This window comes from Akkermansia sp. N21116 (assembly GCF_029854705.2).
Lineage (GTDB): Bacteria > Verrucomicrobiota > Verrucomicrobiia > Verrucomicrobiales > Akkermansiaceae > Akkermansia.
Genome location: NZ_CP139035.1, coordinates 346,029 through 403,699, shown reverse-complemented (window position 1 = coordinate 403,699; position 57,671 = coordinate 346,029). Strand labels below are relative to the sequence as shown.

Annotated in this window: 51 protein-coding genes (2 of these 51 cut by a window edge); 22 read left to right on the top strand and 29 right to left on the bottom strand. The window is 51.6% G+C overall.

Going from position 1 to position 57,671, the window contains the following annotated elements:
• The 6 genes from QET93_RS01580 to QET93_RS01555 form a co-directional block, all read left to right on the top strand.
• Window positions 1–469, top strand: the 3' portion of a protein-coding gene (locus QET93_RS01580) for a hypothetical protein (protein ID WP_322190060.1). Its footprint begins 185 nt before the window's first position; only the last 469 of its 654 coding nucleotides appear in the window; its start codon lies beyond the left edge, outside the window; it ends in the stop codon at window positions 467–469.
• Between the two features lie 506 nt (window positions 470–975).
• Window positions 976–1,887, top strand: coding sequence for a hypothetical protein (locus QET93_RS01575; RefSeq protein ID WP_280133018.1), 912 nt, complete (start codon window positions 976–978; stop codon window positions 1,885–1,887).
• A 174-nt stretch (window positions 1,888–2,061) separates the two neighbouring features.
• Window positions 2,062–2,277: a hypothetical protein gene (locus QET93_RS01570; protein WP_280133017.1), complete on the top strand. Its 216-nt coding sequence runs from the start codon at window positions 2,062–2,064 to the stop codon at window positions 2,275–2,277.
• Window positions 2,278–2,315: 38 nt separating this feature from the next.
• Window positions 2,316–2,441 (top strand): RHS repeat-associated core domain-containing protein, encoded by a 126-nt coding sequence (locus tag QET93_RS01565; RefSeq protein ID WP_280133016.1) that lies wholly within the window; start codon window positions 2,316–2,318, stop codon window positions 2,439–2,441.
• 330 nt (window positions 2,442–2,771) lie between these two features.
• A complete protein-coding gene (locus QET93_RS01560; protein WP_280133015.1) occupies window positions 2,772–3,341 on the top strand; it encodes a hypothetical protein in 570 nt (189 codons plus the stop codon).
• 915 nt (window positions 3,342–4,256) lie between these two features.
• Window positions 4,257–5,003 (top strand): hypothetical protein, encoded by a 747-nt coding sequence (locus QET93_RS01555; RefSeq protein WP_280133013.1) that lies wholly within the window; start codon window positions 4,257–4,259, stop codon window positions 5,001–5,003.
• A 182-nt stretch (window positions 5,004–5,185) separates the two neighbouring features.
• On the opposite strand, the gene dnaN is transcribed toward QET93_RS01555, so the two are convergent.
• Window positions 5,186–6,283 (bottom strand): DNA polymerase III subunit beta, encoded by a 1,098-nt coding sequence (gene dnaN / locus QET93_RS01550; RefSeq protein WP_280125882.1) that lies wholly within the window; start codon window positions 6,281–6,283, stop codon window positions 5,186–5,188.
• 139 nt (window positions 6,284–6,422) lie between these two features.
• Window positions 6,423–8,075 carry a DNA repair protein RecN gene (gene recN, locus QET93_RS01545; RefSeq protein WP_280133012.1) on the bottom strand — a complete coding sequence of 551 codons (1,653 nt, stop codon included), beginning with the start codon at window positions 8,073–8,075 and terminating at the stop codon, window positions 6,423–6,425.
• A 54-nt stretch (window positions 8,076–8,129) separates the two neighbouring features.
• On the opposite strand from recN, the gene QET93_RS01540 reads away from it, so the two are divergent.
• Entirely contained in the window at window positions 8,130–8,912 is a 783-nt protein-coding gene (locus QET93_RS01540; RefSeq protein WP_280133011.1) for an MBL fold metallo-hydrolase, read from the top strand.
• Here the strand turns inward: QET93_RS01540 and QET93_RS01535 are convergent.
• The gene (locus QET93_RS01535; RefSeq protein ID WP_345786063.1) at window positions 8,909–10,759 is read right to left on the bottom strand and encodes a sugar-binding domain-containing protein; all 1,851 of its coding nucleotides are present in this window, start codon (window positions 10,757–10,759) and stop codon (window positions 8,909–8,911) included. The genes QET93_RS01540 and QET93_RS01535 overlap by 4 nt on opposite strands.
• 256 nt (window positions 10,760–11,015) lie before the next feature.
• On the opposite strand from QET93_RS01535, the gene QET93_RS01530 reads away from it, so the two are divergent.
• From QET93_RS01530 to kdpC, 6 genes are all read left to right on the top strand, one after another.
• Entirely contained in the window at window positions 11,016–13,694 is a 2,679-nt protein-coding gene (locus tag QET93_RS01530) for a sensor histidine kinase KdpD (RefSeq protein ID WP_280133009.1), read from the top strand.
• Between the two features lie 24 nt (window positions 13,695–13,718).
• On the top strand, window positions 13,719–14,408 hold the full coding sequence (locus QET93_RS01525) for a response regulator (protein ID WP_280133008.1): 690 nt from the start codon (window positions 13,719–13,721) through the stop codon (window positions 14,406–14,408).
• 194 nt (window positions 14,409–14,602) lie between these two features.
• Window positions 14,603–16,588, top strand: a complete 1,986-nt coding sequence (locus QET93_RS01520; RefSeq protein ID WP_280133007.1) for a hypothetical protein — start codon at window positions 14,603–14,605, stop codon at window positions 16,586–16,588.
• Window positions 16,589–16,735: 147 nt separating this feature from the next.
• Entirely contained in the window at window positions 16,736–18,439 is a 1,704-nt protein-coding gene (kdpA, locus tag QET93_RS01515) for a potassium-transporting ATPase subunit KdpA (RefSeq protein ID WP_280133006.1), read from the top strand.
• A gap of 27 nt (window positions 18,440–18,466) precedes the next feature.
• A complete protein-coding gene (gene kdpB, locus QET93_RS01510) occupies window positions 18,467–20,575 on the top strand; it encodes a potassium-transporting ATPase subunit KdpB (RefSeq protein WP_280133005.1) in 2,109 nt (702 codons plus the stop codon).
• A gap of 35 nt (window positions 20,576–20,610) precedes the next feature.
• Complete coding sequence (gene kdpC / locus QET93_RS01505) at window positions 20,611–21,171, top strand: potassium-transporting ATPase subunit KdpC (protein WP_280133004.1); 561 nt, start codon at window positions 20,611–20,613, stop codon at window positions 21,169–21,171.
• Between the two features lie 82 nt (window positions 21,172–21,253).
• On the opposite strand, the gene QET93_RS01500 is transcribed toward kdpC, so the two are convergent.
• Window positions 21,254–22,702 carry an alpha-L-fucosidase gene (locus tag QET93_RS01500; RefSeq protein ID WP_280133003.1) on the bottom strand — a complete coding sequence of 483 codons (1,449 nt, stop codon included), beginning with the start codon at window positions 22,700–22,702 and terminating at the stop codon, window positions 21,254–21,256.
• 288 nt (window positions 22,703–22,990) lie between these two features.
• Between QET93_RS01500 and QET93_RS01495 the strand changes: the two genes are divergently transcribed.
• A complete protein-coding gene (locus tag QET93_RS01495) occupies window positions 22,991–23,860 on the top strand; it encodes an HAD family hydrolase (protein ID WP_280125868.1) in 870 nt (289 codons plus the stop codon).
• A gap of 119 nt (window positions 23,861–23,979) precedes the next feature.
• On the opposite strand, the gene ilvN is transcribed toward QET93_RS01495, so the two are convergent.
• Entirely contained in the window at window positions 23,980–24,483 is a 504-nt protein-coding gene (gene ilvN / locus QET93_RS01490; protein ID WP_280125867.1) for an acetolactate synthase small subunit, read from the bottom strand.
• A 175-nt stretch (window positions 24,484–24,658) separates the two neighbouring features.
• On the opposite strand from ilvN, the gene QET93_RS01485 reads away from it, so the two are divergent.
• The 3 genes from QET93_RS01485 (at window position 24,659) to QET93_RS01475 (ending at window position 26,858) form a co-directional block, all read left to right on the top strand.
• Complete coding sequence (locus QET93_RS01485; protein WP_280133002.1) at window positions 24,659–25,801, top strand: alkaline phosphatase; 1,143 nt, start codon at window positions 24,659–24,661, stop codon at window positions 25,799–25,801.
• A gap of 169 nt (window positions 25,802–25,970) precedes the next feature.
• Complete coding sequence (locus QET93_RS01480; protein ID WP_322190059.1) at window positions 25,971–26,237, top strand: hypothetical protein; 267 nt, start codon at window positions 25,971–25,973, stop codon at window positions 26,235–26,237.
• A 108-nt stretch (window positions 26,238–26,345) separates the two neighbouring features.
• Window positions 26,346–26,858, top strand: a complete 513-nt coding sequence (locus tag QET93_RS01475; protein WP_322190058.1) for a hypothetical protein — start codon at window positions 26,346–26,348, stop codon at window positions 26,856–26,858.
• Window positions 26,859–26,922: 64 nt separating this feature from the next.
• Here QET93_RS01475 and QET93_RS01470 read toward each other — a convergent pair whose 3' ends face one another.
• Both QET93_RS01470 and QET93_RS01465 read right to left on the bottom strand, forming a co-directional pair.
• Window positions 26,923–28,362 carry a Gfo/Idh/MocA family oxidoreductase gene (locus QET93_RS01470; protein ID WP_280132999.1) on the bottom strand — a complete coding sequence of 480 codons (1,440 nt, stop codon included), beginning with the start codon at window positions 28,360–28,362 and terminating at the stop codon, window positions 26,923–26,925.
• A gap of 171 nt (window positions 28,363–28,533) precedes the next feature.
• A complete protein-coding gene (locus QET93_RS01465) occupies window positions 28,534–29,643 on the bottom strand; it encodes a DUF5009 domain-containing protein (protein WP_280125863.1) in 1,110 nt (369 codons plus the stop codon).
• Window positions 29,644–29,726: 83 nt separating this feature from the next.
• On the opposite strand from QET93_RS01465, the gene QET93_RS01460 reads away from it, so the two are divergent.
• Together QET93_RS01460 and QET93_RS01455 are read left to right on the top strand one after the other, a co-directional pair.
• Complete coding sequence (locus tag QET93_RS01460) at window positions 29,727–30,245, top strand: SprT-like domain-containing protein (RefSeq protein ID WP_280132998.1); 519 nt, start codon at window positions 29,727–29,729, stop codon at window positions 30,243–30,245.
• Window positions 30,246–30,335: 90 nt separating this feature from the next.
• A complete protein-coding gene (locus tag QET93_RS01455) occupies window positions 30,336–30,905 on the top strand; it encodes an elongation factor P (RefSeq protein ID WP_280125861.1) in 570 nt (189 codons plus the stop codon).
• A gap of 185 nt (window positions 30,906–31,090) precedes the next feature.
• Here QET93_RS01455 and QET93_RS01450 read toward each other — a convergent pair whose 3' ends face one another.
• The 11 genes from QET93_RS01450 to QET93_RS01400 all read right to left on the bottom strand — a co-directional run bounded on the left by QET93_RS01450 (window position 31,091) and on the right by QET93_RS01400 (window position 39,722).
• Window positions 31,091–31,504 carry a hypothetical protein gene (locus QET93_RS01450; protein WP_280125860.1) on the bottom strand — a complete coding sequence of 138 codons (414 nt, stop codon included), beginning with the start codon at window positions 31,502–31,504 and terminating at the stop codon, window positions 31,091–31,093.
• Window positions 31,505–31,628: 124 nt separating this feature from the next.
• On the bottom strand, window positions 31,629–32,159 hold the full coding sequence (locus QET93_RS01445) for a hypothetical protein (RefSeq protein ID WP_280125859.1): 531 nt from the start codon (window positions 32,157–32,159) through the stop codon (window positions 31,629–31,631).
• 100 nt (window positions 32,160–32,259) lie between these two features.
• Complete coding sequence (gene atpC / locus QET93_RS01440) at window positions 32,260–32,676, bottom strand: ATP synthase F1 subunit epsilon (RefSeq protein WP_280125858.1); 417 nt, start codon at window positions 32,674–32,676, stop codon at window positions 32,260–32,262.
• A gap of 21 nt (window positions 32,677–32,697) precedes the next feature.
• Window positions 32,698–34,119, bottom strand: coding sequence for a F0F1 ATP synthase subunit beta (atpD, locus tag QET93_RS01435; RefSeq protein WP_280125857.1), 1,422 nt, complete (start codon window positions 34,117–34,119; stop codon window positions 32,698–32,700).
• Between the two features lie 78 nt (window positions 34,120–34,197).
• Window positions 34,198–35,070 (bottom strand): ATP synthase F1 subunit gamma, encoded by an 873-nt coding sequence (gene atpG, locus QET93_RS01430; RefSeq protein WP_280125856.1) that lies wholly within the window; start codon window positions 35,068–35,070, stop codon window positions 34,198–34,200.
• A gap of 32 nt (window positions 35,071–35,102) precedes the next feature.
• Window positions 35,103–36,635 carry a F0F1 ATP synthase subunit alpha gene (atpA, locus tag QET93_RS01425; RefSeq protein ID WP_280125855.1) on the bottom strand — a complete coding sequence of 511 codons (1,533 nt, stop codon included), beginning with the start codon at window positions 36,633–36,635 and terminating at the stop codon, window positions 35,103–35,105.
• A 40-nt stretch (window positions 36,636–36,675) separates the two neighbouring features.
• On the bottom strand, window positions 36,676–37,083 hold the full coding sequence (locus tag QET93_RS01420) for a F0F1 ATP synthase subunit delta (protein ID WP_280132997.1): 408 nt from the start codon (window positions 37,081–37,083) through the stop codon (window positions 36,676–36,678).
• Window positions 37,084–37,129: 46 nt separating this feature from the next.
• Entirely contained in the window at window positions 37,130–37,669 is a 540-nt protein-coding gene (locus QET93_RS01415) for an ATP synthase F0 subunit B (RefSeq protein ID WP_280125853.1), read from the bottom strand.
• A 73-nt stretch (window positions 37,670–37,742) separates the two neighbouring features.
• Entirely contained in the window at window positions 37,743–37,967 is a 225-nt protein-coding gene (locus tag QET93_RS01410) for an ATPase (RefSeq protein WP_280125852.1), read from the bottom strand.
• Between the two features lie 88 nt (window positions 37,968–38,055).
• Complete coding sequence (gene atpB, locus QET93_RS01405; RefSeq protein ID WP_280125851.1) at window positions 38,056–38,955, bottom strand: F0F1 ATP synthase subunit A; 900 nt, start codon at window positions 38,953–38,955, stop codon at window positions 38,056–38,058.
• A gap of 131 nt (window positions 38,956–39,086) precedes the next feature.
• Window positions 39,087–39,722, bottom strand: a complete 636-nt coding sequence (locus tag QET93_RS01400; RefSeq protein ID WP_280125850.1) for a hypothetical protein — start codon at window positions 39,720–39,722, stop codon at window positions 39,087–39,089.
• Between the two features lie 134 nt (window positions 39,723–39,856).
• Here QET93_RS01400 and abc-f point away from each other — a divergent pair, with 134 nt between their 5' ends.
• The gene (abc-f, locus tag QET93_RS01395; RefSeq protein ID WP_280132996.1) at window positions 39,857–41,467 is read left to right on the top strand and encodes a ribosomal protection-like ABC-F family protein; all 1,611 of its coding nucleotides are present in this window, start codon (window positions 39,857–39,859) and stop codon (window positions 41,465–41,467) included.
• Between the two features lie 66 nt (window positions 41,468–41,533).
• Here abc-f and QET93_RS01390 read toward each other — a convergent pair whose 3' ends face one another.
• The 6 genes from QET93_RS01390 to QET93_RS01365 all read right to left on the bottom strand — a co-directional run bounded on the left by QET93_RS01390 (window position 41,534) and on the right by QET93_RS01365 (window position 48,947).
• Entirely contained in the window at window positions 41,534–43,963 is a 2,430-nt protein-coding gene (locus QET93_RS01390) for a M60 family metallopeptidase (RefSeq protein ID WP_322190057.1), read from the bottom strand.
• Window positions 43,964–44,454: 491 nt separating this feature from the next.
• Entirely contained in the window at window positions 44,455–45,495 is a 1,041-nt protein-coding gene (gene recA / locus QET93_RS01385) for a recombinase RecA (RefSeq protein ID WP_280125847.1), read from the bottom strand.
• Between the two features lie 69 nt (window positions 45,496–45,564).
• Window positions 45,565–46,707: an acyltransferase gene (locus QET93_RS01380; protein WP_322190056.1), complete on the bottom strand. Its 1,143-nt coding sequence runs from the start codon at window positions 46,705–46,707 to the stop codon at window positions 45,565–45,567.
• 178 nt (window positions 46,708–46,885) lie between these two features.
• A complete protein-coding gene (locus QET93_RS01375) occupies window positions 46,886–47,110 on the bottom strand; it encodes a hypothetical protein (protein WP_280125845.1) in 225 nt (74 codons plus the stop codon).
• Window positions 47,111–47,301: 191 nt separating this feature from the next.
• Complete coding sequence (locus QET93_RS01370; protein ID WP_280132993.1) at window positions 47,302–47,445, bottom strand: hypothetical protein; 144 nt, start codon at window positions 47,443–47,445, stop codon at window positions 47,302–47,304.
• A 215-nt stretch (window positions 47,446–47,660) separates the two neighbouring features.
• Window positions 47,661–48,947 (bottom strand): ankyrin repeat domain-containing protein, encoded by a 1,287-nt coding sequence (locus QET93_RS01365; protein ID WP_280132992.1) that lies wholly within the window; start codon window positions 48,945–48,947, stop codon window positions 47,661–47,663.
• Between the two features lie 125 nt (window positions 48,948–49,072).
• On the opposite strand from QET93_RS01365, the gene QET93_RS01360 reads away from it, so the two are divergent.
• Entirely contained in the window at window positions 49,073–49,504 is a 432-nt protein-coding gene (locus tag QET93_RS01360) for a hypothetical protein (protein ID WP_322190055.1), read from the top strand.
• A 158-nt stretch (window positions 49,505–49,662) separates the two neighbouring features.
• Here QET93_RS01360 and rpmB read toward each other — a convergent pair whose 3' ends face one another.
• On the bottom strand, window positions 49,663–49,926 hold the full coding sequence (gene rpmB, locus QET93_RS01355) for a 50S ribosomal protein L28 (protein ID WP_280125841.1): 264 nt from the start codon (window positions 49,924–49,926) through the stop codon (window positions 49,663–49,665).
• Window positions 49,927–50,128: 202 nt separating this feature from the next.
• Between rpmB and QET93_RS01350 the strand changes: the two genes are divergently transcribed.
• A complete protein-coding gene (locus QET93_RS01350; RefSeq protein WP_280132990.1) occupies window positions 50,129–51,124 on the top strand; it encodes a 2-enoyl thioester reductase domain-containing protein in 996 nt (331 codons plus the stop codon).
• Between the two features lie 101 nt (window positions 51,125–51,225).
• On the opposite strand, the gene QET93_RS01345 is transcribed toward QET93_RS01350, so the two are convergent.
• The 4 genes from QET93_RS01345 to QET93_RS01330 all read right to left on the bottom strand — a co-directional run.
• Window positions 51,226–52,401: a DUF2264 domain-containing protein gene (locus QET93_RS01345; protein WP_345786062.1), complete on the bottom strand. Its 1,176-nt coding sequence runs from the start codon at window positions 52,399–52,401 to the stop codon at window positions 51,226–51,228.
• 71 nt (window positions 52,402–52,472) lie between these two features.
• On the bottom strand, window positions 52,473–53,936 hold the full coding sequence (locus QET93_RS01340; protein ID WP_280132988.1) for a sulfatase-like hydrolase/transferase: 1,464 nt from the start codon (window positions 53,934–53,936) through the stop codon (window positions 52,473–52,475).
• A gap of 90 nt (window positions 53,937–54,026) precedes the next feature.
• Window positions 54,027–56,384: a penicillin-binding protein 1C gene (gene pbpC / locus QET93_RS01335; protein WP_322190054.1), complete on the bottom strand. Its 2,358-nt coding sequence runs from the start codon at window positions 56,382–56,384 to the stop codon at window positions 54,027–54,029.
• Window positions 56,344–57,671, bottom strand: partial view of an alpha-2-macroglobulin family protein gene (locus QET93_RS01330; protein ID WP_322190052.1) — the 3' end only. It continues 4,495 nt past the right edge of the window; 1,328 of the gene's 5,823 nt are visible here — the last part of the coding sequence; the start codon falls outside the window, past its right edge; its stop codon occupies window positions 56,344–56,346. The genes pbpC and QET93_RS01330 overlap by 41 nt, the downstream gene beginning before the upstream one ends.

Genomic DNA, 57,671 nt, shown 5'->3' with positions numbered 1-57,671 from the left:
AGAGGGCGGTTCTGATAGTGTTCAAGGAATTATTGAGCGAGCACGAAAACTCGAAAAGGGGATGCCTGAAGAGAAGGTACGATCAATTCTAAAACCTGTTTTTGTAGGGCGTTGTCTTCCTGGGCTTACTTCTAAGTCTGCTTACAGAGGACGTAGACCTTATGTCTATTATTTCAATGATACGGAAAATGACTCATTTTTCTTACGCGGAATGTCGAGTCCTCTAAGGAATTCAGATCAAATACGAGTTGATATGTTTATTCCATATATTATGTCAGATTACGATAGAAAACATAAATATACCTTAGGAGAAGTACCAGATGATTTATTTTTGACAGTTAGAGTATATCCAGATAAATATGATAGAGATACGTGGATATACTATTATATTGATGTCAAAAATGGACGTCTTAAACCCAAATTCATGGAGCAAGTGCAACACCAAACTGCCAAGAAAAAGCCTCAATAGGAACTCTGAAATTTCATAGGGCAACGCGTAAGCGTGATGGAGGTCTTCTTAAACGCGCACAGCATCAAAAACAACAATCGCAGTGAACTATTGCATGTCTGGCTTGATCTCTCATGCGTTCGCTCGGCCGGCAGCCCCCGATAACAAGCATTGCAGCTACGCAACGATTTTACAGCAAATGTGACAGAAATTCTTGACGAAAAAGGGAATCTGATGGCAAGCTACGAGTATGACCCCTATGGTCGCATGGTCATCGAAAGCGGTTCTTGTGCCCACGCAATCCGCTAGGTTTTTCCAGCGAAATAACCGACCGTGAAACAGGCACCATGTACTACAATTACCGAGACTACAACCTCACCGACGACCGCTGGCTCACCCGCGACCCCATCGGAGGGCTGGATGGGTGTAATCTATACAGATTTGTAGAGATCAACCAGTTAATAGTCGATATTATTGGTAATGCAAAATGAGAAAAAAATCAACTGCCGAAATTTTTACGGACAATAATGATAAACTGGGATTCCGGTAATCTAACAAGGCTGCCGGGAATAAAAATATTTATGAAGAAAACAACAATATATACTCTAATTGTATTTTTCTACATGGTCAATTATTTATATGCGAATTCATTTTCATATAGAAACTGGTTTCTTGAATCGAATGATATTATACGTGGTAGGCTCTCAGAAGAGAGACCTGAATTGATAATTAATAGTATTTCTAAGGAAAATGGAGATCAAAAATATATTGTATCATATTTTGTTAATAATGAATGTATTAACGAATTATTCTATTTTTTACCTAAAAATAGAATAATTCAAGAGAATTGTTATTCATTGTTATATTTTGAAAATGGACAATGGATTGATGATTCTCCTGTATATAATTCCTGTAGTTTAATTTCTCTATATCCTTTATTTCCTGGCGAGAAACGATATATAAAATTTATATATGATCCTAAAAAAATTAAAAAGAATTTTTTATATCGATTAGGTTACTGTGGTTCTTACTCAAAACCATTCATATTTTCTGAACTTAATCAGTATTTGGAAAAAAATAATTCGAATGAAATAGAGATTAAAGTAAAAGATTATTTTTATTTAAATGAAAAATTTATTGTAATAATTGAAATCAGCAACGGAACCAAAGAAATAATACATAGTAGATACTTAAGTAAAATTCAATATTTAAATATTAAAAAAACGATTGACGATATTGATAAATTTTATAGTATTGAGAAAGATAATTCAGTTGTTTATCCAGGTGAAAAATATATTTTGATTTTTAAAATAAATAAGGATGATATTTCGACTCAATCAAAAGGAATTCAAATAATTTTTGGTGATTTTAAAACAGATGTTATGCAACTAGAGCAGGCAGAATTTTATATTAGGAAATATACTAAATTGCTAAAATAGCAGGGATGCTTTCTTAAGAGACCCTGCTGCTGTAGTATTATGCAAGTATATTTTAAGGCGCATCATTGGATAAATATCGTCGTCTCTGCCAAGTACGTACCGACGGAACACTGACGCGGGACGAACACTACCTGTACCGGGGCTATCTGCGCATTGCCGAATGGAGATGCTCTGGTGCATGCGATTCTCTGGGATCCGTCGGAACCGGAGGCCACGCGCCCGCTGGGTCTGACGACCTCCGATGGAGCACACTACAGCTATGGTCACGATTTCACGAAAAACGTGACGGAAATGCTCGACGAAACGGGAAGATTCGTGGCAAGCTACGAGTATAACCCCTATGGTCGCACGATCATCGAAAGCGGTTCTTTGCCCTCGCAAATCCGCTAGGTTTTTCCAGCGAAATAACCGACCGTGAAACAGGCATCATGTACTATAATTACCGAGACTACAACCCCACTGATGGCCGCTGGCTCACCCGCGACCCCATCGGGGAGCAGGGTGGACATAATTTGTACGGGTTTGTCAGGAATATACGGAATTACATCATGTAATAAATGCTATATTGAAATAAATAAAATAAATGAAAAACAGTATATTTACGTCTTTATGGATACGGTAGGCTCGTTGATCCAAGATATAATTTAAAAAAACACCATATGAATATGAAATGGTACACGTAAATAATGCAATCGATGTATGGAATTCCATTGTTGACTTTATAAATACGAAAAACAATATAAATCTAAAAAAGATTGTGAATATTGGAGAAAATATGTAGAAGATAGATTAATGGAAGCAAAAAGATTGATTGATGATCTAGATAGTAAATATGATTCAAAAGAATACTAATGAAAATATACTTATGCATTTTTATTACAATAATGTTATTAACAGAAATTTGCTATTCTAAAATAACATTAAGTATATCAAATCCGATAAATCCATGCACACTGACAAAAAGAAAAATTGAGAGCTTAGTTGAATATAGTATATCACTATATCATAGTGATGGCAAAATCAATAAGTTTAGTTTTGAAATTTCTCACGATTGTGATATTTTTTATCTAAGAAATAATTTTTTATTCTTTTTATCGAATTTTTATTCTGATCCTGCAATTTACATGTTAGATTGTAAGAATAAAAAATTATATTATTTTGATCCAAAATTTATTCTCGATTCTGAAAAACTAAATAATCAAGTAATAAGTACGTCAGATGATGAGTCTAATATATGGAACTTAGAAAAATGGGAAAGTCATGATTATGGAAATTATGCAAGACTACTATGTTTTAGTCCTATTTTCAACAGAGTGCATTTACATCCATCTTTTCTCATTGATGCAGATAAAAAAACAATAAGTTTTTTAACATATATGGACAATATTATCCCGAAAACATACGATGTAAAATCAGAATTTATAATGAAAGATGTTAGTTTTTACATAAAATAAATAATATGTAATAACAGGATAAACTAAATTTCGTTATTTCTTGAGAAATGTTTTATATCTCCGAGAGAAAATCGGATAAATGATTTTCAGAAAGAACTCTTTTGCAGGCAATAATTGGCTTGATCAAAGGAGAATATGTGTCAACAATCTACGCATTATGGATTATCATTATGAAATAATGCGTAGATTTTATATACTGTTGGAAATGCTCGACGAAACGGAAAGACTCGTGGCAAGCTACGAGTATGATCCCTATGGTCGCATGGTCATCGAAAGCGGTTCTTGTGCCCACGCAATCCGCTAGGTTTTTCCAGCGAAATAACCGACCGTGAAACAGGCACCATGTACTACAATTACCGAGACACAACCCCACTGACGGCCGCTGACTCACCCGCGACACGATCGGAGAAAATGGTGGACGTTATTTGTACGTGTTTGTCGAGAATATGCCTGTTTCTATTATAGATTTATTAGGAAAATATGAATATTATAATACACTGAAAGATGTATTTTTAGAAGGATCTAAATGGTTGTAGAAGCAATGGAATTGAATTACCAACAAGGACATGATTGTAATAAACAAGCAAGAAAGTGTGAATTTATTTCTTGCGCTTGCAAATATGATTGTAAATATTATGTGACAACTCCAATAACAATGCATGAGAATTTAAATATATCGACTCGAGTAGTCAGAAAGGGAAGAAGTTAAGGGTTTAATTCATAGTCATCCTGATAAAGATTCATCCTTTAGTGATGCTGATAGAATGATAGCTAAGAAAGGATATATGTTTTATACTTCAGAATAAAATAGTACCACCTAAGATGATTGCAGCATGTGCTATAAGAGACAAAGTGGTGACGTCTCAATGAGATTATATGATCCTAAAACCGGTGATACACATTTTTTAATAAAATATGAAAATAATTAAATTATTGTTTATTCCTTTGATTTTTTCTTCAATTAATGCGGAAGATTCACTTGGGAAATTAACACGGGAATGTGCCTGGTCTCGCTATAACGAACTTACTGTCGATATGGAGCGTATGATAAATGGACAGACAACATATATTCCCTATAAGATGGATACCGATGCTTACATGTTATATGACATGTTAAAAGAAATCCCGAAATATGAAACATTATATCTGAACGTTTATGAAGAATTTGGTGAATGCAACATAGTAACAACGAATAAATCCAGTATATGTTTGACGCATTTTTCCAGAAAGAATGTTGAAGATGAAAATTGTGATCCATTCAGAGAATATGATATATCGGAAATATATAAAATTGAAAAATACAGAATCGAAATTCCTGAGTATTTATCAAATCGCTTCCTCGAAATCATGGAGAAATACAAAAAGATGGAATCAGGTCAAGATCCCATGGGACAGAGCAGGCGCGATTTACTGTATGATGTTATTGGGGATCATTCTCTTGGTCCATTTATATATTTCGGAATGGATAACACAGTATTTGGATTTACATTTAGTAAATCTATTCTAGAAGAAAATTCAATTGCATTATCCATCAATACTTTTTTCGAAGACGTTTATTTATTTTTAAACTGCGAAGAGTATAGAAACGAAAAAGGGAAAGAATCGTTTATAAAAGAATTTGATTTAAAAACAAAACAAATTCTAGAAAATAACTTTAAATGATGCCTCGGAAAAGGGTTATGCACGGGTGTCTTTCCCCCGATATCGTGTGTCCGTTCCGATACAGATAGTGATGTGCCGTTCTTTTATGTGACACATACGGATAAAAATCCCCCGGAACCATTGGCTGGCATCCGGGGGATTGGAGGGATAAAGGGTGTATTTTTCCTTGGCCTTCCCGCGTTTTAGTTCGGGGAGCGCATGGGCATGAGAACGTAGAGGAATTCCCCGCCGGAACGGAGGACTCCAGGACTCATTTCGTCGATGAGGTAAAGACTGATGGTGTCTTCCGACATCGTTTTGAGAGGGGCCATCAGGAAGTCCGGATTGAAGGAGATGGACATTTGGCGACCCTTGTAATCGATTGTGAGGCATTCATGGGCTTCCCCGATACCTTCGGCCAGCGAGGTAACTTCCAATTCGTCCGTCGAGAAGGTGAGTTTGACGTTGTTGCTCTTGTCTGCAGAGAGCAGGGAGACACGGCGGACGGTTTCCAGGAGTTCGGAACAGGGCAGTTCGATGCGTTCCTTGTAGTCGGAAGGAATGACCTGGCGGAAGTTCGGATAGTTGCCGTCGATGAGTTTGCTGATCAACAGAGTGTCATTAATCTCGAAGGCTGCCTGGTTATGCGTGAAACGGATTTTGACTTCGCCGACATCGTTGAGCAGGCGGCGGAGTTCGCCGACGGCCTTGGTGGGCAGGATGGATTCCGTCTGCTGGGATTCCGGGAAGTCCAGTTCATTTTCCACCATGGCGAGGCGGCGGCCATCCGTGGCGACAAGAGTCATCTTACCGTCCTTGAAGGACATGGAGATGCCGTTGAGTACATAACGTGTGGTGTCGGTGGAGATGGCGTATTCCGTGCGGCGGATACCTTCGCGCAGGATGTTTTGTTCCACGGTGAATTCCACCGCGTCTTCAAAGGAGGGGAGGTTTGGGAACTCGTCGGCGGGAAGGCCGTTGAGTTTGAATTGGGAGCGGCTGCATTCCACGGAGGCCTGGTTCTTCGTGTTGACATCTACCTGGACTTCCGCGGCGGGAAGTTCGCGGATAATGCTCAGGAGCTTTTTGGCCGGCAGGGTGACGGCGCCTTCGCGCAGGATATTGGCTGGAACGACACCCGTGATGCAGACGTCCAGGTCGGTGGCGGTAAAGCGCACCTGGCCGTTTTCCGTTTGCATCAGGACGTTGGACAGGATGGGAAGAGTGGTCCTGGAGGAAACCACGCTTACGACTTGGTTGAGTCCGTCAAGGAAGACGTCTTTGGCTATGCTGAATTTCATGGGGCGAGTCTTTCTTTCTTTCGAATCCGGATTTTGCCATGGCCCACTCGCTTCATCAAGGAAAAAACTCCTTGGAATCGAACATTTTGCACGATTTTTAAAAAACCATACAATATATTGTATTCAAGGGTTTTTCTTTCTATATTTTGAGGAGTGTTTTCGCGTGGGCTCTGGCAACGTTTCCGCCTCCGCCGAGCATCCGGACGAGCTCGGAGACGCGTTCGTCGCCGGCGACTTCCCTGAGACGGGAGATCGACCTGTTTTTGACGACGGCTTTTTCGACGAGGAAATGGCTGGCGGCGAGGCCGGCCACTTGAGGGAAGTGGGTGATGGAAATGACTTGGTGTTTTTTCCCGAGATCGCGCATTTTGAGTCCGACGGCACGGGCGATTTCTCCGCCGACATTGGAGTCGATTTCATCGAATACGAGCAATGGGGTGGAGTCGCGGTCCGCCAGAGCGCTTTTAATGGCGAGCATGATGCGTGCGAGTTCTCCGCTGGAGGCAATGACGCGCAGCGGTTTGGCCGGCTCTCCGGGGTTGGGGCCGAAGAGGAATTCCGCGTCTTCCGTGCCATGCGGGCCCGGTTCCTGGCGTTCGGGGAGTTCGATTTGGACGACGGCCTGCCGGAAGCCGAGCTCGCGGAGGTTGCGCGCGATGTCGGCGGCGAGCCTGGGGGCTGCCTTTTTGCGGTCGAGGCGAAGTTTGACGGCGGCCCGGTCAACTTGTTTTTTGAGTTCGTTTACGGTTTCCCGAAGGATTTCGAGGCGTTCGGAGCGGTGTTCGATGCGGTCGAGGCGGGCCAGGGACTGTTCGAGGTGGGCGGTGATGCCGTCGAAGGAGTTGCCGTACTTGCGTTTCAGGTTTTCCAGAAGCCCGATGCGTTCTTCCAAAGCAATCATTTCGGCGGGATCGCAGGAAAGATTGCCTGCGTAGTTGTCGAGGTTGGCTTCCAGTTCCCGGATTTCGACATCGATGAGGTTGAGGGAGGCGAGCCAGGATTCCGTTGAGGGGTCGAGTCGTTCCAGATCGTGCCCGGCTTTGACGAGTTCATGGAACTGTGTGAGAAGCGAGGATTCGTTTCCACCGAGGAGGAGGACCATGCGAGCCGAGGCATCGCGGAGTTTGGAGGCGTTGCGTGCACGCTGCCAGCGTTCTTCGAGGGTTTCCACTTCTTCGGCAGTGAACGCGGCATCTTCGATTTCCTGAATCTGGTGGCGGAGGAGTTCGATTTCGAGTTCGGTGGCTTCCTCGGCGCGGGAAAGTTCCTGGTAGTCGCGGATGGCTTTCTGCCATTCCTGCCATACGTGTTCGTAAGCGGCGAGGGAGTCCGTGTGTTCTCCATAGGCGTCAAGGAGGGAGAGCTGCCTTTCCCGTGAGATGAGGGAACGGTTGTCGTTGGGACCGTGCATGTCGACGAGCTGTTCGCCGACTTCCTTCAGGAAAGCTGTCGTGCTGGGGCTGTCGTTGATGAACTGGCGTGTGGCCGAGGGGGAAAGTATGCGCCGGACCGTGAGTACGCCGTCCTCGCAGGCGGGCAGGCCGCATTGCTCCAGCATGGCATGAACGGGGGAATCCGCCTGGAGATTGAAGAGGGCCTCTACCGTGCAGGACTGTTCTCCGGTGCGGATCATCGATTTATCGGCGCGTTCACCCAGGACGAGGCGGATGGCTCCGATGAGGACGGATTTGCCGGCGCCGGTTTCCCCGGTGATGCACGAGAATCCTTCACCAGGCTCCCAAAGGAGCTGGTCGACGAGGGCCAAATTCTGGATTTTGAGGAAGGTGAGCATTACGGGCTTTTGATCCAAGTGGTATTATGGCATGTTCTACGCGAAACGCAATCCATGACATCAGGACTTCAACTTCTATTTCTCGGTACGGGAACATCGACGGGCGTGCCTCTGATCGGGTGCGAGTGCCGGGTTTGCAAGTCGTCCGATCCGCGCAACAAGCACCTGCGTTCTTCCATTCTGCTGGATTATGACGGGACGAGGCTCTTGGTGGATTCTACTCCCGATCTGCGCCAGCAGGCTTTGCGCGAGAACATTGCTGGTATCGACGCCATTGTTTACACGCACTGCCATTTGGATCATGTGGCCGGTTTTGACGATTTGCGAGCCTTCTGCTGGCACCATGAAACGCCGCTGCCTCTCTATGCCTCGAAGGAGACGATGCAGGTGCTCCGGATGATGTTTCCGTGGGCATTTTCGCCGGACAATACATACCAGGGCTATGTTCGTCCCGACGGACGGGTAATTGACGGGCCTTTCCGAGTCGGAACTATTGGCGTTACTCCGTTTCCTGTCTGCCATGCCAGCGTCCAGACGAACGGTTACGTGTTTCAGTGCGGAGGGAAGCGGATCGGTTACGCATGCGATGTCAAGTCCATCCCGGAAGAGTCTTTGAGACTTCTTGAGGGACTTGATATCCTGGTACTCGACTGCCTCCGCCGCAAAGAACACCCTACCCACATGTCGCTGGAAGAGACTCTCTCCGTCATGGAACGCGTACGCCCCGGGCAGGGGTATCTGACGCACATGTCCCATGACTTCGACTACAGCGAGCTGGCGGCCCGATTGCCCGATTTTGTCGCTCCTGCCTACGACGGGTTGTCCGTCAAAATTTAGGGCTGTTTTTCCGGCGGATTTTTGCCGAAGATAGCTTTGATTTTTCCCATATCGAACTTGGGTGTCCGGTCATACTTGTAGATGCCGTTTTGTTCTTGTTCGACGTCCGTCAACTGGGTGTAGCAATAACCCCAGACATGGTCGGACAATCCCAGAATGCCGTTTACCTGGCCTTCCAGACGGGAATAAAAATCATTCAGATCCTTGGGGGCTTGGCCATATCCCCAGGATTTCTTCTGGTCCTGGGGGGCATCGCTCCACTTGATGCCACCGAATTCGTCGACAAGGTAAGGCATGCTGCCGTCATAGTCCGGGAAAGTATATTGGTCAGCGAACTTCAGGCCGTTGAAGCCGATATTCATCGAGGGGAGGTGGATTTCATGCCTTGCGGGAGAGAAAAATTTATTTCCGTCAAAGAGGGCTTTGGCAAGTTTGGCGGGATCCTGTTCATAGTGATGGACGGTCCAGATATCCGTCTTGATATGCGAACCTCCGCTGGCGTCATGAAATGGGCGCGTCGGGTCAGCAAGTTTGGTGAATTTGTACAGATCTTCTACAAAGCGAGGATATTGGATGCGATCCGGCCAGAATTCCTCATTCAGTGCGGTCCAGACGACGATGGAAGGATGATTACGGTCGCGTTCGACTACTTCCGTCCATTCCGGGATGAAATTGCGGGCGGTTTCGATATCATTGGCATCCATGCCCCAACTGGGGGATTCTCCCCAAGTGAGGTAACCGAGCTTGTCGGCCCAGTAGTGGAAACGTTCTTCGAAGACTTTTTGATGGAGGCGCGCGCCATTGAATCCGGCGGATTTGGAGAGTTCGATATCCTTTTTGAGGGCTTCGTCGGAAGGGGCTGTCCAGATTCCGTCCGGATAGAATCCCTGGTCAAGCACGAGGCGCTGGTAATAGGGTTTATTGTTCAAATAGATCTTGTTGCCCTCGACATGTATTTTGCGCATGCCGGCGTAGCCTTTCACTTCGTCAACGATCTTGCCCGTTTTGTCGAGGACCTGGTATACGGTGTCGTACAGGAACGGGGATTCGGGACTCCATGTCTTCATGTCCGGGACGGGCAGTACAACTGTGGAGAACGGGTTTGCGGTGACGGTTTGTTCTGCGACGACACGGTCTCCTTCCTTGAGTATGGCCCGGAAAGAACCGCCGCATGTCTTATAAAAGCTGGGACGGACGATAAGTTGTTTCTGGTCGATATCCGGGATGATCTGGACGGATTGCAACCCTTCCGGCGCTACGGGTTCCATCCACACCGTCTGCCAGATTCCCGTTGTGCGCGTGTAATTGCACCCGTAGGAAGAATACTGGAGGGCTTGCTTGCCGGCGCCCTGTTTGGCGCTGCGCAAGTCGCTGGTCGCATAGACGACGAGGTCGTGGGAAGCGCCCGGTTTGACAAAGGGGGTAATGTCCACGGAGAATGAGGATGAACCTCCGATGTGGCGTCCGGCGAATGTTCCATCGATGAAGACCTCCGCCTTGTAGTAGACGGCGCCGAAATTCAACAGGATTTTTTTCCCGTCCCAGTCCTTCGGGATAGAGACGTGTCTATGATACCACATATTGTTGATGAAGTCCTTGAACTCCACTCCCGACAACTTGCTTTCCGGGCAGAAGGGAACAGTTATTTTCTGGTCGAATCCTTTGGTTTTGAAGAATTCCCGTTCCAGGCCGGATCCGCTGAAATCAAACGTAAACGTCCACTCGCCATTGAGATTGTTCCATGTATTGCGTTCGAACTGCGGCCTTGGATACTCGGCCCGTGGCACGGCTAAAGCAGTTGCCGCCGTGCAGCACAGGGACAGGAAGCAAAGGGAAAGAGTTTTCATCATATGCGAGTTGTACGCGGTTGTTTGCTGGAGCCTTTCACAAAAACGTTCTGTTTTCCGGCATTTACCAGGGGAATTTAATGAAATCTTAGCGGATTCCGGCTTTTCCTTGACTGGTATGACTCTCTTGCATGTGTTATCGAAAAAGCGGAGTAGTTTATGGTATGGCATCGTTTGTGCCGGAATGGGCGCAAGCCCGGCGACGGGGGGGACTTCTCCCGGCGTTTCCATACCTCAATAGGGCTGCCCGGACATTATGAAAGACGATTACAAAAGTACCCCGGACGAATTGCTTGCTTCCATTCAGGAAGCCGAGGCTCGGGACAGGCGCGGCAAGTTAAAAGTGTTTTTCGGGATGGCTCCGGGTGTCGGTAAGACTTATGCCATGCTGGAAGCCGCCTCTGCTGAAAGGGCACGTGGCGTTGATGTGGTCATCGGAATCGTGGAAACGCATGGCAGGAAAGAAACCCAGAATCTACTTGGCGATCTGCCTGTCATTCCGCGTCGTCGTATCGAGTATCGCGGAACGGAACTGGAGGAATTTGATTTGGAAGCTGCCTTGCTTCGTAACCCCTCATTGATCCTGATCGACGAGCTGGCTCATACCAATGCTCCCGGTTGCCGCCATGTCAAGCGCTTTCAGGATGTTGAGGAATTGCTCGGGCACGGTATTGACGTGTATACGACGCTGAATGTCCAGCATTTGGAAAGCAGGGCCGATACCGTCCGTGACATTACAGGAGTGACTGTCCATGAAACCGTCCCGGATTCCGTCCTGACCGGAGCGGATTGCATCCAGCTCGTGGACATCACCCCTTCCCAGCTTCTGACCCGCCTGGAGGAGGGCAAGGTGTATGTTCCCGATCGCGCCACGGCCGCCATGCAGAATTTCTTTCGTGAAAGCAACTTGACGGCTTTGCGGGAACTCGCTCTGCGCATGACCGCCGAGCGAGTGGATCATGAGTTGAAATCCGTGCGCACGGGGATGCAGCGGTCAATGGTCTGGCGTAGCGGTGAGCGCTTGATGGTTGCTGTGGGACCCAGTCCTTTTTCTACCCGGCTGGTGCGTTGGACGCGGCGGATGGCATATGCTCTGGATGCTCCGTGGATAGCAATCTATGTCGATACCGGGGAGGAACTCTCACAGGAAAACCAAGGGAGACTCGACTCCAACCTGGAATTGGCTCGTGGACTGGGAGCCGAAGTCGTCGTCATGCCGGGCAAGGATATTCCGGAGACCCTGTTGAGGATGGCTCATTTGCGTAATGTCAGCCAAATTGTCGTCGGTAAACCGCGGCAGGATCCCTTGTTCGGTTTTTGGCATCGCCCCACATTGGTAGATAAACTTGTTCGAGGAAGCGGTTTGATTGACATTTATGTCGTCCCGGCGGAGCCCAGGACGCGCAGGATGCGCTGGCGCAGCTGGTATCGTCCGGAACCGTCCGACGTCAAAGAGAGCGGTATGGCGTTGGCCGCTGTGCTGTTGATGACACTGATCGGTTGGCTGGCAGCCATACACCTCGGATATTTTGCTCCGGCTTTTTTGTATTTGTGCATGGTTGTCGTACTGGGATTTTTTATTGGTCCGATGCCTATTTTCCTGGCGGCGGCGTTAAGTGCGGTGCTCTGGGACTTATTGTTTATCCCTCCCCACATGACTTTCCGGATCGACCGGGTGGAGGACGTGATGATGTTCATTCTGTTCTTCATCGTCGCGGCAACGACAGGCAGGTTGACTTCGCGTCTTCGTTCCAAGGAACGCATGGAGAGCGAACGCGAAACGCGGACGAATGCCTTGTTTCTTTTCTCCCGTGCTGTTTCAACCGCCCGTAGCATGGATGACATCGTCCAAAGCGCTATCATACAGATCCACCAGATCTTCGGTGCCAAGATGGCTATTTTTACTATTGGTTCCGAGGGAAGACTCGCTTTGAAGTCCGGTGCGGACACCTACAAGGTGGACGGCAAGGAATTCAGCGTAGCGGATTGGTGCTACAAAAACCGCAGAAGCGCGGGGCGTTTTACGGAAACCCTGCCCAGCTCCCGCGGATTCTATATTCCAATGCTCAGCGGGGAGGTCTGCATGGGAGTTCTTGGTATCTTGGCTGACGTGGACGAACACCTCAGTGTCGCTCAGCGGGATTTGATCGAAAACATGGCCTCTCAACTGGCAATGGCGATTGAACGGGAACAATTGCAGGCTATACAGGCACGTGCCCGTCTGATGGAGGAATCGGACAAGTTGCACCGTGCCTTGTTGGACAGCGTTTCTCATGAATTCAAAACTCCATTGGCCGTCATAGAGGGAGTGAGTGAAAAATTGCAGGAGAGCCTTTCTTCCCACTCCTCCGAAGTTTCGGATGAGGCCATCCAGCTTTGTTCCGAAGCGGGAATTGCCGCCCGTCGCCTCCGGCACTTGGTTAGAAACCTTTTGGATGTTACACGTATAGAATCGGGAGCCCTCCTGCCGAAAATGGATTGGTGTGATGTGGGAGACATCCTCGAATGTGCCATGGAAGCAACGGAAGAGGTGCGTCGCGGTCATCCGACCCGTATTCTGGCCTCAGACGAATTACCACTGGTCCGAGCCGACTTTTCTTTGATGGAACAGGCTTTGGTCAATCTCCTGATCAATGCTTGCATCCATACCCCGCCCGGAACGCCAATCGACGTTTCCGCCGGGATCGACAGATCGCGCAGGGAGTTCGTACTGGAGGTCTGTGACGCAGGCCCGGGTATAGACTCACGGATGGCTGAACACATTTTTGATCGGTTTCGGAGTGGACGTCCCGGCGGTCTCGGACTGGGTCTTTCTATCGTCAAGGGTTTCATGGAAGTGCAAAAAGGTATGGTTTCCCTCCATAGTCCCCGTGAGGGAGGTGCGTGTTTCCGTCTATCTCTTCCCTGGGAGGAATTCCCTTCTGAACCTAAATAGACTCCTTTCCCGCATTTCTTTGCCATGAGCGATTACCAGCCTGAAATACTTGTTATTGATGATGAACGCCAGATCCGCCGGCTACTCTTCCTTACGCTGACCGGAGCCGGGTACCGAGTCCGTGAATGCGAGAATGGTACTCTCGGACTGAATGAAATCGCTCTAAAGCGTCCCGACGCTGTCATTCTTGATCTGGGATTGCCCGATATATCCGGGCTGGAAGTCCTTGACCGTCTCAGGGAATGGACTCAAGTACCAATTCTGGTTTTGACGGCCTGGGATCAGGAAGAAGACAAAATCAAGGCCCTGGATGCCGGTGCGGATGATTACTTGACTAAACCCTTTGGGAGCGGTGAACTGTTGGCACGGTTGCGGGTAATGCTTCGCCGCGTATCACATGGCCCGGAACCGACGGCATTCAAATTAGGTTCTGTCGTCGTTGATCTTGCCGCACACCGTGTGACGATGAATGGAGAAGAAGTCCACTTGACCCAGAAGGAATACGACATTTTGCGACTTCTTCTCGTTCACCGTGGCAAAGTATTGACTCATAGGCAGATTCTTCGTGAAATCTGGGGTCCCAACCATGAGGAAGACACGCACTACCTGCGGGTCCATTTAGCTCATCTTCGTCAGAAAATCGGAGATACCGATCCTGCCCGCCGCATCATTCGGGCAGAATCCGGATTAGGATACAGAATTGCTGCGGAGTGATGTTATTCCTGTGGGAATAGGGCAGGGGAAAAACGTACGTTTTCTCGATTTGAGTTGAATTCCCGTGCTGGAAATCCTAGATCATGGATTGTTCCAGCAGCATGTGAAAGAGTAGGTGTTGCTCCCTCTTGTGGAGTTATTCTATTTCATTACACGAAAGTTGTTAACGAGAAATCCAACATCTATTTTATCCCATGAAATCCGTCGTGTTATTGATTCTATGTCTGAGCATTTGCATCGGTGTGTCCTCCCATGCGGTAGAGTCTGTCCCATGGGTTGAAAAAAAAGCGTACACAGCCAAGGATGGGCAACTGTTTTCTGTCCGTTGCCTGACTCCTGAGTCGCCTGACTACATCGGGTATTCCGTCTATCCGGAATCGGGTTATGACGGTGAGCAGAACAAAAAGGAGTTTGCCCATGGATTTGATGGATTCCAATGGACTGATAATCCCGTCCGCCCATTTATACGCAAGAGGTTGCAATCGCCATCCCGCCTGATTGAGGAAATGAAAACCTTCCCCAACCAGGACAAGGAGCCGCAGTCGAAAACAGGCCGTTATGTTGTCATGGATTCCGACAGTGTATGCTTCCATATCGCGATGAATATGGCAATGGCCAGCCGGTTTGGGCGTCCTTATTTTTTCCTGGATCGCAAGGAAGATAGACAGCCTGTCCCGTGGAAAGGATCTGAAAATGTGGTTTTTAGCATGGTAACTGCTACGGAAAACCCAGAGGGATGGATTGTGGCTTTGGGCGGCATTCCCAACAAAACGAAGGATGACGGCTACGAGGCCGGAGCATGGATGATTCGCCCGGCGACGGGAGAATGCAAACAACTGGATTTGTCGGAATGGAAGATTTCATCGGATGATTTGTCGGGAGCGGAATGGATGGATAACGACAGACTTGTCAATATCGCCTGGTCGCGGTGGAGCAGTCGACTTTCCATTTTGAATCTCAGAACGGGCAAAACGGAATATGAGACCAAGCTGGGGTTGAATGGAACACGGGGAGATAAACTCATTGTCGGAGATGAAATCTGGATGCTTGGGCGAGACGGTGCGTGCAGCAAGGTTTATCCGGCGCCGCAGGAAGATCCCAACGCCGCTTTGGAAGTTTCACTGGAACCGTATGACAGCGGAGATCCATTCGGATATTCCTTCGGGTTACGAGTGACTTTGACTAATAAGAGCGGTTACGATATTGCCTTGCCTGCAACATGGGGGGAAAATGCGGTATTCCGGTATGTCTGGAAAGAGGCAGACAGCAATGAAAAGACGGAACAACTGATGGAATTGGGCTGTGGAATTCAAGGAGTAGATGGCGCACGTGTACTGAAATCCGGGGAAAGTCTGGAGGCATCATCGATTTATGGACTCAGCGATGTTCGTATTTTTCCACCGGGCGGAGATTTGGAGTTGAGTGTAACTGTGGCTCCGGTCATTAAAAAGGGTGCCCCAGGGAATGGCTTGTGGACAAGTGCTTTGGTGAACATCGGCAACCCCAATGCTGCAACCCAAGGAAATTACGAAAAAGCACTTCAGGAAGGTGCCTCTACCATCAAGTTCCTGAAAATCCCGGATCGTGGTACGGGCTCTATGAGCATCACCACGGCGGATGAAGCCCCGATCACAGCCACCTGGACGGGTACCACAAGTGAGGGAATCAAGGAAATGGCTTTTTCCAATCAGGCCGGGGAGAAACTGTGGGTGCTCAAATCTCCCGCTGGAGCCGATTGGCTCGATTTGGGGCATGGGTATTTTGTCTGTGTTGACGGACGGGCGGATACGAAGTCATCCGTGATGATGCTTGCTCTGCCCGGCAAGCGTGGCGGTAATACTTCCTTGTGGAATACCATGCTGGAACAAGCCTTTGATTTTTCCGAAGTACCATCCCGCACGCTGGCGGTTTGCAATGTCGGCGGGGATACATTCTGGAAAACGATTCGAGCTTTCCACGACTACCAGAAGAAACATGGAGACACTAGTGCCTTGATGAGCATCTCGGAAGAGGGAGGGAGAATTTTCCTCAATGTTCTCGAACGCGCAAGCGGCGACAAGGTGGCGTCGGAAGACATTCTTGAGTCTGCCTATCACGGTTTCAGAAAGGCCGATCCCATTTGGATCATCTCCGGCACGACAAAGGAGACACAAAATATCCTGTCACAGCCGCAGTTATAACCATTCCGGCGAGAGTTATGCCAAACAGGGGAACCTGACCTTCCCTCGGGCGAGTTACGGCGATTCTGCAAGGAAATTAATTTTTTCTTAATGGTAAGAAGGAAGCAGTTAACTACCTGAAATATTTTTTATGGGTATGGTGAAGGCATGTCTTCACATGACTTGTTTATTATCATCCTGTTTTTCGGGATACTGGTCGCTGCCGCCCCCGTTCTGGGGAGCTGGATAGCGAAGGTTCTGACAGGGGAACAAACGATACTTTCCCGTTTGTTAGGTCCGTTGGAACACGGCATTTATAAAGTGGCGGGTGTTGATCCCGGACAACGGATGGGCTGGAAGGAATATGCCTGGTCCGTGTTCTTGTTCAATATGGCGGGTTTCGGCGTGTTACTCGCCACGCTGCTCGTGCAGGGATGGCTTCCCTTGAATCCGGGGGGGGCTGCCAACATGCGCTGGGATATTGCCGTGAATACGGCCGTCAGCTTCATGACGAATACAAACTGGCAGTTTTATTCCGGAGAAGGCCCAGAGGGAGTCAGCTACCTGTCGCAGATGACGGGGATGTGTGTCCAGAATTTCTTGAGCGCGGCAACCGGTATTGCCGTCATGGCGGCAATGATCCGCGGATTGAAGAGCAGGGAAAGCTCTTCTATCGGTAATTTCTGGTCGGATGTAACCCGTACGACTCTTTATATCCTGTTACCGTTAGCGCTGGTATTGGCTCTTGCCCTGATCTCTCAAGGTGTTCCCCAGTGCCTGGATGGTCCGACTCAGGTTGTAGGATTGAACGGTATTGAACAAAGTATTCCTCATGGTCCCGCTGCCTCGCAGATTGCCATCAAGCATCTCGGGACGAACGGAGGCGGTTTTTTCGGTAATAACAGCTGTCATCCTTTTGAAAACCCGACTCCTCTGTCCAATTTACTTGAAGTAGCCGGTCTCCTTCTCATTTCCTGTGCATGTCCCTATGCGTTTGGCGTTATGATCGGCAATAAAAAACAGGGATGGATCATTTTTGCTGCCATGATGGTGATGTTTATCGGCATGTCTGCGTTATCGTTGTGGGCGGAACATTCTGTCAATCCCATTTATGGACAGGGAGTTTCCATGATGGAAGGCAAAGAGGTTCGATTCGGTATTACCAATAGTTCGCTTTTTTCCGTAGCAACAACGGTAACTTCCACAGGTGCCGTCAACTGCATGCACGACAGCATGTCCCCGATTGCAGGAGGTGTGGCTTTGTTCAATATGTTACTGGGCGAGATTATCTTCGGCGGTGTTGGGTGTGGTTTATACGGCATGCTTCTTTTTGCCATTATTACCGTATTCCTCTGCGGGTTAATGGTAGGAAGAACGCCTGAGTTCCTTGGCAAAAAGATTGAAGCTCGCGAAGTCCGCTGGGCGATGGTGGGGATTTTGGTGACGGGCGTGACCGTTTTGCTGATGTCCGGGATTGCCGCCGGCGCGGATGTCGGCCGGGCCGGGATCCTGAACCATGGTCCTCACGGCTTGAGCGAAATCCTCTATTGCTTCGGTTCCCAGGCCAATAACAACGGCAGCGCCTTTGCCGGCCTCGGAGTGGGGAGTACTCCGTTTTATAGTCTGTTAGGCGGACTGGCCATGTTCTTGGGGCGCTTCGGAGCGATCATCCCTGTGTTGATTGTTGCAGGAAGCATGGCTGCCAAGAAAGTTGTTCCCCAAGCTATGGGGACGATGCGAACCGACAACGGCCTGTTTCTCGTCCTGTTGATTGCCGTGGTGTTTATTGTTGGGGCTCTGACATTCTTTCCGGCGCTGGCGTTGGGACCGATTCTGGAACACTTGCTTCTCTCAAGCGGAATATCTTTATAATAATCTATCTATCAAAATTTTATTTATATGTCTGACAAACCAAAAAACAGTTCTTGGATGAGTGGGACCATGATGCGTCGCGCTTTGTTTGATGCCCTGTGTAAATTCAACCCAGGTATTTTGATCAGGAACCCTGTCATTTTTATAACGGCTCTTGGTGCACTGGCAACGACGGTAGTTCTGATTCGCGAGGCGGTTTCCGGAGAATCCTTCGGATTCACATTGCAAATTACGTTGTGGTTGTGGTTTACCGTCCTATTTGCCAACTTTGCCGAAGCTCTGGCAGAGGGGCGCGGACGAGCCCAGGCCGATGCACTGAAAAAGATGCGAACGCACGTTAATGCAAGGCTGCTCAACGGTGTAACGGAGGAGATTGTTCCAGCCGATACATTGAAAAAAGATCAGCGGGTCATTTGTGAAGCCGGAGATACCATTCCGGCGGACGGTGAAGTGATTGAGGGGATTGCCAGTGTGGACGAATCTGCCATTACGGGAGAATCTGCTCCGGTCATCCGTGAAAGCGGAGGTGATCGTAGTGCCGTCACGGGAGGTACTAAAGTCATCAGTGACTCCATTATCATCCGGGTAACGGCGGAGCCTGGTCATTCCTTTCTTGATCGCATGATCTCCATGGTCGAAGGAGCCAATCGTCAGAAAACGCCGAATGAAATTGCCTTGGGCATTTTGCTTGTCGCTTTGAGCTGCGTTTTTATTGTGGTTATTTGTACCTTGCCGGCTATGGCCGGATTAATCGAAAATGAAGCGAAAGCTGCCGGATTCGGAGCATCCGGCAATTTGAGTATTCCCGTACTCGTTTCCCTGTTGATTTGCCTGATTCCGACGACGATAGGCGGGTTGTTGAGTGCCATCGGAATTAGTGGTATTGACCGTCTTGTCCGCCGGAACGTACTGGCAACATCGGGTCGTGCCGTAGAGGCAGCCGGGGACATTGATGTCTTGTTGCTGGACAAAACGGGCACTATTACGCTGGGTAATCGCATGGCGGAGGATTTTATCCCCGCTCCCGGGATTGAACCCGATCATTTGGCCCGGGCTGCTCAATTGGCTTCTCTGGCGGATGAAACGCCTGAAGGCCGCAGCATCGTTGTTCTTGCCAAAAAGAAATTCGGTATTCGGGGACGTGAAGTTGCTTCCCGTCAGACGGAATTCGTTCCATTCACAGCTTTGACCCGCATGAGCGGAGTCAATGTTGCTGCCGGAGAAGGGCAACCAACAATTGCTATCCGAAAGGGAGCGGCGGACAGTATTGATACCTGGGTACGGGAACAAGGCGGGCATTTCCCGGAAGCAGTCAGGTTCCATGTGGAACAAATAGCTGGTCTTGGAGGCACTCCGCTCGTAGTTGCCGAGAATGCAGATGTGCTTGGAGTTGTTTATCTGAAAGATGTGGTCAAGGGCGGAATCAAGGAACGTTTCGCCCACCTCCGCGAAATGGGTATTCGTACGGTCATGGTGACAGGCGATAATCCCCTGACGGCTGCATCGATCGCTGCCGAAGCTGGTGTTGACGATTTTATGGCTGAAGCTACGCCGGAAATGAAACTCCAGCGCATTCGTGACGAACAGGCAGCCGGACATCTTGTTGCCATGACGGGAGATGGTACCAACGATGCTCCCGCTCTGGCCCAGGCTGATGTCGGGGTCGCCATGAACACCGGTACACAAGCCGCCCGGGAAGCCGGCAATATGGTGGATTTGGATAGCAATCCGACAAAACTTATTGAAATTGTGGAAATAGGCAAACAGATGCTGATTACACGCGGAGCTTTGACGACGTTTTCATTTGCCAATGACGTGGCCAAATATTTTGCGATTATTCCCGCTATTTTTGCTGGTCTTTACATCACGGTAGGGGGGAAGGAAGGGCCTCTTGCCGGGCTGAATTTGATGGGGCTTGCCTCTCCGGAAAGCGCCATCCTGAGCGCGGTAATTTTTAATGCTTTGATTATTGTGGCTCTGATTCCCCTAGCGTTACGTGGCGTTGGTTACAAACCGGCAACGGCGGACTCCCTGCTTCGTCGTAATATTCTGGTATACGGTGTAGGCGGACTGATCGTTCCATTCATCGGCATTAAAGCGATAGATGTCCTGATCAACGCCATCCACTTGGTCTGATCTTTTCCCTGAAAAACTCGAACTATTTGAATATTATGAAATTGAAATGCAATAATCTGAGACTGTTTCTCGCCCTGGCTATCGTAACCGGCCTGGTCTACCCTCTGCTTGTTACAGGGTTGGCATTAGCTTTGTTTCCTCGTGAAGCGCGTGGAAGCATGCTGCAGGCAAAAGACGGTCGTTTGGTCGGTTCCGAATTGGTAGCCCAACCTGTCACCGGAGAGAATTATTTCTGGCCGCGTCCATCGGCAGCGGATTATGCGACGCTTCCGTCGGGGGCGAGTAATCTGTCCTGGAGTTCTGCCGAATTGAAAAAGATCGTTGAGGAACGGAGGGAATTTTTGTGGAAATCCCATGGATTTCCGTCGGGGACTCCTGTTCCTTCCGATCTCCTGTTTGCCTCCGGTAGCGGATTGGATCCGCATATTTCCCCGGCGGCAGCCGAATTTCAGGTCGAACGCGTGGCGAAGGCTCGCCGTCTTTCCTCCTGTAAAGTCCGAGAGCTGATACGGCAAAACACGGTTTCCGGCGGTTTTCTGGGAGAGGACGGAGTCAATGTCCTCATGTTGAACCTGGCCTTGGATGCGCTTAACTAACTTTTTTGTATCAATGAGAAAGGCGGCTCTCTTCCAATAGCATGGAAGAACCGCCTTTCCTATGGATTCGGAGAAGGATATTTTAAGTCAAAGCCTGCTGGTACTTGCCCTTGTTACTTCCCTTGATTTCGCCTTCGAGAACGATGACGAAAGGCTTGTCAGTCTTGTAATCCTGTGGAATGGCGATGTAGTAGATGTTTTCATTCCTTTTGTTCTTGCCGCCGGGCAGGATTTCAAGAGGAGTCTTACCATCCAGAAGGTAGGCTTTTTCGGGAGCTCCCTTGCTGCCGGGCAGGACGACCTTCACCCGGTTGTCTATTGGACGGTTGAAGACGGAAAGGTAGGTTTTACCTTCCTTCTGAGTGTAGTAACCCCAGCCTTGGGGCTTTAGGTTAGCATGATGCGCACCGTAAACGGCTTCTCCGTTGACCTTCATCCATGCGCCTATTTCTTTGGCGAGTTTCGTTTCTTCCGGGCGGATATTGCCCTTGGCATCGGGTCCGAAGTTAAGGACGAAGTTGCCGTCCATGGAATTGGCATGCATGATCATGTCGATCAGATCGTAACTGTTTTTGGCGTAGGTGAGCCAAGTGGCATGATAACCCCAGCCGTTTTCGGGAACCGTCATGCAGCAATCCCAGTCCACACCCTTCACTTGGTCGTAAGTTTCCGGGAGGTCGCGTTCCCAGGTTTGGTCATAGTCGTCGATGAGGTCGCCATTAGTGTCGTAGTGGCGTTTGCCGTTTTCGTCGGCGCGGAAACGGCTGCCGATAATCAGTCCCGGTTTGGCCTTGCGCAGGTCTTGGCCGAGTTGGTCGACCCAGGCATATTCACTCTTCCAGGAAGCATCCCAGGAACCATCGAACCACAATCCTTTCGTTTCGGGATATTTTTCCAGCAATTCGAAAAGTTGATTGCGGGTAAACTTCTTGAATTCCTCGTAGGCGGCCTTTTGTTCCGGCGTTTTCGGGGTGCCGGACATGTAACCCTTGTGGTTCCAGTCAATAATGGAGAAGTAGAGATGAACGTCGATACCTTCCTTCGTGTAGGCATCGACCAATTCCTTGACGATATCCTTTTTGTACGGAGAATTGGCAATGGTATAGTCCGTGTATTTACTAGGCCACATGCAGAAACCATCGTGGTGTTTGGTGGTGAAGATCATGTACTTCACTCCCATTTCCTTGGCGAGCTTCGCCCACTTGGCTGCATCGAATTCGGTGGGATTGAATTGTTTGTAAAAATTGTCGTACACGTCGTGGGGAATTTCATTCCAGACGCGGATCCATTCTCCGGCGCCGCCGAAGACTTTCCCGTTCCAGTGACCGCCCGGTACAGCGTAAACCCCCCAGTGGATGAACTGTCCCAAGCCGGAATCGCGCCACTGTTGCATGTCGGCATCGGTGCGCATGCCAGTGCGGTGGGAACCATGCTTGAGTTCCACTCTCTGTTTGGGAGGCGCTGGCTTGGCATAGCCGTCGGAAGGCATCAGAGCCAGTGTAAGAGCAAGAGATAAGAGAATATTTTTCATGTTGATACTGTGTATTTTGGATCATTCGATACATAGTGTTATCAAGACGTGATGTATGGCTTGTACATTATGCTATCGAATTTTCTGTCGTGGGAATAATTGCCGGAAGAATTCCATTTGACAATGAATTTTTACCGGAAAGATTCATTTCGTTTCAAATTGTACGATGGACATCATTTGTAATGATATGACATTGAAAGAAATAACGTGATTCGTGGTCGTTTGTTCCTGTTATTTTCTTTTGAGCTAAGACTGAGATGGTCGTTGACTCTCCTGCGAGGTGTCCGCATGCTTCTGTCTATGATCCGGGCGGTTCTTTTTGATATGGATGGTACGTTGGGCGATACGCTTCCGTTGTGCCTTGAAGCTTTCCGCCGTACGATTCGCGACATAGACGGCAGGGAACTGGGAGATGAAGAAATCTCTTGTTACTTCGGACCGTCCGACCGCGGAGTGATCAATCGTCTTTTGCCGGATAGTGAGGAAAAGAGGGAAAGAGCCTACGAGTTGTTTTTACGCTATTATAAGGAATTGCATCCTGAAATGGCTCCTGCTCCTTTTCCCGGAGTTATAGAGGTGCTCGAAATGCTGGAAGAAAGAGGAATTTGCCTGGGAGTTGTCACTGGCAAAGAACCGGAGACGGCAAAAATCACATTGGAACAATTCGGCCTCACAAGATTCTTTGGCAGCTTTATCGGAACAGGCTCTCCGGAGAAGGTAGTCAAGGCAAATAGAATTAATCATTTGTGTGAAATTTTTAATATTCGCGCCTCGGAAGATGTCGTGTATGTCGGCGATGTTCCTGCCGATGTGAAATCGTCCCGGATTGCCGGAGTTGTTCCAGTTTCTGCGGCTTGGGCTTCGACGGCTGACGTTCCTGCCCTTCGTGCGGCCGTTCCCGCATACCTGTTTGTTTCCATAAGTCAGCTTAGGCTATATTTGGACAGGAAGACGCGTCCCTGCATATGGAATCCCAAACCTTGGAAGTCTTTTTGGGGATACACCCTGATTTTGCTGGTTATGTTTTTCCTGGCCTTGGGATTCATGTCGGAGATACTTTATCCGTTTTCCAGCAAGGAAATTTTGCTGATCCTCATGCTTGTGACCTATTTTTTGATTGGCTTGGGACTGTTCAAAACGATGCTGGGTCACCGTTGAACGAATTGACAGGGAAACGTAAAGCGGAAACCTTATAGAAGGTGGAACTTCTATAACTTAAATCCCCTGCGGAAGCGAATTCCGCAGGGGATAGTATCGAAAGAGTTACTTAAAATAGATTAGGCATTCCGATCGCAATCTTCCTGTTCCGGTTTGGGAAGAGCGATTTTGCCGCTGCGGGTCAGCAACTGGATGTCGTAGTCCTTCATCAACGTCAGGAACCGGTCGATTTTGAATTCGTCGCCTGTGACTTCAATAGTGAGCGTATCTTTGGTGACGTCCACGATCTGGGCGTGGAACAGACGGCTAAGTTCGACAACTTCATGCCGCGTCTGCGCCGTAACACCGACGCGAAGGAGAACGATTTCGCGATACACGTTGTCGGTATTTCTGAAGTCGATGACTTCGACCGTGTTGACTAGCTTTTCCAGGTGCTTGATGATTTGATTCAGGACATCTTCCCGTTCGCGGACGACAATTGTCATGCGCGAGAATCGGGGATCCTGACTCGGGGCCACGTTCAATGAATGAATATTGTAGCCTCGTCCACTGAAAAGTCCGGCAATGCGGGCAAGCACGCCGAATTTATTTTCAACAAGTACTGATATGGTGTGACGGGTCATAATGTATCGCTTTGTTAAGCGGCACATACTGTGCATGAATCGGGGGTAAGCGTCAAGCCCGTTGAAATCCGGCAAAACCGGAAGATGCGTTAGTAAGAGGTCCCGTAACATTTTGACGAATTTGTTTTTTGTTTACTCTTGGCTTTTATTCAGGAAGATTTATAGTGCGACAACGATGAAAAAGACGCTTCTTTCTTTAGGTTTGTGTGCGGCAATGGCGTATGCCTCCGCATGGGCCGCCAAGGTGGATATCGAACAGGTTTATACCTTTGAAAAGGATTATCCCGTGAAAGCCGTTGCTGCCGTACCTTCCGATGTTCCCGTTAAAAATGTTATCTTCATGATCGGCGACGGCATGGGGATGCACCATGTGTTTACGGCGTGGGCCGCTAACAAAGGAAAGTTGAATCTGGAGCATTGCACGGTAACCGGTCTTGCGAAAACCTGGTGTACGGACAAACTGATAACGGATTCCGCAGCTTCCGGTACGGCTCTGGCTTCCGGTAGTAAGACGACATATGGCACTGTCGGTATGACCCCCGATGGCAAGAAGCTTGATTCCCTTGTTGACGATGCCGCTGGTATGGGTAAATCGACCGGCGTAGTCGTGACATGCGATTTAACGGATGCAACTCCGGCTGCTTTTTGTGCTAATGCTCCGAATCGTTCCCAAGCTTGGGATATTGCCGCCTGTTTTCCGACCAGTAAGGCAGATTTTATTTTCGGTGGTGGCTCGGCCAAGTTCGAAGGGCGTCCCGACGGACGTAATTTGTTCGCCGAAATGAAGAAAGCCGGCTATACTATAGCCAGGAATTGGGAAGAGACGGATGCTGTTAAAGAAGGCCGGGTATTTGCAGTAGTGGATAAGGGTAATTTGGCCAAGCCGTCCGAGCGTGGCGACGTGTTGGAAAAGGCGGTGATGAAGGCTATTGACATATTGGCAGGCAATAAAAAGGGATTTTTCCTAATGGTCGAAGGTTCCAAGATCGATAAAGAAGCCCATGCCAACAATCTTCCTGTTATGCTGGATGAATTGTACGATTTTGATCGTACCGTCGGCAAGGTGCTTTCCTGGGCATCGCAACACCCCGGTACGCTCGTCGTCATTACTGCGGATCACAATACGGGCGGCCTGACACTGATTGGCGGCGATAAGGAAAAGGGTGAAGTGAAATGCAAATTCTCGACCGGCAATCACAATGAAGTAGCTGTTCCCGTTTATGCCTATGGAGCTGGTAGCGGTGTTTTCACAGGAGTGTATGAAAATACCGAAATCTGCAACAGAATTCGCGAAGCGCTCAAGAATGGCAGTAAATGAGAAGTGAATTGCTGCGATCGCCCGAAGTCCTCTAATGAGGCTTCGGGCGATTGATTTGAAACGCCGGGGTGCCTTGTTCTTGCTTCATTATCTCCGGGAAGTGAGACAGTCCGCAGTGGATTATGTGATATGGGACAGATTGTGGCCTGGTTATCATCCCCTTCCCAGTTTGGTAAACGGTTATGGAGATTTTGACGAAGCGATCCAGTCCGGGGATGCTATGGCGTATATGGTCTTGCAGGATATGTGCGTGAAGACAGATCCTCCTGCGCTGGGAGAATATGTGATTGAAGAATTGAAAAAGAAAGCCGATGCGGGTAATACCCATGCAGCAGGGCAATTGGTGAAATTGCTTTTTGACACATGGATCAGATTTGAGCCTCGGTTTGGCTATATCTCTTCATTGAGCCTTGATTCCGGATTATTCAGGAGATGAAGGAGAGTCTGTTTTAGCTCAAGGTTTTGCCTGAATTGGACTTTATGCCGATCAGAACCAATCAGAAGATTTACGAGCAATTTTGCTTCTCCTCCTGTCAGAGATGCCATGGCGGCTTGGGGAGAAAAATGTTATCGGCAGGGCAATTTGACGATGACTTATGCGTTTGCCGGAATTTATGAACAAGGAATCGGCGTCCCCGTCGACTTGGGGAAGGCGTGGCGCAACCTGATGAGCCTGGTAGCTCCTTCGGTTCCATATTGCCTGTGGATGATGAAATATGATGATGGATGGCCCTGGGATGATCACATCAAGAGGAAATTGTCTTTTCCCAACTGTGTCAAATTAGATGCCATTTCCATGGTGTTGCGGCATCCGGAGTTTCCGGGACGGGACGAAAGTGAGGCCTATCGGCTTGCTATGTCTATGGACAATCCCGATTTTCACGGAGTTCCCATGGAAGGTCCCGTCTGTTATGTTTTGGGCATAGTCCATGAACGAGGGATTGGAACGCAGGTGGACAAGGAAAAAGCGCTTCGTTATTATAAGGCCTGTTCCAATGGCTCGTGGCCGCACCAGGGGTGCCGGGAACGTTTTGATGCGTTGACGGAACAAATATAACACCTGTCCCGGCGAATTATTCCGGGACAGGTGTTTTGATGTGACATGTTCACCGAAGCATGGCTTAGACGATGTTGTAGTACTGTTCCCAGCCCTTGCGGGGAGGGGCTCCGGCGAGAAGCTTATTGGCTTCTTCATCGTTTGTGATCTGCTTGGTGGCGCGGTCCAGAATGATCTTTCGGTTCAGGCGCTGGGCAAGGACGCCCAGGCAGAATACCTGGCTGAGCGGCCCGGCAACAGAGAACGGGGAACGCGTCTTTTCCTTGCCCATGCAGGCCAGGAGGAAGTTGGCGAAGTGGTTGGATGTGCTCTTCGGTACTTCGGGCAGGCGGGACTGCATTTCCCTGGCCTTGTCGGGCGGGATGATGGAGAGTGTGCTACCGTGGGAACCTCCCTTGAAGGTGAGCTCCTTCGAATAAATTTCCTTGCCGGGATTCAGCTTGGCTGGTTGGAGTTTGCCGCCGGCGACGGTGGGTATGTTGGGATCGACTTCGGAGACCCCATAGCCTTCCGGCACAGCGGGGATGTTATCGACACCATCGTACCAGGTAATATCCACGGGAGGCATGCCGCTGCGTTTCGGAAAGCGGAACAGGATGGTGGAGGACATTGGGAAGAAGAAAGGATTATGATCCTTTAACATCAACGGGTTGACTTCATAGGGAAGCCCCAGTTCAAGGAATTCGTGGGCGGTGTCGAGAATGTGAGCGCCCCAGTCGCCGAGGGCTCCCATGCCGAAGTCGTACCAGCAACGCCATTGGCCGAGGTGGTAATCGTGGTTGTAGTCATGGTGGGCGACGGCACTCAGCCATGTGTCCCAGTCAAGCGTCTTGGGGACAGGTTCGCCCAGGGGCATGTGCGTGATTTTTGGATCCCAGCCGTGCCAGCGGCGAGCGGAGTTCATGTGGGCCGTGATAGCGGTAACGTCCTTGATGATGCCAGCTTCCTTCCAGGCTTTGAACTGGAAGTAGTTGCCTTCCGAATGGCCCTGGTTGCCCATTTGGGTGACGACGCCGAATTTATCGGCTCCCTTCATCATGAGTTCGATTTCCTGGAATGTACGGGCCATGGGCTTTTCCACATAGACATGTTTGCCGCGGGCCATGGCTTCCATGGTAATGGGGAAGTGGCTATGATCCGGAACACCGATGCAGACGGCATCGATCTTGTCCGACATTTTGTCGAACATTTTGCGGAAATCCTGAAAACGAGGTGCGTCAGGGAACTTGGACATCAGCTTGCGCGTATGGGGCGCGCCCATGTCGACATCGCACAGGGCGACGATGTTGCAGAGGCCGGTGGAGTTCATGGCAAGGCCTATTTCTCCACCCCGGTTGCCAATGCCGATGAGGGCAAGGTTGACTTTATCGTTCGGGCTGATGATACGTCCACCCGGTGTGGCGGCGTAGGACTTCGGAATCCAGAAGGCTGGTACGGAGGCTGCTGCCGAGATGGCGAGAGCCTGTTTCAGAAACAAACGTCGAGAAGAGTTATTAGAGATCATGGTAAAGAACCATATAGGATGATTTGCCCTCCTTCTGCAAATAGAAAAATGCCGTTAATACACACAAAATGTGTTTTTTGAGATCAAAGCATTTTTTTTGAAAGAAATCGGGATTTAGTGCGTATATATTTAATTGATGGTCTGATGTTTTTGCACTCCTGAACCGACAGATCAGATTTTGATGAATGTCTTTTTCGCATAGAGAAAGTACAGGATCCCCCAAATGAGCGCATAGTTGCAGAGCTGGAAAACAAAGTTGGAGGCATTGCCGAAGCAGGAGCTGAACCCCGCAAATAGAGCCCGGGACAAATTACCCTCCGGGGGGCAAACACATGTCCACATGTAGACAAAAATGGCGTTGCACCCGATAACCTTCAAGGGAAAGAAGAGCCAGTTTTGTTTCAGAATATCGGCAATGATGTAGAAAACTGCCAGAAGAAGGAAACACCATCCTGCCGCCCATAGAACCATGGAGCTGGTGAACAGATGCTTAATGATAGGAAGCTGCAGACTCCAGGCATAGCCGAGTCCCAGGGATAATGCTCCTGCCGTCGCAAGCATTGCCACCTTTTGGGCATGCCCCGTTCCATGTTTGAGAATGTCTCCCGCCCATACTCCCAAAAGAGTCAATGCGCCAAAAGAAAGCTGAGGCAGGATCCAGGCATAGTTGGTGCCGTCCTGGAAGCGTCCCTCCAGAGTCTTGTCGATATAGAGGGCAAGGTTGTTGTCGGGCTCCAGAGTTCCGGCAGGGTTTCCGCCATATGGAATGAATTGCAGAACCAAGGCATAGACGGCAAGCAGAACCAAGGCGATCCAGGGACGCCAGGAACGGGGCAGGTGAAGCATGCAGATGGCAGCAATCAGATATCCGCCGGCAATGGCTTGAAGGGTGTTGCAGAACAGGTGGATACGATCCGGTTGAAAGGAGAGCAGGTTGCCCTGCGCTACCATGCCGAGGAGGAAAAGGAGTACGACTCTTTTCAGAATCTTCAGATAGATTTTCCACTTCGGAGATTGTCCCATAGCCTTGCCGATGGAAAACGGCATGGCCGATCCGACGATGAAAATGAACAGAGGCATGACGAGATCCCACGCGGAAAATCCGATCCACGGAACATGGCGTGTATGATAGGCAAGCCATTCCGGTACGGGATTCCAGGCAAGGCGGGAAACTGCCAGAAAGATGGAAAGGCCTCCGGTGAGGAAGAACATGTCGAATCCGCGCAAGGCATCTATGGCTGCGATACGCTGGGAAGGAGAGGCTGGGGGAGGTGCGTTCATGGGAGTTGGAGGGAAAGGTGGAAAGCCGCCATGTCATGAATTCGACATGGTAGCCGGAATGGATCGGAGTAGCATACACCGGCATGGCAGCAGAAAGAGACACGCATCCCTCGTTCTCCGGCGAAGGAGAGATTGAGCGGTTTGTTCGCGATGAATTGAACCGTTGGGGGCTGGTGAACTGGTCGTTCCGCTGGGATCGTGCCCGGAGAAGACTGGGATCCTGCCGATACAAGGACCAGCTTATTACTCTTTCCAGGCACTTCGTCAAACTCAATTCCGATAATTCCGGACAAATTATCGACACGGTTTTCCATGAAATCGCTCATGCCCTGGCGTGGGTTCATTCCCGTGAACAGGGGCATGGCAGGCAGTGGAGGGAATGGTGCCTGCGTGTTGGAGCCGTTCCTCGAGCCAAAGCCATGCCAGGAGAAATCCAGGAGGGATCGTACCGGTATATTCTCCGGATCAAGACAACGGGAGAATTCGTTGCCGGATACTATAGGAAGCCTGCCTGTCACCGGTATCTGAGTCGTGTTATGATTCGCAACAGGCCTGAAACCAAAGGATTGCTGGAACTGGTGGAAGTCGACAGGGGGGAGTGAGCTTTTTCAAAAACAAATGGTGTCGGAATTTGCATTTTAAGCTTGCAAAAACTTGACTGCCTGATTCCGTGCGTTTATCCTCCCCGCGCAATGGCAAAAGTACCCGTAATCAACCTTCGCAAGGGCCACGCCGTCAATTATAACAATGACGTTTGTGTTGTCACCAACATGGAGCACAAGTGCCCGCCTCGCATGGCATCCTATGTGCAGATGACCATCCGCAGTATTTCTTCCAAGAAAGTGTACAATCTCCGCATGACTTCCAACGAATCTCTGGAAGGCGTGAATTTGGCTCGTGAAGAATACGAATTTAGCTACGTAGACGGTATGGGCTACCATTTCATGGAACCCGAAACCTTCGAAGATGTAACCGTTACGGAAGACATTGTCGAGCCCGTCAAGGACTACCTGATGGAAGGCCAGATCTACATTCTCCTGTTTACGGACGGTACGGCTTGTTCAATTGAGCTGCCGGCTGCGATCACCATGACGGTGGAAGAAGCTCCCGAAGGTGTTAAAGGCGATTCTGCAAACAACGTGTACAAGTCGGCTAAAATGACTACGGGACTCGTTGTCCAGGTTCCTCTGTTCATTAAGCCCGGCGAACGTATTTCCGTTAAAACGGAAGACGGCACCTATCTTGGTCGTGTTAACGGATAATTCCGGCGCGCCTTCTCTGAAATTATTTTGAACAACTGCGGCGTACCTGTTTCTTGAAGCAGGGCGTCGCAGTTTTTTGTGGCGGGACTTGCCGGATACTCCAAGCTTCTCCGTTTTCCGTGGATAAAAAAAGCGGGTCTCCGACATGAAAGTCGGAAACCCGCCATGGGAAAAAGCCGGAATGCTTAGGCCTGGGGGGCGTCGACTTTGACGACGCGCAGGGGAACGCGGCAGATGATGTCGCCATCAAGAGCGATGTCGACGGAATAATCACCGGGTTTTTCAAAGCGCAATCCTTGGAAGTTCATGATCAGGTTGCGGGTGAAGAAGGAAGCTCCTTCGGGAAGGGCCACCGTCAAATCGCCTGTGATAGGCATGCGTTCCGGATCAAGAGCTTTGCCGTCTTCATCTACGACAGAAATACCGAGCTTGTGGTCGCCGGCATCTTCGGGCGTCATGCAGATGCGGAGAGCCAGGGAGCACATCGGATGGATCACGGGAGTGTTCTGGGCAAAAAGCGTATCGAATGCACCTTGGAAGCAAAGTTTGCCTTGGTAGTCGGCGGCATAGTCACAAAGGACGGCAGTTTGGATATTCATGATAGATTGGGATAATTAGAGTCAATAGGAATGCAGGCTTCTTTTCTTGGAAACCGGCAAACGAACGGTTTTATCTATTAGGATTTTCCCTTCAAAATTGCAAGACTGAATTTGTAGGGAAGTCTCAAGATTCGGCCTCTCTCATGGCAGCTTTGACGTAGGCGGCTATTTTGGATTCATCTTTGTCGGCTGCCCAGACGACTCTCAGAAAATCCGCCGGGTGGATATTGCCGTGTTCACGCAGGAAATTACGGTCTCCTCCGCAACAGAACATGACGTCCGGATCCAGAGTGCCGCGCAGCTTGGCTTCTGCCTTCTTGATAATGCGTGGAAGGTAGGCAATGTCCTGGAGCTGATCTCCGAAGGTGGGGAGCTGATTGACCGTAACCGGTTCTGATAGATCCGGCTGCCCCTTCTGGATCGTCAGGAAGTAATCGCGCCGGACTGCGGCAACAAGAAGGGCCGTGGATGGAGTGGGCACTCCTTCCTGGGCGTAGTCCTCAACAAAGTCGAACATTTCCCTCGGCTTGTAGCCGATGGTGGCTAGAAAAGCTTTTTCGCGTTCCGTAAAAAAGGTTTCGATGTTGTGTTGCCCCTCTTGGAAGCGGGCGACGGATTCACGAAACAGGGCTTCAAATCGATCATTCCATAACATAGTGGTAACGGGGAATATTAGATTTCCAGGCAACTGTCCATTTCGGTTGCTTTACCTGGTTGGACACGAAGTCTTCCGGTTTCGTTCAACAGAACAGCCTTTACCTGTTCTTTCTCTTTTTGAAGCTTAGAACGGCCAGCTGCTTGGCGAGATTTGCTTCGTAGCGGGCTTGTTCTTCACGGGACATGGTTTCACGTTCTTTCAAGGCTTCCTTGGCGGCGGCGATGGCTTTTTCTACGCTATGCTCGTCGATTTGGGCATCCTCCAAGGCCAAGTCGGTGACGACGGTAATACGGTCGTTGACGACTTGGAGAAAGCCGTTGCCGACTACGAGGAATTCCTCTTGTTCCGTTCCGGCGGGCTTGCAGCGCAGTTCTCCGGGGGAAATGATCGTGATCAGGGGCTCGTGTCCCGGAAGAATGCCCAGTTCTCCTTGTGCGCCCGGGACGTAAACGTATTCGGTGTCCAGGGAACGGGCAACGCCTAGCGGCGTAACAATTTCAAGGCTGATTGGCATGAGGATGGCAGGTGGATGTCGTTAGGACTGTTCCTTTTTGGCGATAACGGAGTCGATATTACCCTTCATGAAAAAGTCTCCTTCGGGAATATTGTCCCATTTGCCGGCAAGAATTTCACTGAATCCCCGGATGGTTTCGGACAAGGGGACGTATTCGCCCGGAATGCCGGAAAAGACTTCTGCGACATGGACGGGCTGGGAGAGGAATTTCTGGATTTTACGGGCGCGGCCAACAACCAGCTTGTCTTCTTCAGAGAGTTCGTCCATGCCGAGGATGGCGATCATATCCTGAAGATCTTTGTAGCGCTGGAGGATCTGCTGTACGCCGCGCGCCACGCGATAGTGCTCTTCTCCGACGATTTCCGGAGAAAGAGCGGCAGAGGTGGATGCTAACGGTTCAACGGCAGGGAACAGGCCTTGTGCCGCCAGGCTGCGTTCCAGTACGACGGTGGCATCCAGGTGGGCGAATGTGGTAGCTGGCGCCGGGTCCGTCAAGTCGTCTGCAGGCACGTAAACGGCCTGCATGGAGGTGATGGAGCCTTTTTGGGTCGAGGTGATACGTTCCTGCAGGTTGGCCATTTCCTCGGCCAGATTGGGCTGGTAGCCCACGGCGGAGGGAGTACGTCCCAGCAGGGCGGATACTTCGGAGCCGGCCTGCGAGAAGCGGAAGATGTTATCAATGAAAAGGAGCACGTCCTTGCCTTCTTCGTCGCGGAAATATTCCGCCATAGACAGAGCGGACAGTGCAACACGGAGACGGGCGCCCGGGGGTTCGTTCATCTGACCGTAAACGAGGGCTACTTTAGATTGCTCCGGATCCTCGATGTTGATGACGCCGGATTCAATCATTTCGTTGTACAAGTCGTTTCCTTCGCGCGTACGTTCGCCGACGCCGGCAAAGATGGAGAGGCCGCTTCGCGCCTTGGCGATGTTGTTGATCAATTCCATGATCAATACCGTCTTGCCGACACCGGCTCCGCCGAATGTGCCGACCTTGCCGCCTTTCAGGAAAGGGCAGATCAGATCGATGACCTTGATCCCGGTTTCGAGCACTTCGGTACTGTTGGCTTGTTCTGCCAGGGAGGGAGCGGGACGGTGGATGGAGTACTTTTTGTCGTATTTGACAGGGCCCCGTTCGTCCACGGCGTTGCCGAGGACATTGAAGATGCGGCCCAGTGTTCCTTCTCCGACGGGTACTTGGATGGGAGCTCCCGTGTCGCGTACGGGCATGCTCCGGCGCAAACCGTCCGTGGAGCTCATCGCGATGGTGCGTACCCAGCCGTCGCCGATGTGCTGCTGGACTTCCAGGACGAGTGTTTTGGGTTTTCCGTCAACGACGAGGTCGACTTCCAACGCATTCAGAAGGGAGGGAATCGACGGAGCCTGGGAAAAGTCCACGTCAACCACGGCGCCGATGATCTGGACGATGATGCCTGTATTCATAATGAGACGGTGAGGATGGGGGTGAAAATTGGTAACTTGAAATGGATGTTTGAAAGGATCAGAAATGCCGGAGATCTGTTATTCCATGGCTTTCATGGCGGTGGTGATTTCCAGAAGTTCGTTGGTGATCTGGTCTTGGCGGGCTTTGTTGTATTCCAGCGTCAGGTCATCAATGATACCATGGGCGTTTTCCGTAGCGGCCTTCATGGAAACCATACGGGCGGATTGTTCGGATGCCCGTGCCTCCAGTACGATCTGGACAAGGATATAGAAGAGGTAGAGGGGGAGAAGAGTTTTCAGGACTTCGTGGGGGGAGGGCTCCAGCTTGTAGGGCTGCTCGTCTTGATCGCGCAAGGCATGTCCGCCTTCCTGGACGAGTGCCTTGAGGGCTTCCGTATCAATCGGGAAGAGCTGGCGAATGACCGGCTTCTGCACCATGGTGTTGACGAAAGACGGGAATGCAACCAGAACACGTCCGTATTCCCCGTGCAGGAATTGCTGCATGAGGTAGTCGAAGACGGGGCGGAGTTCTAACAGTTGCAGTGGCTCGCTCAGACTCCAGGTTGCGTCGATGATGGCACCGACGCGGGCGAATGTGGCATTCAATTTGCGGCCCAGAGTGACAAAATGGGCCTGGGGAGATACCTGGGAGCGGACTTCTTTGAAGAGGTTCACGTTTAATCCGCCGCAGAGACCGCGATCCGTATTGACGACGAGTACCAGTTCTACATCGGAATGGTTGTCGCGCAGGAGGGGGTTGGATTGCTCCGCGATTTCGTCCCGAAGGTGGTAGAGCGCTTCGGCGAGGGCGCCTATATAGGATCTTCCCTTGAGAGCATGGTCTTGGGCGAGCCGCATCTTGGCGGATGCTACCATTTGCATCGCACGTGTAATTTGCGATGTATTCTTGACGGATTTGATTCTCCGCCGGATGTCTCTTGAATTTCCCATAATGGCTTAATTTGGTACGGTTCCTGCCTGGATCAGGACCAGATGGCCTTGAAACTTTCGATTGCCTGTTTGAGCTTGGAGTCGATGTCCTCCGTGAGTTCCTTGACGCGGTTGATTTCTTCAAGCAGATCTTCGTGCTTGTCCTGAAGATCCGTTTCCAGAGCGATCTGGAATTCTTTGATCCGGTTGACGGGAACGTCGTCCATGTAACCCTTCTGCATGGCGTAAAGGACGCCGGCTTCCAGACCAAGGGACATGGGTTCGTACTGTTTCTGTTTGAAAACTTCTACGATGCGGCTGCCTCGTTCCAGTTTGGCTTTTGTGGAGGGATCCAGATCTGAGCCGAACTGGGCAAAAGCCTGGAGTTCCGTGTACTGGGCGAGGTCCAGTTTCAGCGAACCTGCCAGTTTTTTGATGATCTTGGTCTGGGCGGCGGATCCGACGCGGGAGACGGAAATACCGACATTAATGGCCGGCCGCACCCCTTGGTAGAATAAATCCGTTTCGAGGAAAATCTGGCCGTCCGTGATAGAAATGACGTTGGTCGGGATGTAGGCGGATACGTCGCCTGCCTGGGTTTCAATAATGGGTAGAGCTGTCAGGGAGCCTCCTCCATGGGCGGAATTCAGGCGGGCTGCACGTTCCAGAAGGCGGCTGTGCAGATAGAACACGTCGCCGGGGTAGGCTTCGCGTCCGGATGGACGACGCAGGATGAGGGATACTTGACGATAGGCTACGGCATGCTTGGAAAGGTCGTCATAGACGATCAGGGCGTCTTCTCCCTGGTCCATGAAATATTCGCCCATGGCACAGCCGGCATAGGGAGCCAGGTACTGCATGGCGGCAGGATCCGAAGCGGAAGCGACGACGATGATGGAATAGGGCATGGTGCCCGTTTCTTCAAGCTTGGTGATGAGGCGTTTGACTTTGGATCTCTTCTGGCCGATGGCAACGTAGATATTGTAGAGGGGACGATGACCGGGCAGAAGTCCTGCTTCGGCTTTGCGGTTTTGTTCTCCTTGGGCAATCATCGTGTCCAAGGCAATGGCTGTTTTACCGGTGGAACGGTCGCCAATGATCAATTCACGCTGGCCTCGGCCAATCGGAATCATGGCATCCACAGGCAGAATTCCCGTCTGGACGGGTACGGAAACGGGTTCACGGGAGATGATGCCCGAGGCAATTTTTTCTACGGGATACCAGGCTTCGGCTGCAATTGGGCCTTTGCCGTCCAACGGTTCTCCGAGGGTGCTGACGACGCGTCCGAGCAGGGCGCGACCAACGGGCACGGAAAGGAGTTTCCCGGTGGTTTTGACTTCATCCCCTTCCTTCAATCCGGAATCGTCGCCGATGATGATGGCTCCGACTTCGTTTTCTTCCAGATTCATGGCCATGCCTTTAACTCCGCCGGGGAAATCGATCATTTCACTTAGCATGACGTTGCTCAGGCCTTCGATTTTTGCAACGCCGTCACCAACCGTCCGGATGACACCTACGTTTTCCTGGTTGATTGCTGTGCTGGCCTTGGTGATTTCAGCTTCCAGTTCTTGAAGAATGCTGTTCATGGAATTGTATTGGAGGAAAATTGGTTAGGGGGGAGGAAAATCAGAAATGAAGGGATTCGACGGATTGGCGGAGTTTGTCGATGCGCGTTTTCAAAGTACCGTCCAGTACGTTGTCACCTATTTGAAGATGAATGCCGCCGATTAATTCGGGGAGGATACTCCAGTCATAGTCCAGGCCCGGTCCGTATTTTTGTTCCAGCCCGGATGCGATGTCGGATTTTTCCGCATCTGTCAGAGGGACGGCGCTTTGTACGGTGACAGTTTTTTTGGCGAGTTCGAGACGGACGAGATTAGCGAATGCCGAGAGAAGGGGCAGGTAGTTTCTCGGCTTTCGTTCGGCCAGAGTCCGGGCGATTGTCCGGACACGGGCATGATCAAGAAAGCCGTTTACCATACATAGCTTCAGGAGCCTGCGTGCCTTGGTCTGGGTGTCCTTCGAAATTTTCATGATGAAGTTTCGCCTGAATGAAATAGAGGGAAAAGGGGAGATGGTGTCAGGATTTGATCTCCTGGATCAATTCCTGGTTAATGCGCCTGTGGTCTTCGTCTGTCAGCACCTTGCCGGAAACCTGGGCTGTGGCGAGCGCTACCATGCGGACAAAGTCTTTTTTGAGTTCTTCCCGTGCCTGTTTGGTCTCGATGGCAACGGCTTCTTCCGAACGGGCGATCATGTCGCGTGCCATACGGGCTGCCTCTTCTTCCTTGGATTGGAGTAGTTTGGAAGCTGCTTCCTTGGCCTTGACGACCTGTTCCTGGCCTTCCTGACCGGCTTTGACGAGTATCTCCTTGGCTTCCTTCTGGACAGAAGCCAGTTTACGTTCGCTTTCGGCACGCATGTATTCGGCTTCGGCGATGCGGTCTTTTCGCTTCTGGAGCATTTCCCGGATCGGCTTGAAGGCAAAAATGCGCAGGATGATGATCATCAGGATGAAGGCAATCAGGTTGGAGACAAGAGGCTCCCAACTCGTTACACCGAATGAAGCGAACGGGTTCCAGGACTGACTGCCGGCATCGGCGAGAATAGTAACGATCATAATTGAAGAAAAAGAATACGGGGTCAATCGTCCGGCCGGTATTGTATTCCTGACCGGACGATACCGAATCCGCTTAGTTAACGAAAATGGAGATCAGGGCAACCCCTTCAATAAGAGCCGCCAGAGTAATGGAAATAACCATGACGGAAGAGAAGGAGGAAGGGTTGCGTCCGGTTGCTTCCGCAGCCTTGGCGCCGATGATGCCGATACCGATGCCGGCACCGATGGTGGAAAGGCCGAAGCCGATGTTGTGAATATTGCCTGCTACTTCGGCAAGCATGGGAACGTATTCAATCATTTTATTTGGTCTCTATTTATTGGTTGTTGTCGAATCACCCTCACAGTTTGCCCATGATCCGGTGATGGAAAATGACGGTCCTTTGCTGTCAGGATCCTCCTTCTTTCAGTGGTGCATCGGAGGAATGATCCGGAACCGAGTCACCTACCTGCAGTTTCAGGAAAATAGCTGTCAGTAAGACGAAAACGAGCGCTTGGATGAACCCGATGAGTATTTCCATGGCCATGAACGGAAGGACGCAAAGGGTGCTGGCGATGGGGCCCCCTATTTCGGACATATGCTCAATGATGGTTTCTCCCGCGAAGATATTGCCGAACAAACGGGCGGCCAGGGCAATCGGGCGGATCATGATACTGAGGCATTCTACCAAGCCGACAAAGAGGAAAATCGGGACGAGGAGGAATCCCATAATGCCCTTGACTCCTCCCTTGGGACCGAAAATGTGAAGCAGGAAGTGTTTGATCCCCTGTTCCCGGATGCTCCAGATGAACCATAGGACGGCGAAAAACAGCCCCAGCATGAGCGTGGTATTCATGTCTGCGTTTGCCCCACGAAATGCGGGAACGACGACTCCGGCATCATTGACTGTCGTAACGATACCTACCCCGGGAATTAACCCCATGTAGTTGCTGCACAGGATCAGGATGAAAATAGTCCCGAAATACCAGAAGTATTTCTGAGTCAGATAGGGGCCCAGGATTCCCTGGACGAAGTTATAAAGAGCCTCGTAGATGGCTTCAATGACGTTTTGGATTCCGTGGGGGATTAATTCCATCTTCCGCGTTCCAAGCCATACAATCAGGCTGATTACACAGACTGCCAGAAACAGCATGACTGTCGAGTTGGAAAAGGGCAGTTCAATTCCCCCCGGAAGAGGTAGGGAAAACAGGTGCGGAGCATCCAGAGTCATGGCTCCGCTCGCTTCGGCCGAACCGGCTATGGTCAGAACTACTGCGGAAAACAGCCATGTGCGTAGGGATGCTAACATTTTAATTATGTGTTCAATAATTTCAACTCGCCCCATCCTTTCCTCATCTCTATCCTGAGGAAAACCACTCGGGCTGGCAAGCAGGAAAGTGGGATTTTACGGCATCGCAACCAGGATGGCGGCTCCTATTCCTAGGGATTCCGACCGGTTTCCCTGATATAGGAATGGAAGGGATATGTGTGTTCTTCCGGGAAGGCGCGTTCGGCATAATCCTGCCATGCGCGGTCTTCCTGCCAGTTGTCGCCTCGTTTTTCCGGAGGGATGATAGAGAGGTGTCCGCAATGGATCCAGGCATCAAGGACAAGAGCATCTTTCAGTCCTTTGCCCTTGGCATTGACGTATACGCAGCTATGCGAGCTGCCTTTGCCTTTGTCGCGCACGGTGAGACCCAGAGTGAAATAGTCGAGGCGGCGTCTGCGAAGTTCCCGGAACAAATCCTGCTGGTAGTGATAGCAGAGGCCACGGTCCAGGATGTGGCTGTTGACCATGATGTTATTGATCCACCCGAAAAACATGGCGTTATTGCTGCGGGCGATATTGGCGGACTGAATGTATGCCGTGTCGGCGAGCCAGTAGGCTTCTTCTTTGGCGGCTGTTTTTTGGGCTTGGCCCGGAGGCAGAAGTTTCAGAAAGTCCTGTTGCAGCTCGCTGATTTTGGCGGTGACGTAAGGGCTGGTGTCGTATGCCTTCGGCGGAGCCTGGCAGCACGATGTGATATTCCACACACAGAAAAGAGCCAGGATGGTAATGAACAGACGGTAAGGCATAAGATCGGAAGGGAAACTACCATTTCCATATGAAAATTCCAAAGGGAGAAAGATGAATTTGTGTCCTGATCTGTCCCGATGCTTGCTTGAAGTCCCATCCCTACCTATGCTGAAGTCGCTTTACTCTATTTATCATGCTGACAATCAAGAAACTTACCAAAGCGCACGCCGGAAGGACCCTGTTTCGGGAAACGGATATGACGATCAACTGGGGGGAACGTGTCGCCCTGGTCGGTCCCAATGGCGCGGGCAAATCCACTCTGTTCCGCATGATCCTTGGCGAGGATACGCCCGACGAGGGATCCATTAGCACGGATGAATATGGAGTGATCGGCTATTTGCCTCAGGAGGCGGGCGATCCCCGCGATGAGACGGTTCTTGAAATCGCGATGGGCGTAACGCCGGAATTGGCTGCCGCCCTTCGTGTCATCAAGGTCTCGGAACAGAGTGGTCGTATGAGTACGGAGGAATATGCCCATGCCATGGATACCTTTAGTGCCGCCAATGGGTACCAGTTGGAGCCGAAAGCCAAGAAGATTCTCAAAGGGCTCTCCTTCCGCGATAGCGATTTCGATCGTCCTGCCCGCGAAATGTCCGGCGGCTGGGTCATGCGTGCCCACCTTGCCAAATTGCTGGTGATGGAGCCGGATCTGCTCATGCTGGATGAACCGACCAACCACCTGGATCTCTTGTCCCTCCTCTGGCTCCAGCGATATTTGAAGAATTATCCCGGAGCTATCCTTCTGATTTCACACGACCGTGACTTTATGGACGAGCTCGTCGAAACTGTCTACGATATTGATGACGAAGAACTTGTTCCCTACCGTGGCAATTATAGCCGCTTTCTGGAACTCAAGGAACAACGTTATGAACAACTCCAGGCCGCCTATCGCAATCAGCAGAAGGAAATTGAACACATTCAGGGGTTTATCGACCGATTTCGTTCCGTGGCTTCCAAGGCGGGCCAGGTCCAGAGCCGCGTTAAGCAACTGGAACGCATGAAACTGGTGAATAGGCCGAAGGCCATTCGCAAGGTCTTCAAATTCAATTTCCCGCAACCTCAACGCAGTACTCAGAAGGTGATGGAACTGGAAAAAGTCGGGCAAGCATACGGTGACGTCCAGGTCTACAAGAACCTGGATTTGTTGATTGAGCGTGGAGACCGTATCGTCCTGGTCGGTCCGAACGGAGCCGGTAAATCCACCCTGCTGAAAATCCTTGCCGGAATTGTGCCCGTGAATGCGGGTAAACGCATCCCTGGGACGACGACTCGCATCGGCTATTTTTCCCAGACGCGTTCGGAAAATCTCAATCCGGACAACACGGTGCTGGAGGAAATCATGAAGTGCAGTGATGAAATCCGCGAGGAGGAAGCCCGTTCGATTCTCGGATCCTTCCTTTTCCGGCGGGCTGACGTACAGAAACGGGTTCAAGTACTTTCCGGTGGGGAAAAATCTCGTCTGAGTCTTGTCAAGTTCCTGGTTGATCCTCCGAATCTCCTGCTGATGGACGAACCGACAACCCACCTTGACCTCTTGTCCGTCGAGGCACTCGTGCAGGCGTTGAAGCATTACGAGGGGACTCTTGTCTTCATTTCGCACGATGTTCACTTCATCCGTTCATTGGCAGAGAAGACTCTCCACGTGAATCAGGGTACGGTTACGACATATGCCGGCGGTTACGATTATTATCTGGAAAAGTCGGGGATTCTGGATGACGAAAAGGGCGGTATCACTGCCTCCTGATTCTTTTTTCTCCGTCCTTCCCTTTTTCTTGTGATCGGAAAAAGATGAGAAGGACGGAGGACATTTCTACTGGCCTACATTGACTGGGAGGTATTTGACAGGCGAGGTTCCGACCGGATTCTTCAGCACGTAGGAGATGCGGTCTTCTCCGGAAAATCCTTGCTTGGGGGTATACACCACATCACCAGTGGGGGATACTCTGACGATTCCACCGTTAACCGTACGTGTGTTCCAGCTGATTTTCGTGGGGCCGGCCATGCTCAGAACGGATTGTCCGGGATTGGGAATCGTTAAAGGCATATTTGACGGAGTCGTGAGGGCGGCATCCATGGGAAGGTAGGATAAATCCCATTTCGGGAAGGCTTTTTTGTCAAGATATTCGGCGGCTCCGGCGGATGGCTTCAACTTAAAATGAGCGAAATATGGACGGACATCCCTCTGGCATTCTTCTGAAAGGCCGATGAGATAGCGATCGATCTTTGCCTGGTCGCGCACATTCTGATCATTCATGTCGCCTTGGACGAAGTCCCATTTGTACATGGGATCTTCATGGTTACGCATCCTTCTGATCGTGTTTTTGAGCGGTTGCCAGCCGAAGTCCACCGTATGTCCCAGCATCATGCTTGTAACAGGGTAGGACCAGTGGTGGGTTCCCTTGGTAGAGATCTTGTACCAACCTTCCTGCTTGATTTCTTCATGGGCCTTGTCCGAGGGGTCGAAGAGCTTGCGCATGTGTGTATCCGGGGAATCCTTCCAGTCGAAGTCTTCCAAGGATTTCATATAGTATCCGGCCCAGTTGCAGGTGGATTCTCCCCAGTAGCCGACGATAATTTCATCGGGGTCTCCATGGTGCCCGTGTTCGTGGAGGAAGAGGCCGTCGTTTCTGGTTTTCATCTCGTCGAGATCCAGCAGGCGTACGATATTCTTCGGTTGCCATTCCAACGGCCAGTAGGCGTAGCCTTCACGAGGGTATAGGCTGGCATGCATGCGGAAGGGATAACCGGGATAATAGGCGTAGAAGTCCTGGTGGCGGCGGCAGTTTTCATTCCACCATTGCATCAGGGATGTCGGATCGTCCAGCTTGCGAAGATCGTCCGATTTGACGAGAAGCAACAGGTTTTCGGAAATAAGTTCGCCCCACGGAGCAGGAGCTTCCCGGAGTTTTTTCCAAGTTTCGTTGTCCGTTTTGCCCAAGATGAATCGCGGGGCTTCCAGAACATTCTCGAAAATCACGGGAGCGTTTTGCAGGGCGACATCCTTGGGGACCTGGATGAAGACGATCCCTCCGTGCGGAGAGATAGCCGTAATTCTGGTTCCTTTCAACGGAAACCGACGTGTTGTATTCGGCGTGCTGGTTAGAGGCGGATCTTGGTGGATGCCTGCATGGACATGGTGGCCGATGATCAATTCCAGCGCGGCATTTGCCAATTCGGGAGGCAGGGTCACTGTGATAGGGGTTCCCGGCAGGGCATAAACCCCGGTAGATACCATTTCACGATCCCACTTGTCTCCTTTTGACGAGAGAAGAACTGTTTTTCTGACAGCTTTGGCATCCTTCGGAATTTCACCCAGCATATGTGCCAGACGGTGAGGGCCATAAGCTTTGAGTTCGTCCTGGGTGAGCGATTCCAGATATTTTTCCTCCAGATACAGGAGGCGCTTGGCTGCCGGATTTTTGATTGGTTTGTCGGTTGTGGGAACGATGCCTTGGGCGAGTGTCGCGAAGGCTTTCAGGTTGGCCTTGCGTTTGTCGGGAGATAGGGAACCCAGGGATTTTTCCTTTTGAAGGAGGATATGTGCGACGATTTTCTGATCCGAGTCGGAGAGATTATCGAGCCACTCGGAAATGTTTGTTTCATTTTTGCTGGCCAATTCCCGTTGGAGCTTGTTTCTGTGCTGGTCAAGGGCGGACGTTTTCGCCAGTGATTTTTTCTGGGAATCGTCAAGGATGGGGGTTAGGCAGTCCGTTCCTATGATTTCCCTTGGTTTGTCGTCACATTGCCAGGCGACGGTCAGATGATCGTTTCCTCCAGCCTGTTTATGCAAGACTTGAAGCTTGTATTTCTTGCCTTGTTCCAGCCTGATCGGTTGTGATTTGGCATCGTTCCTGAATGATTTACGCGGTGTATACACGTTTAGGCCGGCAATTTTTTCCAGATCGCCGCCGGTACTCAGCCACAATTCGGCGGTATCGTCTCCAGACAGCCAGAATGTGTAATTGCCGCTCCGGGGAACAGTGAGGATCGCAGTGTAGCGAGCTCCGTACTCTTCTCCGAGGGAATCAATATCCAACTCTTTGACAATACTCGTTCGCGTTGGCTTCCCATTTTTGTAGGCTTCCGTTTGGGTCATGTCGGCAACGGAACTGCCTCGTTGCCTTTCCCATATCTCTTGGGTAATACCATGGCGCGGTATATTGGCGAGAGGTTCCTGTTCGCCGGAAACGAGGCCGGCTGTCATAGTTGAAAGCAGAAGGATGAAGGATATTTTTACCATACTATAGATACAGGAGATCTTCCCTTTTTCTTTCAAATCCCATTCACAAACAAGGAGCTCCGGGATCTATCTCTCCTATTGCCCCGGGTTGCCATGACGTCTAACGCGTGAAGGATCAAAATTGTTTTGATTTTTACGAGCTGTCACCTTATTTTACTTCATGACTGCTGTGTGCGTCGCCGAATGGTCGGGTGGCCCGAACCGATAGTACATTATAATGGGGGCAGCCCCGTTGTTCCTATGAACCGTCCCTTGCGGATACTTCAGAAGAATGGCGGAAGTCCCCGCCCTACTGAGACACGGGAACGTGGCTCACCACCATAGACGGCACAGCGGTTTCTTTTTTTGGGGGATAAGCGAGAAAAATGGTTCCCCCATCTTGAAGTCGGCCTGAAACCTTGTGTCCGAATCCTGAAATGCGACAAGGCCGCTCCGGAAATGCGGAACGACCTTGTTTTCAGGAGAAAATCTTTACGGTGTTTTCGTAAGATTTATTTGCCTTGCTTCTCGTCCAGCTTCTGCTTGACGAGGGTTTCGATTTCGGCATACAGCTCGGCGTTATTCTTGAGGGCTTCCTTGGCTGCGTCACGGCCTTGGGCGATCTGGTTGCCGTTGTAACTAATCCAGGAGCCTCGCTTCTGAATGATATCGTATTCCATGGCGAGATCGAGCAGGCTGCCAACGGAGGAAATGCCTTCGTTGTACATGATATCGAATTCGCATTCCGTAAAGGGAGGCGCGACCTTGTTCTTGACGACTTTCAATTTGGTACGGTTGCCGCTGACGGAACCGTCCGAAGCTTTGATCTGACCGATACGACGGATGTCGACGCGGACGGAAGCGTAGAATTTGAGGGCGCGGCCTCCGGGAGTCGTTTCCGGGTTACCGAACATGACGCCGATTTTTTCGCGGATCTGGTTGGTGAAGATGCAAACCGTGCGAGCCTTTGAGATAAAGCTGGTCAGCTTGCGCAGGGCGGCGGACATCAGACGGGCTTGCGCGCCGACGGTGGAATCGCCGATTTCGCCTTCCAGTTCTTGCCTGGTGACGAGGGCGGCTACGGAGTCCACGACGATGACATCAATGGCGTTTGAACGGACGAGAGCTTCACAAATTTGGAGAGCTTCTTCTCCGGAGCTGGGCTGGGAGACGAGCAGATCGTCCAGATTGACACCCAGGCGGGAGGCATACTGGGGATCCAGCGCGTGTTCTACGTCAATGAAGGCGGCAAGGCCTCCGGCCTTTTGAGCCTGGGCAATGGCTGTCAGCGTCAATGTGGTCTTCCCGGAAGATTCCGGACCGAATACTTCCACAATACGACCTCGGGCGAAACCGCCCACGCCGAGAGCGCGGTCAATCAGGAGGTTCCCGGTCGGGATGACATCGACATCGCTCTTGTGAGTGTCGCCCAATCTCATGATGGCGGACTCACCAAAGTCTTTCTGGATCTGGGAGATAGCCAGATCAAGGTTGCGTTTGCGGGCTGCCGCCAGTTTTTCGGCATCAGCGGATTGAGGGGCTTCACTCGTCATAGTCAACGCAGTATAAATGGAGCGGATGAATATTCAAGCGCCCATCGGGTGAGCTGACAATTCTTTCCGTCACATGGCTCCGGGTCTCACGGAATTCCAATGTTTTTTGAGCCAGTTACGGATTGGTTCGTCGTATAGTTTCAGGCAGAGGACAGCCAGAATGATACTGCTTGCCAGAACAAGGGCGCCGAAGGGGATGGCCTCGGCTATAGGAATCTTGTTGTCGGCTACCCAGGCCGTGTAGAGGTAAATTAACGGATAGTGTGTAATGTAAAGCGGATACGACAATTCTCCAAGAAACTTGCAGAAACGTTTGGAACATGTCCCGCTGAGAACGCCGCTGGCTCCCAGGTAAACGACGAATGGGAAAACTGCAATAATGCAGAAAGCATCGTAGAGTCCGTTGAGATGGTAGTGTTCCTCTCCGCCGACATGGGGCATGCACATGACTCCGATGATGATGAGGCTGCACCACCAGAACGCGTGCTTGATCCGTGAGGGCTTGCAGATACGGAAGAGTAGAAGACCGCCGAAGAACGGGAAGACAAGCCGGGTCAATCCGACCTGGAGTTGCTCAATCGTCAGGCTCCATCCTCCGATATTGTTGCCCATCGTGTAGCACTGGTGTATCAGGGCACATCCGGCCAGAAAGACGAGAAATGCCAGCCAGATATTGGAAAGGCGCCTGATGAGAGTGGCATAGAGGATATTGGCCAGGTACTCGAAGAAAAGCGTCCAACCGGGACCGTTCAACGGATACATCTCCTGCCATCCCCGGATATCAAGTGAAAGAGGTACCGGCAGTAGAAGGCTTCCGGCCGCCATCACCGCCAGCATGAGCCAGAGAGGCGTTCCGGCGATACTGGGAAAAAGCTCCGAGGCCTGAGGATAGAAAAAAACGGCTCCCAGCACCATTCCCATGATGACCATAGGTTGGAGTCGGGTCAGGCGACGCTTGCAGAACTCCCACAAACTCATTTTTCCCCAGCGGTCATCGTAAGCATAGCCGATCACGAATCCGGAGAGAATGAAGAAAAAATCCACCCCCAGATAGCCGTGGTTGACGATTTGGTCCGTATGAAACTTCAGATCGGTAGCGCTGGCTTCGAAAATGTGGAAAATCACCACCATGATGGCGGCAACCCCGCGCAAGCCGTCCAGAATAACGTAGTGTGGCTTGGTTGGAAGGGCAGGGAGGTCCAGCTGAGTCATAGCATTTTTACGAACCGGGTACCGGCAATCTTTCATGCCGGAGCGGAATGCTTATGCTTGCCTCCGAAATATGGAATAAAAAAACAGCCGGAGGCGAACCTGCCGGCTGTTGGAAGAAGATACTCTCCCGGAAAATTCCGTGGAGGCTACTCTATTGATCGTCGTCCCTAGAGAAGGATCAGGAAGCGATGCCGAAGTGATCCTGAATGGAAGCGAAGATCTTATCCCTGCGGGAACGTGCCTTTTCCACGTCCCGGGTCTTCAGGGAGAATCTCAGGCGTTCCGCCGTGGCATCCGGCTTGTGGACGGTGACATGGCACCACCACACGCCGCGGTTGTTCCAGAGGTGATGATTGGGGTTGTCGTCGTTGATTCGCAGTGCGATTTTGGTTTGAGTTTTCATAATAATTGCGTTCTATGAAATGGTTCGTTCGGACTTGGAGCAAAGCATTTTTTCCTGCCCGAGAGGAGATTTTGATCGTATCCGGTAGCTGCCTTGCATATAATGAAACAACTTTTTCTCCGGAAATGTTCAAAAAAATTTCTGAATCCCTTATTTTTCCGGCCTTCCCTCATCTCCGGGAGCTTCGGCAACTAATCGAGGACTTTTTCCAGCTTTCCGTCTCTTGCCAGAGCAGAAGATAACGGAGACCCTTTAAGAAGGATTTCCCGTGCTGTTTTACCAGCCTTGTTCCTGATGGAGGGATCTGTTCCGTGATCCAGCAGAAAACGAGCCATTTCGAGAGCTGATTGTCGGAAGACAATATGATCGGAAAAACATCAGGCGAGTATTCATTTTCGTAATAGGAAACGATGCCCCCAATTTCCTGGCGCTCCTCAGGTGTCCATTTGGGGTGATAGGTGATGTTGGACGACTGCGAGAAAATGATCCAGGCGGCAGTGAATAAAACGATGGCCGCAAGAATAAGTCCAGCAGACTCTGGCTGTGCGTTTCATGAGGTTTTTTTGCCTGTTGGGGGCGGTTTGGATGTGCCCAATGTGTGCTGTAACAATTCTTGAACGTGTGGAGATGAAGCAGCTTTGAGAAGCAATGTCCGGGGTGTTTCGAGGTGTTTTGCCTGTTGGTCGGGATCGGCACCAAGCTGGATGAGGTAGAGGAGGAATTCATTCAGCTCCTTGATGTTGGATTCGGAGGGTTGAAATTGAAGTGCTAGCAAGTCAAGTGTCAACTGGGCAAGTTCTTTTCTGGTATGGCACGGTGGGGTGGATGGGGCCGTTGGTATGGATTGTTGCAACTGGAGCCATTCCCGGTTGCTTTCCGGGCCTGCTTCCAGAAAGACTTTGGCCATTTCAAAACAATCGGGACGATACAATGAGATATTCCAGATGTATGATTTCCCGTCAGGCATGGTGACAGGTGCTCCAGATTGGACGAGCTTGCGGACAACTTTCGAGTATCTCATAAAAAAAGGGAACTGGATTTGTGACCGTGAATCCTCCAATGTGGCTGCTGTGGTGAAAAGTCTGAAGTTGGGCGCCAAATCCAATAGGTTGAGAATGAGTTGCTCCCGATCCTGGAATGTCCCTGTTGAAAGACAGGCGATATCAATAAGAGTCAATTCTTTCTGGTCGCTTACGGTCGTTATGTAAGGGTCTGCTCCATGCTGTAAGAGTACCCTTACGAGTTCCATGCGTGATTCCAGAGGAATCGGTTCTTTTTTGAGATATGGCGAAATGCACACGAACATCAGGGGCGTATAGCCTTGCGTGGATGATTCGGAGCGGGAGCTGAGATTGGGGTCTGCGCCTTCTTCGAGCAATCGTTTGGCAAGCCTGTTTTTGCCGGTCGCGCAAGCCTGTGTCAGCAGGGACCAATAGTCTGAATCGTAGATGAGGGGATTTCCTGTTTTAGCTGTTTGGCGAATCGCATTCAGCTTTTTCTGGAGCATATGATTGGCTTTATAGCGGATGATATATTTCTGAATGGATTCCTGTGCCTTGATTGGCAGGTGGCGAACGAGATTCGCGATGAAGCCGTATTCTGGTGAATTGACTTGCATGTACCCAATGCCCATCGAAGGCATGACGTACAGTGTTTCTGCGTCTAGCACATCGTTCCAATAATTGGCGATCTCGGCGATTTCCTGCCGTTCTTCAGGAGTCCATTTGGAGTGGTAGGTGATTCCGCGTGGCCAGAGGAGTGTGAGGATTGCCCCGCAAATCAACAGGAGACTGGTCAATAAGATGACGTGGCGAGTTGATGGACGGAAGGAGATCATGAAAAGAGAAAAAAATCCTATGAATCCAAAGCTAGCGAATGTTTGTAGCATTTCCAAGAAGAATCACCGGAGGAAGTTCCGGGGGTGGTAGGTCAGTTGTTTCCTTTGGGTGACTGTTAATTTTGATGCATCTACATGCGGCGGGACCGTTTTTCTCCCGGACTTGGCAAAGCGGATATTCAGGAAAAAAGAAAAACTGCCCTACCGGAACCGGTAGAACAGTTTTTGAAAAGGGTTTGTTAATGTGTGCGGCTACTGTGATTGAGCCTGGTATCCGTTGGCGTTTGCCTGATGCCTTTTTAGGCAGCGATACCGAAGTGGCGCTGAATCGAAGCAAAGATTTTATCTCTGCGTTCGCGCGCTTTATCAATATCTCGGGTTTTCAGGGAAAATCTCAGACGTTCCGCTGTGGAGTCCGGTTTGTGGACTGTTACATGGCACCACCAGACACCACGGTTATTCCACAAGTGGTGATTGGGGTTATCGTCATTGATTCGAAGGGCAATCTTGGTTTGAGCTTTCATCTTTTTGATTTATGGCACGGAACCTATGTTTAATACGTTAGGAGGATACGATTCCTTTCAATCTTTCCTCAAGGTGCCTCTCTCAACAGACCGTCCCGTATTGAAGTTATTTTCGGAACGACAAGCACCTGCGTAGGTTGGGACCCCCGCAGGCACTCAGTGTTCAAAAAACGTTCGAAGACAGAATGTTTTTACAGGAGGCCTGCTTTTTTCAGGGTGTTGTACGCACCGTTCTTGTTGATTGTACGCAGGGCTTTCACAGAGATTTTCATACGAATGAACTGGCCCAGTTCGGGAACCCAGATGCGTTTTTCTTGAAGATTAGGATAAACGGTACGATTGACAGTCTTGGTCACGTGGCGACCGATACCGCCCTTTTTCTTGGCGAGACCGGAGCGGTGAATGCGACGGCCGGTGTGCGGGACAGAGCCTCGGATGATGCAGATACGGGACATGGCAATCAGGTGTTAATGGTTACGGGAGAAGAAGGATAGCCTATATCCAGACGAGGTCAAGAATAACTGATAAAAATTTTACGATTTTTTTATAAAAGACGGTTCGTTCTGTTTTTTCATCGGCGAATCCTTCTCGTTGATTTTATTGCCAGAACACAGGTGATGCTTGACCCGGCGGGTTGACTCGCTGTCAAATAGGACGATGCAAGAGAACAAGTACGCGATTTTTTCCGAGTGTGGTCAGCCGCAGGACAAGCTTCAAGTGATGACCGGGCCTGTGACGGAGCCGCAAAAGGGTGAGGTGATGGTGCGCATGCTTGCGGCGCCGATCAATCCCGCCGATGTCAATTTTGTGCAAGGGGTGTATGGGTTGAAGCCCGTGTTTCCCGATTCCAGAGCAGGACTGGAAGGTTATGGAGTTGTCGAGGAATCGGCGGCTCCCGGCCTTGTTTCCGGTGACCGTGTCATTATGTTGCGCGGGATAGGGTCGTGGAGTCGGTTCCTGACGGCCCCGGCGGACTCTTTTCTTAAGGTTGCGGATGAAGTGGATCCCTTCCAGGCAGCCATGCTCAAGGTGAATCCGTTAACGGCCCTGCGTATGCTGGAAGGCTTTGTCGATCTCAAACCCGGCGACTGGGTTGTCCAGAATGCTTCCAACTCCGGTGTCGGACGATGCCTGATTCAGATTGCGAAGCAGATGGGTGTTAAAACGATCAATTTTGTCCGCCGCCCGGATGATCTCCGAGACGAACTGACGACCCTAGGCGCCGACCTTGTCGTCGGCGAAGACGAGCAGGATGTCGTGAAGAAAACGCTGGAATTGACGGGCGGCGTGCGCCCCCTGCTGGCATCCAATGCCGTGGGTGGAGAAAGCGCCCTGCGCCTGATGGACATGCTGGCTCCTGGCGGCACGATGGCTACCTTTGGCGCGATGAGCAAGAAGAGTATCAAGGTGCCGAACGGCTTCCTGATTTTCAAGGGCATCTGCCTCAAGGGGCTTTGGGTGACCCAGTGGCTGAAGGCTTCTCCCCGTGAGGAGATCGAAGCTGCCTATGCCCGCCTGGCAGGTTGGATGGCTTCCGGAGAATTGAGTCAGGCCGTGGATACGGTGTACGCTCTTGATGATATTCGCGAAGCAGCCGCTAAGGCTCAGGAGGAGTTCCGCAACGGAAAGATCATCCTCGATCTGGGCAAGTAAGCCCTTTCTCCCTTGTTTGATATCAACAAAAATCCCCGTGCGGCCTGTTTGAGCTGCACGGGGATTCTATGTTTGAGGGGGTGTCTTGTGTGTGGGTGGGATCAGTTGTCGGCATGGTCGGCGCCGATATCAACGCCGCTCCACGCCTGCCGGTTGGTCCAGTCCTTGCAGGGTTCCTTCCAGAAAGGGGCATCGGGGGCAAGGCCGAGGGGCAGGAAGACGGCGGCGCACAGGTACTGGCTGCCGGTGTTGATGTAGTACTCCGACATGTTGATCTGGCTGCCGCAGAAGCCGATGGTGAGCCAGCCGTCCTTGTCAAAGGTGTTGGGGGCTTCCATTTGGCGTTTCATGACGGAGGTCAGGGCGCAACGCACCTGCTGAGGGGTGACTTTCGAGGGCAGTTTGTTCAGCAGAGCCGCCTGGGCAAGAGCCTGGAATGCCCCGAAACGGTAGGTGATGGAGCGGCCGACGACGGGGTAGGTGCCTTCCGGCGAGATCTGGCGTTCCTGGATGGCGGCATAGCGGGAGAGGCGCTTGTACTGGGTGTTGAGGAAGTCGGCGCCCTCCATCTTGTGCTTGTCCATGACGCGGAGGATGTCTGTGAGCATGGGGTGGATGACGAAGCTGTTGTAGTAGTCGTTGTGGACTTTGACTCCGTCGCCATAGATGCTGTCTCCGTAGTACCACTTGTCGCGGAATTTGACGACGCCGTCCATGAGGCGCTTGGAGTCGCATTCTCCGGTGAGTTCCTGAAGCCCGGCTTCGACCATGGAGGCGAAGAGGAGCCAGTTGCTTTGCCCCGGTGTGATCTTGCGCGTCTTTTTCATGGCCTCGATGAGGTTGTTGCGTGTTTTCTCGTCGAGATTGCCGAGGAGTTGCTTCGGGGCCCGGAGGATGCCCTGGATGAGGAAGGCGGTGTCCACCAGAGGCTGGGATGGCTTGTCGAAAACCATGTAGTCCGGCGATTCAGGATCGACGGCGTTGGCGATGGCTTTGAGCGTCAGGTCGATGTACTTCTTGCGAAGCTTGCCTTCGGGGGTGTTGTCGGGGCCGAGCTCCAGCCATGGGGCGATGCCGCAGACGAGGCGTCCGAAGGATTCCAGATGAGCGAAGGGGGATCTCGTCTTGTTGCGGGCGACAACGGGCATGTTCTTGCGAAGCGTGTTGTTGGCAAGGTTCTTCAGGACGGGGTCCGAGATTTTTGTCAGGCTCTGCACCCAGTAGGCGCGTTCCTGCGTGCCGTTGGTGTGTGGGTCAGCGGCGTGGAGTACCCCCATGCCCAGGAGGGCAGAGGCGGTGAGGATGAGGCGAGGAAGGATTTTCATGGGCAGGGTTGGTGTGTGTGAGTTCAGGATGGGGTGTTGTCGGGGATGGATTGGAGGAATTCCTTGAAGACGGGGTCGAGTTGCAGGGTGTCGTTCTGCGTCTTCTGCAGCTTTTTGAGCTTGGCGAAGAGTTCCTTCATGACGGGGATGGAGGCGGGGTCTTCTGCGAGATCCTTCATTTCCGAGGGGTCGTCTTTGCGGTTGAAGAGGCGCACGCGCTTGATCTTCGGGTAGATGAGCATCTTCCATTCCGCCGTTCGTATCATGCGCTGGGTGCCCATGTAGGAGCCGTAGATATCCTGCTCTCCGGCACGTTTTCCTTGCAGACTGGGGGCGAGGCTCGGGAAGGCGATGTGTTCCTGTTTGGGGATGCCTGCGAGTTCCAGTGTTGTGGGCATGATGCTCTGGATGTAGATGGGTTCCCGAACGGTGGATTTGCGCTCGATGCCGGGGCCTGCGATGAAGAAGGGCACCCTGATGGCGGGTTCGTACATGTTCTGCTTGCCGATCATGCCATGGTCTCCCATGGCGACGCCCTGGTCGGCAGTGAAGATGACGTAGGTGGGCGTAGTGACCTCTTGGGAGAGGGTATTCAGGATGCGCCCGATCTGGTCATCCATGTGGGTGATCATCGAGTAGTATTCCCGGCGGTTGGTCTTGATGGAAAGCGGTGTCCGGGGGAAGGGCGCAAGCCACTCGTCGCGCAACTTGGGACCGGCTCCGATGTCGCGGCAGTAGGGGTACTCCGGCATGAAGGAATCGGGCAGTTTGATCTTGTCCACCGGGTACTTGTTCAGGTATTTGGCGTAGGATTGGTGGGGGTCGTGCGGGGCGTTGAAGGCCACGTACATGAAGAAGGGTTTGGCGGATTTGCCTGCCTGCTTCAGGAAGCCGCATGCCTCATCGGCGACAACTTCGCTCCAATGTCTGCCGCCTTTCCAATAGCCGCCCTGGCTTTGGTCATCGGGACGCCAGGCGTCGGGTTTGCCGGGGATGAACTTGCGGTCGTAGCAGAGCTGGGTTTGTTCCGGCATGCCGCCGCGTTCGGTGCCGACGTGGTCGAAGACTTGCTTGGAACCAACGCTTTTGACGTGCCATTTGCCAGTGAAGTAAGTCTCGTAACCGCCCTGGTGCATCAGTTCCGGCCAAAGGGGCGTTTTGTCTTTGGCTCGGTCATATTTGGCAGCCTTCCAGACGGTTTTGCCCGTGTTGAGCATGGTGCGGCTGGCCTGGCAGATAGCGGGTGTCCAGGAGCCGGGGTTAAAGGCCTGTTCGAAGCAACAACCCTGATCGCGCAATTTATCCAGATGAGGGGTCTGGACGCTTCCGTCGCCCGTAGTGCCCAGGGCATCAAAGGCGAGGTCATCGGCGAAAATGAACAGGATGTTTGGTGGCGTCCCGCCCGCGTCGGGAGGGTCGGCGGCAATGGCAGACAAGGCAAGGCCTGCCCCCGCGATGCAGGAGAAAAGAGAAAAGCGAAAGTTCATTGTTTCTATTACTCGATGATCTACAGTGTTCTTTCACTCATTTCCATAAAAAAATCCTGGTGGCGAAGCGTGATACACACCGGCTGTTCGTCAGAGCTGCCTGACGGTAATCTCCGTCTCGCAGGTGGTGCCGGAGGGCTGGTGAGTGACGCGGATGGTGTGCTTGCCGGGGGTGAGTTCCGCGACCGGGCGACCATCCCGATTAATGATGCGGAGGGTGTCGGATGCCCAGACGGTGCCTTCCACCGGGAGGTTGCTCTTCAGGTGCAAGGTTCGCCCACCGTTCGGCAGGTCGGGGTCAAGCACAAGGGTGCTGCCGCGTGGAGGGACTGTGATTTTGGGGTTTTCCTGAGTGGGCAGCATGGTGGGGTCGAGCACAAGACCGTCCTTGTTGGCAGCTTGGAAGTGCAGGAACCAGTCGGTGTATTCACTGCCGAGCAAAGCATTGCCCTGGGCGTCGTAGTTGGCGGAACTTGCCTCCCGGGGTAGGCGGTCGGGGAAGGCCCATTCGTCCCTTGCCCAGGTGCTGGAGATCTCGGGCGTTTCCGGCCACAGCAAGCCGTTGCGTTTGTCGATGCGGACGCGAACGAGCCCCTGTTTCGTGTCGGGGAATCCGGGGTCTGCACCATGGGCACAATCGACCATGACCCGGTGGAAGATAGGCCCGGCACCACTGACGCCGCTGACGTCTTTCATCCGCCGAAAATCGAAGTTGCCAACCCAGACGCCTACAGTGACCTGCCCGGTGAATCCGAGGCACCAGTTGTCGCGGAAGTCGGACGAGGTGCCAGTCTTGACGGCGGTGCGGAATGGCAGGGTAAGTGGCCCCCCAATACCGAAGGCCTCCACTCGTGCCTGGGTGTCGGAGAGAATGTCTGCCAGTGCCATGCAGGTAGCCGGGGTGAAGACCCTCTCGCCACTGGCTGGGGCGGGGACCTTGTCGCGATCCCAGTACAGGGTGGTGGCAGTGCCTCCCCGGGCGATGGTGGCGTAGGCCTGCACCAGCTCCAGCAGGGAGACGTCGGCATTGCCGATGGAGAGCCCCAGGCCGTATTCCTTCACCGGCTTCCTGATCGATGAGACCCCGGTCCTACGGAGAAGCTGGACGAGTTCTGCGGGGCCTCCCGCCATGTTGAGCATGCGCATGGCAGGGATGTTCAGGGAGCAGGCCAGAGCATGCCGGACGGAGACCGGCCCGGCATATTGGTCATTGTAGTTTCTGGGGGCGCTTGTCCCTTTGGCATCGCGAAATTCTGTCGGGACGTCAGGGATGATCCAGCCGGGCCATGCCACGCCAGAGTCGAAGGCCATGCCGTACACAAAGGGCTTGAGCGTGGAACCGGGGGAACGCGGAGTGAGTACACCATCCATAAGCCCACCCCGCGGGTTCAGGCGGTCGGTGGAGCCGATCCATGCGAGGATTTCCCCGGTGCTTTGGTTCGCGACGAGGACGGCTGCCTGCCCGGCTTCCCTCTTGCGGAGGCGAGCCATTTCTTCCATGGCGATGGCCTGTGCGCGGCGTTGAATTCTGGCGTCGAGAGTGGTTCTGATCGTGCCTGTCCTGCCGGAACGGAGCAGCCATGAGACGAAGTGCGGGGCAATCGCGGACGGTAGTTCCGGGCTTCCCTCAGGTGTGCGGACGAGCCCCAATTCTTCATTTTTGGCGCGAGTCGCCCGTTCCTCCGCGATCATTCCTTCGGTCTGCATCCGGGAGAGGACGTAGTTGCGGCGAGCCCTTGCCGCGGCGGGATGGAGGATGGGATTGTAGCGCCCCGGCGCCTGCGGCAGTCCCGCCAGGAGGGCGCACTGGGCGAGCGACAGTTGGGAGACGCTTTTGCCGAAGTACTTGATGGAGGCAGCCTCCACGCCAAAGGCCATGCTGCCGAAGTCCGTACGGTTCAGGTACTCGCTGATGATCCATTCCTTGTCATGGCTCATTTCCAACCGTCTGGCCGTGAGGATCTCCCTTAACTTGACGGGGATGGTACGGCTCGATTTGGGACGCGAAATTTTGACGAGTTGCTGGCTGATAGTCGATGCGCCGGAAGGGATGCCGCCCCCGACGCCCAGTTGGGAACCAAGGGCGCGGCAGGTTGCGATGAAGTCAACGGCTCCGTGCTCGAAGAAGCGCTTGTCCTCGGCGGCAAGAATGGCCTGGATGAGCTCACACGGTATCGCCTCGATACTCACCGGGAGGGAGAGTTTGTGCTCTCTGTCCGGGATGCGTGCGATCAATTCATCGTTCCGGTCGAGGACGATCAGCCCCTTCATCTGCGGCCCCTGAAGTGCCTCCGGGATGGGGAAGCACCACGGCAGTCCCCACCAGAACACGGCACTGCCAAGCACCAGCCCTCCCACTGCCATGAGGAGCTTGCGCGTGACCGGGTGTCGAAGCCGGAGAGGAGCTTTACTTGCTGTTTTCTCCGTTGATGACGGTGAATCGTTCACTGAGCGACAATCCATATACCTGGGGTTCGTACATCAGCTCCGCCTTGGCCGGAGGTACTGTCGCCTGGCCGACGCGAACGACGCGTGCCAGGTACGAGGCGCAGAAGGGTTCTCCTTCCGACATGTCGTCCACAAAGAAGCGAACCTTGTCCATGAAGAATTGCTGGTTGGAGGTTTTCTTGGGGTAGGAGAAACCGTCCGGCATGGTTCCGGGGTTCTGTTGAAGCCCGGGGTCGATGGCTTCGAAGGACGAAGGCATGTTGTCCTCAATGGCGACGTAGTGATAGCCCTTGCCAGTCGGGATGACTTCCAGCGAGATACGCACCGTATCACCCACGACGAAGTGCGAGGCGGGTGTCCACTGGCCGTTCTTGCCCATGACCTCGTATTTGCGGAGGACCGTCATGCCCTTGTCCGTAATGCCAGGGAAGTCAATGCGGGCGGGTTTACCCTGCGCCAGACTGTGACCGAAGACCTTGCCTTCGCCCATGACGGCGAGGATGCCCGGCGTGGTGAACGGCAGGGGGATGGACTGGTTGACGGCTTGTCCGTTGGCGGGTACGGTGAAGGGGGGATCAGATGTTTGACCATTCCAGATGACGGAGGTATCCTGCTGGGAGGAACTGACCTCTTTCAGGAAGTGTGCCAGGGCGATGAGATCCCAGGCATTCTTCCAGGTGGTATTGAAGCGGGTGCCGGAGGCATAGGGCAGGAAGATCCTGTCGAGGCACTTCAGAGTGGCTGGTTCCTGCGGCTTCAGAGCCGTTCTGGCGAGCAGTTCCAAAGCAGGAGAAATGTTGCCACAAACAGTGTTTTCTTCCTCCGTGGGGAGGCGGTCCAGCATGGCGGCAGCAGCGTTGCGGTGGTCCCCTACGGGGCTTTCCGAAAGGGTGAGAATTTCCAGCAACATGTCCGAGCGCGAGCCCGTTTGGCCCACTGTGTCGAGCAGCTTGTTGAAGTCGGCTTCAGTCAGGAGTTTCCCCTTCGCTTGCACCCACTGTGCCAGCGGTCTGGCATCGACGTGGGGTAGATTGTCGAGGCTTTTGTAGAGCTTTTTCAGAGCTTGGTCCGGCACTTCAATTCCCTCCTCTTTGGCCGACATCAAAACGAGGGCGGCGTAGGGGGAGAATACGCAGTTGTTTTCCCCGGATCTCCAGTAGGGGAGGGCCCCGTTCGATCCCTGTTTCGCCAGGAGGTCGGCAATAACCTTGTTGAGGGTATTCTTACGTTTGTCCGTGGTATAGGCCGGGAAGCCCGGACAGTACTTCGAGAAGATATCGGCGTAGA

Coding starts and splice junctions, on each gene's coding strand:
- QET93_RS01575 (WP_280133018.1), top strand. CDS start 976: ATGATAAACTGGGATTCCGGTAATCTAACAAGGCTGCCGGGAATAAAA.
- QET93_RS01565 (WP_280133016.1), top strand. CDS start 2,316: ATGTACTATAATTACCGAGACTACAACCCCACTGATGGCCGCTGGCTC.
- QET93_RS01560 (WP_280133015.1), top strand. CDS start 2,772: ATGTTATTAACAGAAATTTGCTATTCTAAAATAACATTAAGTATATCA.
- QET93_RS01555 (WP_280133013.1), top strand. CDS start 4,257: ATGAAAATAATTAAATTATTGTTTATTCCTTTGATTTTTTCTTCAATT.
- dnaN (WP_280125882.1), bottom strand. CDS start 6,283: ATGAAATTCAGCATAGCCAAAGACGTCTTCCTTGACGGACTCAACCAA.
- recN (WP_280133012.1), bottom strand. CDS start 8,075: ATGCTCACCTTCCTCAAAATCCAGAATTTGGCCCTCGTCGACCAGCTC.
- QET93_RS01540 (WP_280133011.1), top strand. CDS start 8,130: ATGACATCAGGACTTCAACTTCTATTTCTCGGTACGGGAACATCGACG.
- QET93_RS01535 (WP_345786063.1), bottom strand. CDS start 10,759: ATGAAAACTCTTTCCCTTTGCTTCCTGTCCCTGTGCTGCACGGCGGCA.
- QET93_RS01530 (WP_280133009.1), top strand. CDS start 11,016: ATGAAAGACGATTACAAAAGTACCCCGGACGAATTGCTTGCTTCCATT.
- QET93_RS01525 (WP_280133008.1), top strand. CDS start 13,719: ATGAGCGATTACCAGCCTGAAATACTTGTTATTGATGATGAACGCCAG.
- QET93_RS01520 (WP_280133007.1), top strand. CDS start 14,603: ATGAAATCCGTCGTGTTATTGATTCTATGTCTGAGCATTTGCATCGGT.
- kdpA (WP_280133006.1), top strand. CDS start 16,736: ATGTCTTCACATGACTTGTTTATTATCATCCTGTTTTTCGGGATACTG.
- kdpB (WP_280133005.1), top strand. CDS start 18,467: ATGTCTGACAAACCAAAAAACAGTTCTTGGATGAGTGGGACCATGATG.
- kdpC (WP_280133004.1), top strand. CDS start 20,611: ATGAAATTGAAATGCAATAATCTGAGACTGTTTCTCGCCCTGGCTATC.
- QET93_RS01500 (WP_280133003.1), bottom strand. CDS start 22,702: ATGAAAAATATTCTCTTATCTCTTGCTCTTACACTGGCTCTGATGCCT.
- QET93_RS01495 (WP_280125868.1), top strand. CDS start 22,991: ATGCTTCTGTCTATGATCCGGGCGGTTCTTTTTGATATGGATGGTACG.
- ilvN (WP_280125867.1), bottom strand. CDS start 24,483: ATGACCCGTCACACCATATCAGTACTTGTTGAAAATAAATTCGGCGTG.
- QET93_RS01485 (WP_280133002.1), top strand. CDS start 24,659: ATGAAAAAGACGCTTCTTTCTTTAGGTTTGTGTGCGGCAATGGCGTAT.
- QET93_RS01475 (WP_322190058.1), top strand. CDS start 26,346: ATGGCGGCTTGGGGAGAAAAATGTTATCGGCAGGGCAATTTGACGATG.
- QET93_RS01470 (WP_280132999.1), bottom strand. CDS start 28,362: ATGATCTCTAATAACTCTTCTCGACGTTTGTTTCTGAAACAGGCTCTC.
- QET93_RS01465 (WP_280125863.1), bottom strand. CDS start 29,643: ATGAACGCACCTCCCCCAGCCTCTCCTTCCCAGCGTATCGCAGCCATA.
- QET93_RS01460 (WP_280132998.1), top strand. CDS start 29,727: ATGGCAGCAGAAAGAGACACGCATCCCTCGTTCTCCGGCGAAGGAGAG.
- QET93_RS01455 (WP_280125861.1), top strand. CDS start 30,336: ATGGCAAAAGTACCCGTAATCAACCTTCGCAAGGGCCACGCCGTCAAT.
- QET93_RS01450 (WP_280125860.1), bottom strand. CDS start 31,504: ATGAATATCCAAACTGCCGTCCTTTGTGACTATGCCGCCGACTACCAA.
- QET93_RS01445 (WP_280125859.1), bottom strand. CDS start 32,159: ATGTTATGGAATGATCGATTTGAAGCCCTGTTTCGTGAATCCGTCGCC.
- atpC (WP_280125858.1), bottom strand. CDS start 32,676: ATGCCAATCAGCCTTGAAATTGTTACGCCGCTAGGCGTTGCCCGTTCC.
- atpD (WP_280125857.1), bottom strand. CDS start 34,119: ATGAATACAGGCATCATCGTCCAGATCATCGGCGCCGTGGTTGACGTG.
- atpG (WP_280125856.1), bottom strand. CDS start 35,070: ATGGGAAATTCAAGAGACATCCGGCGGAGAATCAAATCCGTCAAGAAT.
- atpA (WP_280125855.1), bottom strand. CDS start 36,635: ATGAACAGCATTCTTCAAGAACTGGAAGCTGAAATCACCAAGGCCAGC.
- QET93_RS01420 (WP_280132997.1), bottom strand. CDS start 37,083: ATGAAAATTTCGAAGGACACCCAGACCAAGGCACGCAGGCTCCTGAAG.
- QET93_RS01415 (WP_280125853.1), bottom strand. CDS start 37,669: ATGATCGTTACTATTCTCGCCGATGCCGGCAGTCAGTCCTGGAACCCG.
- QET93_RS01410 (WP_280125852.1), bottom strand. CDS start 37,967: ATGATTGAATACGTTCCCATGCTTGCCGAAGTAGCAGGCAATATTCAC.
- atpB (WP_280125851.1), bottom strand. CDS start 38,955: ATGTTAGCATCCCTACGCACATGGCTGTTTTCCGCAGTAGTTCTGACC.
- QET93_RS01400 (WP_280125850.1), bottom strand. CDS start 39,722: ATGCCTTACCGTCTGTTCATTACCATCCTGGCTCTTTTCTGTGTGTGG.
- abc-f (WP_280132996.1), top strand. CDS start 39,857: ATGCTGACAATCAAGAAACTTACCAAAGCGCACGCCGGAAGGACCCTG.
- QET93_RS01390 (WP_322190057.1), bottom strand. CDS start 43,963: ATGGTAAAAATATCCTTCATCCTTCTGCTTTCAACTATGACAGCCGGC.
- recA (WP_280125847.1), bottom strand. CDS start 45,495: ATGACGAGTGAAGCCCCTCAATCCGCTGATGCCGAAAAACTGGCGGCA.
- QET93_RS01380 (WP_322190056.1), bottom strand. CDS start 46,707: ATGACTCAGCTGGACCTCCCTGCCCTTCCAACCAAGCCACACTACGTT.
- QET93_RS01375 (WP_280125845.1), bottom strand. CDS start 47,110: ATGAAAACTCAAACCAAAATCGCACTGCGAATCAACGACGACAACCCC.
- QET93_RS01370 (WP_280132993.1), bottom strand. CDS start 47,445: ATGGCTCGTTTTCTGCTGGATCACGGAACAGATCCCTCCATCAGGAAC.
- QET93_RS01365 (WP_280132992.1), bottom strand. CDS start 48,947: ATGATCTCCTTCCGTCCATCAACTCGCCACGTCATCTTATTGACCAGT.
- QET93_RS01360 (WP_322190055.1), top strand. CDS start 49,073: ATGCATCTACATGCGGCGGGACCGTTTTTCTCCCGGACTTGGCAAAGC.
- rpmB (WP_280125841.1), bottom strand. CDS start 49,926: ATGTCCCGTATCTGCATCATCCGAGGCTCTGTCCCGCACACCGGCCGT.
- QET93_RS01350 (WP_280132990.1), top strand. CDS start 50,129: ATGCAAGAGAACAAGTACGCGATTTTTTCCGAGTGTGGTCAGCCGCAG.
- QET93_RS01345 (WP_345786062.1), bottom strand. CDS start 52,401: ATGGGGGTACTCCACGCCGCTGACCCACACACCAACGGCACGCAGGAA.
- QET93_RS01340 (WP_280132988.1), bottom strand. CDS start 53,936: ATGAACTTTCGCTTTTCTCTTTTCTCCTGCATCGCGGGGGCAGGCCTT.